General features: G+C 68.7%; 45 protein-coding genes, 4 tRNA genes and 1 pseudogene (1 of these 50 running past the window's edge). 35 read left to right on the forward strand and 15 right to left on the reverse strand.

Annotated features, from left to right (window positions below; genetic code table 11):
* The first annotated feature begins 400 nt into the window (after positions 1–400).
* The 3 genes from D7V80_RS00565 to D7V80_RS00575 all read left to right on the forward strand — a co-directional run bounded on the left by D7V80_RS00565 (position 401) and on the right by D7V80_RS00575 (position 2,739).
* On the forward strand, positions 401–2,410 hold the full coding sequence (locus tag D7V80_RS00565) for a S1 RNA-binding domain-containing protein (RefSeq protein WP_120586313.1): 2,010 nt from the start codon (positions 401–403) through the stop codon (positions 2,408–2,410).
* Between the two features lie 102 nt (positions 2,411–2,512).
* Positions 2,513–2,586, forward strand: a tRNA-Met gene (locus D7V80_RS00570).
* Positions 2,587–2,665: 79 nt separating this feature from the next.
* Positions 2,666–2,739, forward strand: a tRNA-Met gene (locus tag D7V80_RS00575).
* A 43-nt stretch (positions 2,740–2,782) separates the two neighbouring features.
* Here D7V80_RS00575 and D7V80_RS00580 read toward each other — a convergent pair.
* On the reverse strand, positions 2,783–3,724 hold the full coding sequence (locus D7V80_RS00580; protein WP_120586314.1) for a LysR family transcriptional regulator: 942 nt from the start codon (positions 3,722–3,724) through the stop codon (positions 2,783–2,785).
* 94 nt (positions 3,725–3,818) lie between these two features.
* Here D7V80_RS00580 and D7V80_RS00585 point away from each other — a divergent pair, with 94 nt between their 5' ends.
* The gene (locus D7V80_RS00585) at positions 3,819–4,454 is read left to right on the forward strand and encodes a pyridoxamine 5'-phosphate oxidase family protein (protein WP_120586315.1); all 636 of its coding nucleotides are present in this window, start codon (positions 3,819–3,821) and stop codon (positions 4,452–4,454) included.
* 60 nt (positions 4,455–4,514) lie between these two features.
* Positions 4,515–5,726, forward strand: coding sequence for an alpha/beta hydrolase (locus tag D7V80_RS00590; RefSeq protein WP_120586316.1), 1,212 nt, complete (start codon positions 4,515–4,517; stop codon positions 5,724–5,726).
* 13 nt (positions 5,727–5,739) lie between these two features.
* On the opposite strand, the gene D7V80_RS00595 is transcribed toward D7V80_RS00590, so the two are convergent.
* The 4 genes from D7V80_RS00595 to D7V80_RS00610 form a co-directional block, all read right to left on the reverse strand.
* Entirely contained in the window at positions 5,740–6,804 is a 1,065-nt protein-coding gene (locus D7V80_RS00595; RefSeq protein ID WP_120586317.1) for a patatin-like phospholipase family protein, read from the reverse strand.
* 39 nt (positions 6,805–6,843) lie between these two features.
* The gene (locus D7V80_RS00600; RefSeq protein ID WP_120586318.1) at positions 6,844–7,038 is read right to left on the reverse strand and encodes a hypothetical protein; all 195 of its coding nucleotides are present in this window, start codon (positions 7,036–7,038) and stop codon (positions 6,844–6,846) included.
* A 114-nt stretch (positions 7,039–7,152) separates the two neighbouring features.
* Entirely contained in the window at positions 7,153–7,884 is a 732-nt protein-coding gene (locus tag D7V80_RS00605; RefSeq protein ID WP_120586319.1) for a 2OG-Fe(II) oxygenase, read from the reverse strand.
* Positions 7,885–7,963: 79 nt separating this feature from the next.
* Positions 7,964–9,076, reverse strand: coding sequence for a DNA topoisomerase IB (locus tag D7V80_RS00610; protein ID WP_233585051.1), 1,113 nt, complete (start codon positions 9,074–9,076; stop codon positions 7,964–7,966).
* 161 nt (positions 9,077–9,237) lie between these two features.
* On the opposite strand from D7V80_RS00610, the gene D7V80_RS00615 reads away from it, so the two are divergent.
* The 4 genes from D7V80_RS00615 (at position 9,238) to D7V80_RS00630 (ending at position 18,470) form a co-directional block, all read left to right on the forward strand.
* Positions 9,238–10,083, forward strand: a complete 846-nt coding sequence (locus D7V80_RS00615) for a hypothetical protein (RefSeq protein WP_120586321.1) — start codon at positions 9,238–9,240, stop codon at positions 10,081–10,083.
* A 117-nt stretch (positions 10,084–10,200) separates the two neighbouring features.
* Positions 10,201–12,363: a flotillin family protein gene (locus D7V80_RS00620; RefSeq protein WP_120586322.1), complete on the forward strand. Its 2,163-nt coding sequence runs from the start codon at positions 10,201–10,203 to the stop codon at positions 12,361–12,363.
* A 36-nt stretch (positions 12,364–12,399) separates the two neighbouring features.
* Positions 12,400–17,946 (forward strand): DNA repair ATPase, encoded by a 5,547-nt coding sequence (locus D7V80_RS00625; RefSeq protein ID WP_120586323.1) that lies wholly within the window; start codon positions 12,400–12,402, stop codon positions 17,944–17,946.
* A 74-nt stretch (positions 17,947–18,020) separates the two neighbouring features.
* Entirely contained in the window at positions 18,021–18,470 is a 450-nt protein-coding gene (locus D7V80_RS00630) for a hypothetical protein (RefSeq protein ID WP_120586324.1), read from the forward strand.
* A gap of 41 nt (positions 18,471–18,511) precedes the next feature.
* On the opposite strand, the gene D7V80_RS00635 is transcribed toward D7V80_RS00630, so the two are convergent.
* Positions 18,512–19,114, reverse strand: a complete 603-nt coding sequence (locus D7V80_RS00635) for an expansin EXLX1 family cellulose-binding protein (protein ID WP_120586325.1) — start codon at positions 19,112–19,114, stop codon at positions 18,512–18,514.
* A 215-nt stretch (positions 19,115–19,329) separates the two neighbouring features.
* Between D7V80_RS00635 and D7V80_RS00640 the strand changes: the two genes are divergently transcribed.
* Positions 19,330–19,926 carry a hypothetical protein gene (locus D7V80_RS00640; RefSeq protein ID WP_120586326.1) on the forward strand — a complete coding sequence of 199 codons (597 nt, stop codon included), beginning with the start codon at positions 19,330–19,332 and terminating at the stop codon, positions 19,924–19,926.
* 101 nt (positions 19,927–20,027) lie between these two features.
* On the opposite strand, the gene D7V80_RS00645 is transcribed toward D7V80_RS00640, so the two are convergent.
* Positions 20,028–21,845, reverse strand: coding sequence for a von Willebrand factor type A domain-containing protein (locus D7V80_RS00645; RefSeq protein WP_120586327.1), 1,818 nt, complete (start codon positions 21,843–21,845; stop codon positions 20,028–20,030).
* A 144-nt stretch (positions 21,846–21,989) separates the two neighbouring features.
* Here D7V80_RS00645 and D7V80_RS00650 point away from each other — a divergent pair, with 144 nt between their 5' ends.
* On the forward strand, positions 21,990–22,481 hold the full coding sequence (locus tag D7V80_RS00650) for a VOC family protein (protein ID WP_120586328.1): 492 nt from the start codon (positions 21,990–21,992) through the stop codon (positions 22,479–22,481).
* On the opposite strand, the gene D7V80_RS00655 is transcribed toward D7V80_RS00650, so the two are convergent.
* The 4 genes from D7V80_RS00655 to D7V80_RS00670 all read right to left on the reverse strand — a co-directional run bounded on the left by D7V80_RS00655 (position 22,438) and on the right by D7V80_RS00670 (position 27,324).
* Positions 22,438–23,565, reverse strand: a complete 1,128-nt coding sequence (locus D7V80_RS00655) for a heparan-alpha-glucosaminide N-acetyltransferase domain-containing protein (protein ID WP_120586329.1) — start codon at positions 23,563–23,565, stop codon at positions 22,438–22,440. The two genes, D7V80_RS00650 and D7V80_RS00655, sit on opposite strands and share 44 nt — an antisense overlap.
* A gap of 68 nt (positions 23,566–23,633) precedes the next feature.
* Positions 23,634–25,493, reverse strand: a complete 1,860-nt coding sequence (locus D7V80_RS00660; RefSeq protein WP_120586330.1) for a hypothetical protein — start codon at positions 25,491–25,493, stop codon at positions 23,634–23,636.
* 154 nt (positions 25,494–25,647) lie between these two features.
* On the reverse strand, positions 25,648–26,190 hold the full coding sequence (locus D7V80_RS00665; RefSeq protein ID WP_233585052.1) for a DUF3105 domain-containing protein: 543 nt from the start codon (positions 26,188–26,190) through the stop codon (positions 25,648–25,650).
* Positions 26,191–26,223: 33 nt separating this feature from the next.
* Positions 26,224–27,324, reverse strand: coding sequence for a DHH family phosphoesterase (locus tag D7V80_RS00670; RefSeq protein ID WP_120586332.1), 1,101 nt, complete (start codon positions 27,322–27,324; stop codon positions 26,224–26,226).
* Between the two features lie 100 nt (positions 27,325–27,424).
* Between D7V80_RS00670 and uvsE the strand changes: the two genes are divergently transcribed.
* The 6 genes from uvsE (at position 27,425) to D7V80_RS00700 (ending at position 33,687) form a co-directional block, all read left to right on the forward strand.
* Entirely contained in the window at positions 27,425–28,378 is a 954-nt protein-coding gene (gene uvsE / locus D7V80_RS00675; RefSeq protein WP_120586333.1) for a UV DNA damage repair endonuclease UvsE, read from the forward strand.
* Positions 28,379–28,423: 45 nt separating this feature from the next.
* Positions 28,424–30,259, forward strand: coding sequence for a M2 family metallopeptidase (locus D7V80_RS00680; RefSeq protein ID WP_120586334.1), 1,836 nt, complete (start codon positions 28,424–28,426; stop codon positions 30,257–30,259).
* Between the two features lie 134 nt (positions 30,260–30,393).
* Entirely contained in the window at positions 30,394–30,597 is a 204-nt protein-coding gene (locus D7V80_RS00685) for a cold-shock protein (RefSeq protein WP_014397260.1), read from the forward strand.
* Positions 30,598–30,673: 76 nt separating this feature from the next.
* Positions 30,674–32,755: a hypothetical protein gene (locus tag D7V80_RS00690; protein WP_120586335.1), complete on the forward strand. Its 2,082-nt coding sequence runs from the start codon at positions 30,674–30,676 to the stop codon at positions 32,753–32,755.
* 42 nt (positions 32,756–32,797) lie between these two features.
* Positions 32,798–33,448 (forward strand): hypothetical protein, encoded by a 651-nt coding sequence (locus tag D7V80_RS00695; protein WP_120586336.1) that lies wholly within the window; start codon positions 32,798–32,800, stop codon positions 33,446–33,448.
* Positions 33,445–33,687, forward strand: coding sequence for a hypothetical protein (locus D7V80_RS00700; protein WP_120586337.1), 243 nt, complete (start codon positions 33,445–33,447; stop codon positions 33,685–33,687). Before D7V80_RS00695 ends, D7V80_RS00700 begins: the two co-directional genes overlap by 4 nt.
* Before the next feature lie 52 nt (positions 33,688–33,739).
* On the opposite strand, the gene D7V80_RS00705 is transcribed toward D7V80_RS00700, so the two are convergent.
* On the reverse strand, positions 33,740–34,483 hold the full coding sequence (locus D7V80_RS00705) for an FKBP-type peptidyl-prolyl cis-trans isomerase (protein ID WP_120586388.1): 744 nt from the start codon (positions 34,481–34,483) through the stop codon (positions 33,740–33,742).
* A gap of 240 nt (positions 34,484–34,723) precedes the next feature.
* On the opposite strand from D7V80_RS00705, the gene D7V80_RS00710 reads away from it, so the two are divergent.
* The 14 genes and pseudogenes from D7V80_RS00710 to D7V80_RS00775 all read left to right on the forward strand — a co-directional run bounded on the left by D7V80_RS00710 (position 34,724) and on the right by D7V80_RS00775 (position 46,390).
* A complete protein-coding gene (locus D7V80_RS00710) occupies positions 34,724–35,056 on the forward strand; it encodes a PilZ domain-containing protein (RefSeq protein WP_120586338.1) in 333 nt (110 codons plus the stop codon).
* Between the two features lie 204 nt (positions 35,057–35,260).
* Positions 35,261–36,067: an LPP20 family lipoprotein gene (locus D7V80_RS00715; protein WP_120586339.1), complete on the forward strand. Its 807-nt coding sequence runs from the start codon at positions 35,261–35,263 to the stop codon at positions 36,065–36,067.
* A complete protein-coding gene (locus tag D7V80_RS00720) occupies positions 36,067–36,456 on the forward strand; it encodes a lipoprotein (RefSeq protein WP_014397253.1) in 390 nt (129 codons plus the stop codon). Before D7V80_RS00715 ends, D7V80_RS00720 begins: the two co-directional genes overlap by 1 nt.
* 141 nt (positions 36,457–36,597) lie before the next feature.
* On the forward strand, positions 36,598–37,782 hold the full coding sequence (locus D7V80_RS00725; protein WP_120586340.1) for an AI-2E family transporter: 1,185 nt from the start codon (positions 36,598–36,600) through the stop codon (positions 37,780–37,782).
* Positions 37,779–38,459, forward strand: a complete 681-nt coding sequence (locus D7V80_RS00730; RefSeq protein ID WP_120586341.1) for a uracil-DNA glycosylase — start codon at positions 37,779–37,781, stop codon at positions 38,457–38,459. The genes D7V80_RS00725 and D7V80_RS00730 overlap by 4 nt, the downstream gene beginning before the upstream one ends.
* 83 nt (positions 38,460–38,542) lie before the next feature.
* Positions 38,543–38,614: transfer RNA gene (locus D7V80_RS00735), tRNA-Val, on the forward strand.
* 88 nt (positions 38,615–38,702) lie between these two features.
* Entirely contained in the window at positions 38,703–40,631 is a 1,929-nt protein-coding gene (gene thrS / locus D7V80_RS00740) for a threonine--tRNA ligase (protein ID WP_014397250.1), read from the forward strand.
* Positions 40,632–40,732: 101 nt separating this feature from the next.
* Positions 40,733–41,383 carry a translation initiation factor IF-3 gene (gene infC / locus D7V80_RS00745; protein WP_370452428.1) on the forward strand — a complete coding sequence of 217 codons (651 nt, stop codon included), beginning with the start codon at positions 40,733–40,735 and terminating at the stop codon, positions 41,381–41,383.
* Positions 41,384–41,480: 97 nt separating this feature from the next.
* Positions 41,481–41,687 (forward strand): 50S ribosomal protein L35, encoded by a 207-nt coding sequence (gene rpmI, locus D7V80_RS00750; RefSeq protein WP_014397248.1) that lies wholly within the window; start codon positions 41,481–41,483, stop codon positions 41,685–41,687.
* Positions 41,688–41,778: 91 nt separating this feature from the next.
* Entirely contained in the window at positions 41,779–42,126 is a 348-nt protein-coding gene (gene rplT, locus D7V80_RS00755; protein ID WP_014397247.1) for a 50S ribosomal protein L20, read from the forward strand.
* 124 nt (positions 42,127–42,250) lie between these two features.
* Positions 42,251–43,300: a phenylalanine--tRNA ligase subunit alpha gene (gene pheS, locus D7V80_RS00760; protein WP_014397246.1), complete on the forward strand. Its 1,050-nt coding sequence runs from the start codon at positions 42,251–42,253 to the stop codon at positions 43,298–43,300.
* A 30-nt stretch (positions 43,301–43,330) separates the two neighbouring features.
* The gene (pheT, locus tag D7V80_RS00765) at positions 43,331–45,745 is read left to right on the forward strand and encodes a phenylalanine--tRNA ligase subunit beta (RefSeq protein ID WP_120586342.1); all 2,415 of its coding nucleotides are present in this window, start codon (positions 43,331–43,333) and stop codon (positions 45,743–45,745) included.
* A gap of 94 nt (positions 45,746–45,839) precedes the next feature.
* Positions 45,840–46,118 (forward strand): annotated as a pseudogene (locus D7V80_RS00770) (integration host factor subunit alpha); the annotation flags it as partial.
* Between the two features lie 195 nt (positions 46,119–46,313).
* Positions 46,314–46,390 (forward strand) — tRNA-Pro (locus D7V80_RS00775).
* 262 nt (positions 46,391–46,652) lie between these two features.
* On the opposite strand, the gene D7V80_RS00780 is transcribed toward D7V80_RS00775, so the two are convergent.
* Positions 46,653–47,249 (reverse strand): hypothetical protein, encoded by a 597-nt coding sequence (locus tag D7V80_RS00780; RefSeq protein WP_120586343.1) that lies wholly within the window; start codon positions 47,247–47,249, stop codon positions 46,653–46,655.
* A gap of 210 nt (positions 47,250–47,459) precedes the next feature.
* Between D7V80_RS00780 and D7V80_RS41620 the strand changes: the two genes are divergently transcribed.
* Positions 47,460–47,615: a hypothetical protein gene (locus D7V80_RS41620; protein ID WP_158616522.1), complete on the forward strand. Its 156-nt coding sequence runs from the start codon at positions 47,460–47,462 to the stop codon at positions 47,613–47,615.
* A gap of 364 nt (positions 47,616–47,979) precedes the next feature.
* Positions 47,980–48,441 (forward strand): hypothetical protein, encoded by a 462-nt coding sequence (locus D7V80_RS00785; RefSeq protein WP_120586344.1) that lies wholly within the window; start codon positions 47,980–47,982, stop codon positions 48,439–48,441.
* Between the two features lie 28 nt (positions 48,442–48,469).
* Here the strand turns inward: D7V80_RS00785 and D7V80_RS00790 are convergent, their stop codons facing one another.
* The gene (locus D7V80_RS00790) at positions 48,470–53,422 is read right to left on the reverse strand and encodes a serine/threonine-protein kinase (RefSeq protein ID WP_158616523.1); all 4,953 of its coding nucleotides are present in this window, start codon (positions 53,420–53,422) and stop codon (positions 48,470–48,472) included.
* 991 nt (positions 53,423–54,413) lie between these two features.
* Here D7V80_RS00790 and D7V80_RS00795 point away from each other — a divergent pair.
* Entirely contained in the window at positions 54,414–56,066 is a 1,653-nt protein-coding gene (locus D7V80_RS00795; RefSeq protein WP_120586346.1) for a cyclic peptide export ABC transporter, read from the forward strand.
* A gap of 1 nt (position 56,067) precedes the next feature.
* Here the strand turns inward: D7V80_RS00795 and D7V80_RS00800 are convergent, their stop codons facing one another.
* Complete coding sequence (locus D7V80_RS00800; protein ID WP_158616524.1) at positions 56,068–57,393, reverse strand: glycosyltransferase; 1,326 nt, start codon at positions 57,391–57,393, stop codon at positions 56,068–56,070.
* Between the two features lie 61 nt (positions 57,394–57,454).
* Between D7V80_RS00800 and D7V80_RS00805 the strand changes: the two genes are divergently transcribed.
* A protein-coding gene (locus D7V80_RS00805; protein ID WP_158616525.1) for a glycosyltransferase family 2 protein crosses the window boundary here: on the forward strand, positions 57,455–57,671 show its start. 722 nt of this gene lie beyond the right edge of the window; only the first 217 of its 939 coding nucleotides appear in the window; it begins with the start codon at positions 57,455–57,457; its stop codon lies off the right edge, out of view.

Raw genomic sequence — 57,671 nt, forward strand, 5'->3', positions numbered from 1 at the left:
GAGTGGGGCGGGACGCTGCTGGTGCCGCCCCGGCTGCACCCGGTGCTGGGCCTGCTGGCGACGGCGGTCCCCTTCGGCCTGGTCTACTTCGCGGTGTCCGCCGCGCTGGGCGTTCCGGAGGCGGGCGCCGTCTTCCGCAAGGTGGGCCGGAAGCTGGGGCTCGCCCGGTAGACGCGGCGCGGCGCCCGGCGGGACGGCTGCCCTCCAGGCGATGTCTGGGGGCTCAAACGGAATGCAGGACAGGCCCCTTTCCGTTGGGATAGGAGGCCCTTTTGTGAAGGGGATGGCCGCATGCGGCTTCCTCCGGGCATGGCGCGCGTGTAAAGTCCGCCGCCTTTTTCAAGAGGCCCTGACTTCAAGGAAGTCCCGGGTCGGAAATCGTCAACGGAAGGTCTCGGCAGTGAGCGACGAGAAGAGCGGCGGAAATTCGGGCGGTCCTGGCGGTTTCGGTCCCAAGAAGCCGAAGGCCACGTTTGGCGACGTGATGCTGGGCATCCCTTCGGGGGGCCAGGGCAACGAGCGCGGCGGTGGCCGTGGCGGCCGCGATGAGAAGAGCGGGCCGGGCCGCGGTGATCGCGGTCCTCGCGACGCCCAGTCGCAGCCCCGTCCCCAGGGCGACGCGCCCCGCGGTGGCGGTGAGCGCGGCGGTGGCCGTGGCGGCGAGCGCCGGGGTGGCGGTGGAGGCGGCGAGCGCCGTCCGTCCGGTCCCATGGTGGTCGTGAAGCGGGCCTCGGGCTCCATCGAGACGCGCGCCCTGGAGGGTGAGAAGCCCGCCGAGGCGACCGCGACCGCGGAGCAGACGGGCGCCGACGCGCAGGCCTCCGCGGCCTCGACGCCGGCTCCCGCGCCGCGTCCGGTGACGCCGGCCCCCGCGCCGTCCAGCCCGCTGTACGAGGAGGTCCCGGAGACCGAGTCCTTCGCGGACATGTTCGAGGCGCAGGTCAAGGACGGTGGCGCTCCTGGCCGCCGCGGCGTGCGCATTGGCGAGAAGGTCGCCGGCACCATCTTCCAGCTGGGCGCGGACACCGCGTTCGTGTCGCTGGACGGCTCCGCGAAGTCGGAGGCGATGATCGAGCTGCGCGAGCTCAAGGACGACGAGGGCATCCTGCGCTTCGGCGTGGGTGACCGCCTGGAGGCGCACGTCGTGGAGATGGGTGCCCGGGGCATCCAGCTCAGCCGCGCGCTGGCCAAGGGCAACGCGTCCTTCGCGATGCTCGCGGAGGCCCGCGCCTCCGGCATGCCGGTGGAGGGCCTGGTCCTCAGCGTGAACAAGGGTGGCGTGGAAGTCGCCATCGGTGAGACGCGCGCCTTCTGCCCCATCAGCCAGCTGGACATCCGCTTCGTGGAGAAGCCGGATCAGTTCATCGGCGAGAAGCTCCAGTTCCGCGTGACGGAAGTGCGCGACCGCAACGTGGTGCTGTCGCGCCGCTCGCTGCTGGAGGACGAGCAGCGCCGGCTGGCCACGGAGACGCGCAAGACCCTGGCCGTGGGCAAGACGGTCAAGGGCAAGGTCTCCGGCGTGCGCGACTTCGGCGTGTTCGTGGACCTGGGCGGCGTGGAGGGCATGGTCCCCGTCTCCGAGCTCTCCTACACGCGCGTCGCACACCCCAGCGACGTGGTGAAGCAGGGCGACGAGGTCGAGGTGGAGATCCTCCGCATGGAGGAGGGCCAGCCCAACTCTCCCGACAAGGCCAAGCAGAAGGAGCGCATCACCCTGTCGCTGCGTTCGCGTCAGGAGGATCCGTTCAAGAAGGCGCTGGAGGAGATCAAGGAGGGCGACCGCATGCAGGGCAAGGTCGTCCGGCTCCAGCCCTTCGGCGCGTTCGTGGAGCTGCGCCCGGGCGTGGACGGCCTGGTGCACATCTCCGCGCTGAGCGACCGGCGCATCGCGCACCCGCGCGACGCGGTGAAGGAAGGCGAGGTCATCTGGGTCTCCGTCGAGAAGATCGACCCCAATGACAAGCGCATCGGCCTGCGCCGCATCTCCGAGGAGGAGGCCCAGCGTCCTCCCGAGGAGCGTCCCGCGAAGGAGGCCCAGGCCTCGTCGGCTCCCAAGGAGCCCGCGGCGCCCCGTCCCAAGGTGGGCGCGGTCGTCGTCGGCAAGGTGGACCGGCTGGAGCCCTACGGCGTGTTCCTCGCGTTCCCGGGCGGCAAGGGTCTCATCCCGGCCAGCGAGACGGGCACGGATCGCGGCACGGACATGCGCAAGCACTTCTCCATCGGCCAGGAGCTGAAGGTGGCGATCATCGACATCGACGCCTCCGGGAAGATCCGCCTGTCCATCCCCGCGGCCATCCGCGCGGAGGAGCGCGCCGAGGTGGAGGCGTGGCAGAAGACCCAGCAGCCTGTGGGCGGCGGCAAGAAGGGCTTCGGCACCTTCGCGGATCTGCTCAGCAAGCTGGGCAAGTAGTGACGTCACGCCTTCTCGGCGCTCATCGCAACAATGCGAGCGGGCGCCGAGATAGGTGTTGACGGTAGCGAGGGGCTTCGGTACTTACCCTCTCGTTCTCGCCGCGGGGTGGAGCAGCCTGGTAGCTCGTCGGGCTCATAACCCGAAGGTCGCAGGTTCAAATCCTGCCCCCGCAACTTGAAAAAGCCCGGGGTCGAAATGAAAGTTTCGACCCCGGGTGTTCAAAGCGAGAATCGCAGTACCGCGTCACGGTGACGCGGGGTGGAGCAGCCTGGTAGCTCGTCGGGCTCATAACCCGAAGGTCGCAGGTTCAAATCCTGCCCCCGCAACTCTGAGAGGGCCCCGGTGGAAACGCCGGGGCCCTTTCGCTTTTCAGCGTCTTGCTTTGCCGGCCGAGGGCCTGGGCGGGCGCCATGCCTCGACGGGCAGGAGCGGGTGCTCCTCGAAGTGCCTGCGCGCCGTGCGGACGAACGCGCCCACGTTGGCGGAGGCGCTGCGGCGTCCGGGGTAGATGACGCTCACCGGGACCGGCGGTGGCGCGAACGCCCCGAGGATCAGGACGAGCCGCCCCGCGAGCACGGCGTCCGCCACCTGGTACGAGAGCGTGCGCGCGATGCCGAGGCCTTGCTCCGCCGCCGCGATGGCCGCGTCCGCGCTGTTGAGGATGAGGCGGGGCTGGAGGCGCACCGGCTGCTCCCTTTCGCCGAACCGCCACTCGTTCGTCGCGTCGAGGTTCTCGAAGGCGATGAGCTCATGGCGGCCCAACTCCGCCGGCGAGCGGGGTGTCCCGCGCTGCTTCACGTAGTAGGGGCTGGCCACCAGCACGCGGCGGACGGTGCCGACCTTGAGGGCAATGAGGCTGCTGTCCTTCAGCTCCCCCAGGCGGACGGCCGCGTCGATGCCTTCGTCCACGAGGTGCTGGTTCCTGTCCGACAGGTGCATGCGGACGGAGAGGGCCGGATGCGCCGCGAGCAGCTTCTGGACCACGGGCAGGACGTGAAGCCGTCCGAAGACGATGGGGGCGGAGAGGTGGAGCTCACCTCGGGGTTCGGCGTTCTCACCGCGAACGCGGCGGTCCGCCTCATCCAGGTCTTCGAGCAGCCGCTGGCAGCTCTCCAGGTAGATCTGCCCGCGTTCGGTGAGGCGCACGGAGCGCGTCGTGCGCGTGAGGAGCGCGAGCCCGAGCCGCTCCTCCAGCTGGGCGACGGCCCGTGTCGCCACGGATGGAGAGATGCGGAGGTGGCGGGATGCGCCCGTGAAGCTTCCCTGCCTGGCGACGGCGACGAACGTCCGGAGCGTGAAGAGCTGGTCCATGATTCTTGCGGAGTTGGCAATGAAGTCTTGCCGGCCTGGCTGATTATTTCACATGTCCCCGGTGGCTATACGTGGTGCATCGAGGGAGAAATCCATGGGCCGATTCGCCAGACTCGCCTTCACCCCCGCGGTGAAGGCACTCCAGGAGCAGCACGGGAGCCGTGGGGCCTACGCGCGGATGGAGAGGGCAGGGGACGCACCGGACGTGCTCACGCCCGACGAGGCGGAGTTCCTGTCCCAGCGCGACAGCTTCTACATGGCCAGCATGGTCGCGAACGGCTGGCCCTACATCCAGCACCGGGGCGGCCCGCCGGGCTTCGTCCGGGTGTTGGATCCGCACACTATCGGCTTCGCGGACTACCGGGGCAACAAGCAGTACATCTCCGCGGGCAACGTCAGCGAGAACGATCGGGTCGCGCTCATCTTCGTGGACTACCCGAACCGGGCACGCCTGAAGGTCCTGGCGCACGCGTCCGTCATCACCCGCGAAACGGACCCCGCGACGCTGGAGCGTCTGGAGGTCCCCGGGTACGGCGCGAAGGTGGAGCGCGGCTTCGTGCTCCGGGTGGAGGGCTTCGACTGGAACTGCCCCCAGCACATCACGCCCCGGTTCACCGAAGCGGAGCTGGACGAAATGCTGCGTCCGGTGTCGAGCGAGCTCCAGACGCTCCGCGCGGAGAACCGTTCCCTGCGCGAGGAACTGGAGCGCCTGAAGCGGTCCCCGGTTTGATCCTGGACCTACGGTCGGGTAGGTTACGGTTCAGTAGGTTTTGCCATGGAGGTGCGAGCCATGAACCGCCAGTCGCCAGGTGTACGGAACAACGCGGATGCCCTGCGGGGAGCCAGCCGCCTCGCGGTGCAGGCCACCCGGGGCGTGATGGGGGTCGTCGAGGAGGTGCACTGCACCATCGCCAGCGGGCCGTCCGTCCTGGGCAGGCCTCTGGAGCGCCCGGTGCGGGCCGTGACGGGGTGGATCTACTCGACACTCCAGGAGGCCACGCGGCATGTCGGGGCGGGGCTTGATGCCGTGCTCACGCGGCTCTCGCCGTGGCTGGGTGACGGTGCTCCGGGGCCTCAGCGGGAGGCGGTGGTCTCCGCGCTGAACGGTGTGCTGGGGGATGCGCTGGAGGCGCAGGGCAACCCGCTCGCGATTCCGATGGCGTTCCGGGTCCACGGGCAGCCGTTGTGCCTGGAGCCCGAGGCCCTGCGCGACGCGCACCCGGAGGCAGGGAGCCGGCTGCTCGTGCTGGTTCATGGCTCGTCGATGAACGACCTGCAGTGGAACCGGCGGGGGCATGACCATGGCGCGGCACTGGCGCGCGATCTCGGCTACACGCCGGTGTACCTCCACTACAACAGCGGCCTGCACATCTCCCGGAACGGGCGGGCGCTCTCCGCGCTGCTGGAGCAGCTCATGGCCTGCTGGCCCGTGCCGCTCGAATCGCTGACGCTCATGGGGCACAGCATGGGTGGACTGGTGGCGCGGAGCGCATGCCTCGCGGCGGAGACCGAGGGCCATGGCTGGCGTCCCTTGTTGCGGAGGCTCGTCTGCCTTGGCTCGCCCCATCACGGTTCGCCGCTGGAGCGGGGTGGGAGCTGGGTCGACGTGCTGTTGGAGCTTAGTCCCTACAGCGCGCCGTTCGCACGCCTGGGACGGATCCGCGGTGCAGGGGTCACGGACCTTCGCTTCGGCAACGTGCTCGACTCGCACTGGGAGGGGCGGGAGCGCTTCGGTTGGGGTGGGGATGCTCGTCGTGGCCTCATGCTGCCGGAGGGCGTGGCCTGCTACGCGGTCGCGGCGACCACCGCGAAGGCGTTGGCGGACCGGCTGCCCGGTGACGGGCTGGTCCCGGTGGACAGCGCGCTCGGGCGGCATGCCCTGCCGGAGCTGACGCTGCGGTTCCCGGAAGCAAACCAGCGCATCATCCCGGGCGCGAACCACCTGGACCTGCTCGACCACCCGGAGGTCTACGCCACACTTCGAACGTGGCTCGTTTGCTGAGCGGATCCGCGCGCTACATCGGCTGGACGTGCTCCGCGATGCGGCCCGAGGCGATCAGCTCCCGCAGCTCATCGGCCATGCGGTCGCCCTCGATCAGCACCTGCCTCCACGCGCGGATCCGGTCCTCGTCCTTCATGTTCGTGAAGTCCGAGCGGTCCGGGATGCGTCCACCGGGCAGCCGCGCCAGGTGCGCGGGCGACGGCGTGATGATCAACGCGCGCCGGAAGTTGAGCGGCCCCGCGCGGCGCCACTTGAGTGACTTGTCGAACCAGCCGGGCACGACGTACGGGTAGAAGTGCGGATAGAGCACCAGCCCATCGCCCGTGCCGTAGTCGACGTCCAGGTGGTAGTCGACGACGCCGCCGTCCCGGTACATGCCGGGCGGAGCCCCCGGAATGTCGTGAACGCCCGCGAGCACCATCGGAATGGAGCCCGATGCGATGAGCGCCGGGCGCAGGTTGTCGCGGGTGAGGGGACGGTGCGCTGACGGCAGGTCCTTGAGCCCGGCGAACGGGCTTGAGTCCCCGGCGGTATGGAAGATGACGCGCTCCATGTGGAGCCCGAGCGTCCGGCGGCTCACCGCGTTCGCCACCGCGCCCAGCACGAAGCCCGCGAGCTGCACACGGGACTGCTCCACCGCCAGCAGCCCCTTGCACCGGGTCGTCACGACATGCAGCCGCGCCCACGGGTGCGTGAGGATCTCCTCCATGCCGTCCGGCCCCAGGAGTGAATCCAGGATCGTCGCGCTCCTCTCGCTGACCAGCGAGGGTGGAGGCTTGGGCGGATAGCGCTGCTCCAGGTACGCGTTTGCGAAGCGCTTGAGCGCCGCGACTGGCTCCTTCTGCGCCAGACACGCCAGCCGCCAGCTCCCGATGGAACTGCCGATGAGATGCAGCGGCCGGGTGCGCGGCTGCTGGAGGAGCTCGCCGAACAGCACGCGGTCGATTCCCTCCAGCCCCAGCCACTTCGGGCCACCGGAAGCGCCCGGAAGGATGTCCACGTCCTCCGCACGCAGTCCGCGCTCCCGGAGGATGCGCAGGGCGTCGGGGCCCGCAAGCAGGGTCAGGCTCTGGCTCATCGCGGGCGCGGACCCTAGCAGTCCGGTGCGAGAAAAGGCTCAGCGCTCGTCGTCCGGACGCTCCGACTCCAGCGGATGGATCGTCACCACCTGATGGCCGTCCTCCGGCTCGGTGCGCGCCTTCTCCAGCTCCTCGGGTTTCTGGGGCGCCCGTTCGGAGAACCCGTCGTTCTCCAGGTGCCGCTGGCGCTGCTCACTGGTCTCGCCGTAGCCCTCCAGCTTCTTGCCCGCCATGGCCGTCCTCCCATGCGAAAGGTGAATCTCAAGCCTTGGGATGACGCCGCATGGGCGCAAGCGGTGGTCTGCCCGTGCGGCCGCACGCTCCGGGAGCGGGGCTCCAGTGGGCGCTCACTCCTCCAGCGTTCCCACGGAAGGGGCCGCGCCGTCGCGCTCGCGCTGGGCCTCCAGGTAGGCGGAGAAGCCCGCCTTGGACTGGATGCGGAACACCGGGAGCCGGGGCAGCACGTCATCCGCGAAGGCGTATTGCTCGCAGACGAGGCTCGCGCGCAGGGCGCCTTCCGGACCTCCGGTGAAGGGCTGGACCTCGTGCTGGAGGTTGCCCCGGAAGTGGACCAGCAGGCCCGGCTTGGGGCGCACCTCGCCCTGGAGCTGGTTGTCTCGCAAGAGCCGCAGCGCGCCTCCTCGCGCACCTTTCGGAACCCGCAGGTACAGGACGCTCACGTGTTCGGGCGTCGCGTCCGGGACGCCGCTCGGCTCCTGCAACGTCGCGTCGATGTGCCGGCCCACCGGCGTGCCCGCGTCCAGCAGCAGCAGGTTCAGATAGAACGCATTGGGCCGGGGACGCGTGTCACGGCCTCCAAACCAGCGCTGCGTCCACGGCAGGAGCCCGCGCGCGCTGTCGTCGTCGAGGATGCGGCGCAGGTAGACGGACAGGAACGGGAAGCGGGCCTCCAGCGTCGCGCGGCCCTCGCGCGTGAAGATGAACGCGAAGCCGCGACTCGCGCGGAACGTGCCCATCAACGGACTGCGCGCGACGAAGCGGGAGCCGAGCAGGGCATCCCCCAGGGCCTCCAGCTCCGCTCGGGGCAGGGCGTCGCGGTGGGTGACGTACTCGGGCACGGACCGGACGCTAGCGCCTTCCCGGCACGCGCGAGAGGGGAACCGTCACCGCTCGTCTCCTTCCCGGCCGGGCCCGTGGCTACAGGGACGCCTGCTTCTCGCTGAGCTTCGTCTTGCCCAGCATGTGCAGCAGCGCCTTCTCCGAGCAGTGCATGCCTTCGCCCGAGCTCGCCGCCAGCTCGTCCACGGACTTGAAGTAGCGGTCCACCACCTGGCCCCTCTCGAAGAGGACGAGCACGGACGGGTAGATGTACGACGCCTTCGCCACCGCGGGCGTGTTGCCCAACTGCTCGGAGGCCTCGCGCACCGCGGCCACCATGCTCTTCTTGAGCACGGTCTTCTTCACCGGGCCGCCGTCGCCGTCCTCCCTCACGCGCTCGCGGGCCCTCGCCAGGGCGCAGGCGCAGATGAGCGTCCCCGCCCAGGTGCGGAAGTCCTTCGCGCTGTAGCCCGGGCCCATCACCTGCTGGATGTACTCGTTGATGTGCCGGCGCCGCACGTCCACCACCGCGCCGTCGTCGAGCACGAACTTGAAGACGTCTCGCCCGGACACCTTCAGCAACTGCCGCACGAGCGTCGCCACGCGCCGGTCCTTCAGCTCGCGGTGCTGCCGCACGCCGGACTTGCCCGGGTAGTCGAACACCACCGTGTCGCCATGCACCTTCACGTGCCGCGCACGCAGCGTGGCCAGCCCGAAGCTGCCGTGCTCCTCCGCGTAGCGCTCGCTGCCCGGGCGGATGAAGCAGGTACCCAGGATGCGCAGCATCCCCGCGAGGACCCGCTCCCGGCCCAGGCCCCGCTTGCGCAAATCCTTGCTCACCTGGCGCCGCATCTTCGGCAGCGCCTGCGCGAAGCCCACGATGCGCTGGTACTTCGCATCCCGCTGCTTCTGCGTGTGCGCCTCGCTGTAGCGGTACTGCCAGCGGCCCGCCCCGTCCCTCCCCACCGCTTGAAGGCGCGCGGAGGCCCTGGGCGAAATGGCCACGTCCGTCCAGGCGGGCGGCAGGCGCAGCGCGTCGATGCGCTCCCGCTCGGCTTGCGACACCGCCCGGCCCCGCGCGTCCACGTAGCGGAAGCCTCGCTTCATCGTTCCCAGCCGCCGGTGGCCGTCCTGCCGCAGCCGTTCCAGCTGGGTCATTCCCCGGCGGGGCGGGACGCGCTCGGATTCTGAGACGGTGGCTTGGGAGGGCATCGCCTCCCTGTAGTGCGCAGTCCACGCCGGGGCGGCAATCCGGTTGCCCCCTGGCGGCAGGGGGGGCTGGCGGCCAGAAAAGCCCCTGGCGGCATTTTCGGATACGGGTGCATTCGTTTAGAGTTCGTTGCGACTCCCACCTCCAAAATTATTCCCGAGGCATGACGACCTTCCTCGACGCCCTGCTGGCGTTCCCGACCGCGATCTTCACCATCCTCCTGGGAGTGGTGCTGGCGTACTGGCTGTGCGTGATCATCGGTGCGGCCGGCATCGACATGCTGGATGGCGACTCGGCCCTGGAGGGCGGCGCCAAGGCAGTGAGCGGCGCGTTCGAGGGCGGCGCCAAGGCGGCGAGCGGCGCGTTCGAGGGCGGCGCCAAGGCGGCGTCGGGGCTGCTGGAAGGCGGCGCGAAGGCCGTCGGAGGCCATGACGTCGGCCACGCGGGGCACTCGCACCTGCACGACGCGGAGGCCGCCACCGGCCTGCTCGCGGCGCTGGGCTTCGGGGGCATCCCCGTCACCGTGTCGGTGAGCCTGGTGGTGTTCCTCTCCTGGTCGCTGTCGCTGCTCGGCGGACAGGCCACGCACTCGGCGCTCTCCATGCTGCCCTCGTGGCTCGTGAGCACGGGCCTCGGCCTCGCCTGCGCGACGGTGGGCACGGTGGTGGGAGGGCTCGCGGTGCGGCCGCTGCGCCCCATCTTCATCGCCAAGCGCGCTCCGGGCCGCGATGCGCTGATGGGCCGCGTGTGCACCATCTCCAGCGGCAGCGTGACGGCCAAGGATGGCCACGCCACCTTCGACGACGGGGCCGCCGGCCTCATCCTGAATGTCTTCTGTGACAAGCCCAATGAGCTCAAGCGCGGTCAGCCGGCGTTGATCCTCGGCTACGACGCGGAGCGGGGCGTGTACGAGGTGGAGCCGGTGGACTGGCTCCTGCCCCAGGAAATGGAGCAGCTGCGTGATCCGCTGAAGGCAGCGGCCGTCGCGCGGGCCCGCTCACAGCGATGAACATTGGCGTCCTCCGGGCTCCTCCGGACGGGCGCGACAATCGGCACCGGGTGGCTTTCGCGGGGGACCCCGAGTGCTTGGAAAAAGGCCCGCCCAACGGACTTCACAGGATAGGCCATGGATCCCATCACCACTGCGGCAATCGCCGGCGTCGCCATCATCATCTTCTTCGGCATCTTCGTCAGCGTGGCCAAGTTCTACCGCCAGGTGGATCAGGGCAAGGTGCTCATCGTCAACACGCTGAAGACGGAGCCCACGGTCACCTTCACCGGCTCCGTGGTGCTGCCCATCGTCCACCGCGCGGAGGTGATGGACATTTCGCTGAAGACGGTTGAAATCGACCGCCGCGGCAAGGAAGGCCTCATCTGCCAGGACAACATCCGCGCGGACATCAAGGTCACCTTCTTCGTGCGCGTGAACAAGACGCGTGAAGACGTGCTCAAGGTGGCCCAGTCCATCGGCTGCGCGCGCGCGTCGGATCAGGAGACGCTGGAGAACCTCTTCGAGGCCAAGTTCTCCGAGGCCCTCAAGACCGTCGGCAAGTCCTTCAACTTCGAGCAGCTCTACACCAAGCGCGACGAGATCAAGGACAAGGTCGTTGAGACCATTGGCCGGGACCTCAACGGCTACATGCTGGAGGACTGCGCCATCGACTTCCTCGAGCAGACCCCGGTGGAGATGCTCGACAAGGACAACATCCTGGACGCCCAGGGCATCCGGAAGATCACCCAGCTCACCACCGAGCAGAACGTCTTCACCAACGAGCTGAAGCAGTCCGAGCGCATGGCGGTGACCAAGCGCAACGTGGAAGCCGACGAGGCCATCTTCGCCCTCGAGCGTCAGCGCGAGGAGGCGGCCGCCAAGCAGCGCCGTGAGATCGACATCATCCAGGCGCGTGAGACGGCCGAGGCCGACCGCGTGAAGAGCGAGGAGTTCGCCAAGGCGCAGCTGGCGCGCATCAAGGCGGAGGAAGAGATCGCCATCAACGAGGAGAACAAGCAGCGCCAGGTGCAGGTGGCCCAGAAGAACCGCGAGCGCGTGGTGGGCGTGGAGACCGAGCGCGTGGAGAAGGACCGCGCCCTGGAGGCCATCAACCGCGAGCGTGAGACGGAGCTGCAGCGCATCGCGAAGGAGAAGGCGCTGGAGTCGGAGAAGAAGGCCATCGCCGACGTCGTCCGCGCCCGCATCGCGGTGGAGAAGACCGTCGCCCAGGAAGAGGAGAACATCAAGGACCTGCGCGTGACGTCGGACGCCAAGCGCACCAAGGACGCGATCATCATCACCGCCCAGGCGCACGCGGAAGAGGCGTCCGTGAAGGACGTCACGGCCGCGGAAGCGAGCGCGAAGATCTCCGTGTTCCTCGCCAAGGAGAAGCTGACCCTGGCCGAGGCCGACCTGGAGGCCGCGGACAAGCAGGCCAAGGCGAAGATGCGGCTGGCCGAAGGCATCCAGGCCGAGTCCGCCGCGGAGGGCCTGGCCAGCGTGCGCGTGCGTGAGGCGGACGCGGTCGCCACGGAGAAGCTGGGCATGGCGCAGGTGCGCGTGAAGGAGGCCGAGGCCTCCGTCATCGAGAAGCAGGGCCAGGCGCAGGCTTCCGCGGTGCGCGAGAAGCTGCTCGCCGAGGCCGCTGGCGCCGAGCAGAAGGGCCTGGCCCACGCCCGCGTGCAGGAGGCCGAGGCCACCGCCATCCACAAGCGCGGCGAGGCGGAGGCGTTCGCCACGCGCGAGAAGCAGCTGGCCGAGGCCGCCGCCATCCAGGAGAAGCTGATGGCCGAGGCCCGGGGCCTGTCGGAGAAGGCCGCCGCGATGAAGGCCCTGGACGGCGTGGGCCGCGAGCATGAGGAGTACCGCCTGCGCCTCCAGAAGGAGCGCGACGTGGAGATGGCCGCCATCAACGTCCGCAAGGAGATTGCCCAGGCCCAGGCCACGGTCCTGGCCCAGGCCTTCACCAACGCGAAGTTCCAGATCGTCGGCGGCGACGGGAAGTTCTTCGAGAACTTCGTCAAGGCCGTGTCCTTCGGCAGCTCGGTGGACGGCGCGCTGGACCACGGCGAGGCCCTGAAGAAGACGCTCGGTGGCTACCTCAACGGTGAGAAGGACCTGCCGGCGGACCTGAAGGAGATCCTCTCCAAGCCGGGCCTCAGCAACGACGCGCAGAACCTGGCCGTCGCGGCGCTGCTCAACCGCATGTCGGTGAGCCCCACGGAGTCCACCGCCGCCGGCATCAAGGCGCTGGTGCAGACGGAAGCGGCGGCCCTCGCGCAGAAGCAGCAGGGCTGAAGCGTCCCGCCAATCGCAACCTCCCGGTGAACATCCATGGCAACTGACAGCACCAAGACCCCGGGCGCCCAGGCGCCCGGGGGCGAGGCGACGCTGGAGGGCGGCAGCTACGAGGTCATCCGTGCGCGCCTCCTCTCCCAGGCGGACGCGCTGGCGACCCAGGCGAACGACCTCAACGCCCGGCGCAAGGCGCTGTTCGGCGGCACGGAGCTCACCGTCATCGGCAATGAGCGGGTGCGCACGGAGAACAACTGCGTCCCCCGCGACATCGTCAGCGTCGGGAAGTACCTCCTCTTCGGCTACAACGTCTTCATCGGCCTGAAGAAGGAGACGCACGTCTCGGACGTCTTCTCGCTGCACCGCTTCGAGAAGACGGCCGAGGGCTTCGACTTGTCCGCCGTGCCTCCCACGGAGGCCGGCGGCTTCCTCGCGGACCCCCGGTTCGTGAAGGACTTCGGAGAGCTGTACAAGTACTACAAGGATGCGAAGCTGCTGCAGCTGCGGCGGCGGGACTCGCGCCTGCTCGCGGTGTTCCAGACGGGCCTGTCCTCGCGCGACCTCAAGGTCTTCCGCTTCAACGTGGACGTGGAGGGCCGCGCCACCTACGTGGACAACCAGGGCGAGCGCGACCACGTCTACCCGCCGTCGCACGACTTCGAGTGGACGGTGGCCACGCGCGAGCAGTACGTGCTGGGCCAGCACCCGCACGTCAACGTGCTGGATCAGGTCTTCGTGGAGACGGTGAAGGGCGACCTCACCGTGAAGGTGGAGGACAACACCGCCACGGGCCTGGGCATCTACAGCGAGCCGGTGGACGACCCGGACCAGTCGCTGGACGACGCGGAGTTCGCCTGGACGCAGGTGGGAGGGATCATCCTCCTGCGCATCCTGCCGTTCCGGGAGAAGGCGCACCGCTACCTCGTCTTCAACTCGCGCACGCAGCACGTGGTGCGCATCGACGCCATCGGCCAGTCCTGCGTGCGGCTGCCGGAGGACCAGGGCATCGTCTTCCCGGGCGGCTACTACCTCCAGACGGGCGACTACAAGGTCTTCGACGGCGCGTCGGAGGGGATGGAGTTCCACCAGGCGGTGCGCTCGCCCAACGGCGAGGACGTGCTCTACGTCTTCCACCGCCGGGATGAAGGCGCGTACGTGCTCTTCCCGTACAACATGGTGCGCAAGGAGGTGCAGACGCCGCTGCAGGCCAACGGCATGAGCATCTTCGCGGATGGCGGGCTGGTGGTGTTCCGCGCCACGTCGCAGGAGCCCACGCGCGTGCACCCCATGCAGGTGTGGCAGACGCCGTTCGTCTCCGACGAGCACGCGGCGAAGCTGCCCCCCGCGCCGGGCTACCTGGGCAAGGTGGGCAACGCGGAGCTGGTGCGCGGCATCAGCGACGCGCTGACGCTGCCGCGCGTGGCGAAGACGGACAAGCCCACGCGCCGCACCTACGAGGACCTGGTCTCCGCGGCCACTCGCGCGCTGGACGCCTACTACTGGCTGTCCCACGCGGAGGTGGGGCTCCAGGAGCCCATCGAGCTGCTGCGCCGCACCTCCGAGCTCATCATCGATGAGTTCGAGAAGGTCCTCGCGATGCGCAAGCGCGCGGAGGAGTCGCTCGCGCAGGCGCTGCAGACGCAGGAGTCGCTGCTGCTCAACGCGCAGCCGGAGGGGCTCACGGACGCCGAGGGCTTCATGCGCGCGCTGGCGGACCTGCGCCGGCACCGCGGGCACCTGATTACGTTGAAGGACATCCGCTACATGGACCTGGGGCGCGTGGACGCCCTGGAGCAGGCGGTGGTGGCCGCGTCCGACGCGGTGAGCACCGCGTGCGTGGACTTCCTCCAGAAGGGCGAGGCGCTCCAGCCCCTGGCCTCGCGGCTGGACGGGCTCCTGGAGCGGCTGGAGCCGCTGACGACGACGGTCGAGCTGGCCCCGCTGGCCGAGGACGTGGATCGCACCGCCCAGGGCCTGGAGGTGCTGGGTGAGGTGGTGGGCGGGCTCCAGGTGGGCGACCCGCTGGCCCGGGCCCGGATCCTGGAAGGCATCTCCGAGCTGTTCAGCCGGTTGAATCGCGTTCGCGCGGGGCTCCAGGCGAAGCGCAAGGAGCTGTCCGGCAAGGAGAAGCGCGCGGAGTTCGGCGCGCAGTTCAAGCTGCTGGGCCAGAGCATCGAGAACGCGCTGTCGCAGGCGGACTCGCCGGAGAAGTGCGACGAGGCGCTCTCCAAGCTCACCGTGCTGCTGGAGGAGCTGGAGGGCCGCTTCGGCGAGTTCGACGAGTTCCTGGGGCAGATCACCCAGAAGCGCGAGGAGCTGCTGGAGGCCTTCGGCGCGCGCAAGCAGGCGCTGGTGGACGAGCGTCAGCGCCGGGCCTCGGGCCTCTTCGGCGCGGCGGAGCGCATCCTCCAGGGCGTGCAGCGCCGGGCGAAGTCCTTCAAGGCGGACGACGAGCTCAACGCCTACTTCGCGTCCGACGCGATGATCCTCAAGCTGCGGCAGCTGGCGGAACAGCTGCTGGCGCTCCAGGACAGCGTGCGCGCGGATGAGGTGCTGTCGCGCGTGAAGTCCGCGAAGCAGGACGCCCTGCGCGCCCTGCGCGACAAGCAGGACCTGTTCGAGGGCGGCGAAGGCCTCATCAAGCTGGGGCCCTACCGCTTCCACGTGAACACGCAGCCGCTGGAGCTGACGCTGGTGCCGCGCGACGGCGCGCTGTACCTCCAGCTCACCGGCTCCGACTACACCCAGAAGGTGGAGGATCCGGAGCTGCTCAAGTACCGCGAGCTCTGGGATCAGCACCTGGTCTCCGAGACGCGCGAGGTGTACCGCGCGGAGTACCTGGCCGCGGGCCTGCTGATGGACGCGGAGGAGGGGAAGGGCGGCCTCACGCTCGCGGCGCTGTACGAGGCCGGCGCGCAGGGGCAGCTCTTGGAGCGCGTGCGCGCGTACGCGGCGGACCGCTTCGACGAGGGCTACGAGCGCGGCGTGCACGACGCGGACGCGACGGCGCTCCTGGAGAAGCTGCTCGCGCTGCACCAGGGCGCGGGCCTGCTGCGCTTCGCCCCGGTGCCTCGCGCCTGGGCCGCGCTGTACTGGGCGTTCGACCCGGACGACGCGCTCCGCGGCGTGTTCCACCGGCGGGCGCGCAGCCTCGCGCGGCTGCGGCAGGCGTTCGACATCGGCTCGGACCTGGTGGCGCTGGGGGATGAGCTGGGCGAGCGCGTGCTCGCGTTCCTCCAGGGCCACGGCCTCACCGCTTCGCCCGCGGAGGGCCGGCAGGCGGGCCGCTACCTCGTGGAGGAGCTGGCGGTGGAGCGTCCCCGCTTCACCACCAGCCGCGAGGCCCTGGCGCTGAAGGACGCCTTCCTCGGGCACCTGGATCGCCACGGTTCGCGCACCGCGTTCGACGACGACCTGCGCGGCCTGGAGAAGAACCTGCCGGAGCGCCTGCGCATCGCCCGCGCCTGGGTGGACGCGTTCCTCGCGAAGCGCGAGGGCGGCCCGGGCGAGGCGGCCCACGTCGCGCTGGAGACGGCGGTGGTGCTCCTCACCGAGCGCAAGCTGGACCGCGAGACGGCGGGCGCCCTCACCGCCGCGGAGGCCACGGGCCTGCTGGGCAGCCACCCGCGCATCCAGGACCGCAAGCTGGCCCTGCGCCTGGACGAGTTCCTGGCGCGGCTGGGCGAGTTCCGCCAGGTGCGCGTGACTGCGTACGTGGCCTACCGCGCGTACCTGCGCGACCTGCTGGACCGCGAGCGGCGCAAGCTGCGGCTGGAGGAGCTGACGCCCAAGGTGCTCACGAGCTTCGTGCGCAACCGGCTCATCGACGAGGTGTACCTGCCGCTCATCGGCGCGAACCTGGCCAAGCAGCTGGGCGCGGCGGGCGAGGGCAAGCGCACGGACCGCATGGGCATGCTGCTGCTCATGTCGCCGCCGGGCTACGGCAAGACGACGCTGATGGAGTACGTGGCCAGCCGCCTGGGCCTCACCTTCGTGAAGGTGAACGGGCCGGCGCTGGGCCACTCCGTGAAGTCGTTGGATCCGTCAGAGGCGCCCAACGCCACCGCGCGGCAGGAGGTGGAGCGCATCAACCTGTCCTTCGAGATGGGCAACAACGTGATGCTCTACCTCGACGACATCCAGCACACGGACCCGGAGCTGCTCCAGAAGTTCATCTCCCTGTGCGACGGCCAGCGCCGCGTGGAGGGTGTCTGGAATGGCCAGACGCGCACGTATGACCTGCGCGGCAAGAAGTTCTGCGTGGTGATGGCGGGCAACCCGTACACGGAGACGGGCGAGCGCTTCCGCATCCCGGACATGCTCGCCAACCGCGCGGACACCTACAACCTGGGTGACATCCTGGACGGCAAGGAGGAGCTGTTCGCGCTCAGCTACCTGGAGAACGCGCTCACCTCCAACCCGGTGCTGGCGCCGCTGGCCACGCGCGACCCGCAGGACGTGCACCGCCTCATCCGGATGGCCAAGGGCGAGGACGTCCCCTCCGGCGAGCTGAAGCACGGCTACGCGGCGGCGGAGCTCCAGGAGATCATCGCCGTCTTCCAGCGGCTGTTCCGCGTGCAGCAGGTGCTGCTCAAGGTGAACCTCCAGTACATCGCGTCCGCCGCGCAAGACGAGCGCTTCCGCACGGAGCCGCCGTTCAAGCTGCAGGGCAGCTACCGCAACATGGGCAAGCTGGCGGAGAAGGTCGTCTCCGCGATGACGGACGACGAGCTGGAGCGTCGCATCGACGATCACTACCAGGGCGAATCCCAGACGCTCACCACGGCGGCGGAGCAGAACCTGCTCAAGCTCCAGGAGATGCGCGGGCGCCTGACGCCGGAGAAGGCGAAGCGCTGGGAGGAGATCAAGCAGGGCTTCGCCCGCGTGAAGCGCATGGGGGGCAAGGAGGACGACCCCGTGGCGCGCGTCACCGGACAGCTGGGCGCCATCGAGGAACAGCTGGGCTCCGTGCGCGACGCGGTGGTGCAGGCCGCGGCGCAGGCGAACGCCCCCAGCGAGGACACGCCCGTGGCCCCGCACCTGGAGGCCCTGCGCGAGGCCGTGCTGGAGGTGGCCCGCGTCAGCCGCGAGGCCGCCCAGAAGCCGCCGGCCCCGGTGCAGGTGACCATCCCCGCGGCGCCCCCGCCGGTCCAGGCCCCGCAGGCTCCGGCCACGGACCTGGCCCCGTACCTCAAGCACCTGGCGCAGCTGCTCAAGGCCCTCACGGAGCGCGTGGCCGCCCAGGCGGCGGATGCGCCCACGCTGCGCAACGCGCCCATGCCCCAGGCGTCCGCGCCGGACTTCGGCCCGTACATGGCGCAGCTCTCCAAGGCGATTACTGCCCTGGCGGACCGGCCGGTGTCGGTGTCCCTGCCTTCCCAGGCGGAGTCGCTCCAGCGCGCCGCGAACGGTCCGTCCCCGGCGGAGCTGAGCCGTCAGATTGAACTGGTGGAGGGGGCGCTGCTGCCCCTGGAGCGCGCCGCCCGCCGCAACGTGCAGGGTGAAGGCGAAGGCATCAAGGCGCTCCAGGTCTGGCAGGGGGTCACGGAAGCCCTGGAGCTGCTGCGCGGCATGCTGCGGCGCTAGGGATTGCTTCAAAGTCTGGCATTGCCCTTCAGGAAGCGGGAGGCTGTCCATCCCCAACCCTGGAGTGCAATGCCATGCTGAACATCAAGCCGGTTGTCTCTCTTTGCGCGAGCGCGGGCCTCACGGCGTGTGGTGCTGGCGTGGAGGGGGAGGACGGCCTCGCCACCCAGGAGTCCGCGCTGGTGACGGGGACCTCCCAGGGCTGCACGTTCACGGTGTCGTCCGCGGCGCGGCCGGGAACCGTTCCTCCCATCTACGACGTCACCGTCACGCTCGCGGCGGATGCCACCCGTGCCTTCGGCGCGGGCAGCGTGGCGGTGGGCACCTCCACCGGCACCGCGCCCACGCTGTCGCTGGCGGCCAACGACCTGGGCGTGGCCGTGAGCTACACGTACAAGACCAGCGTCAGCGGCAGCTCGCCCCAGTCCCTGGGCCTCAAGCACGTGGCGCCGGACACGCTGGCCATCGCCAGCTACGCGAACTTCTTCACCAGCACCACGGCCCCGTCCATCTTCACGTTCTGATGCGCTGACGCAGTGACGGACGGGGCGGCGGGAGTGCGTGCCTACTTCTGGGGCGCGAACTGCTCCGCCCCGTCCACGCTGCCGTCGTCCAGCACCTTCTCCACGGAGTCCACGAGCTGCTGGCCGTCCTGTGCGGTGACGCGCAGCTGGAAGCGGCCCTCGCCCACGCCCGAGTCGGCGACGAAGTAGTTGTAGCTCTCTCGCTTCAGCGCCTTCCAATCGCTGTCGCGCTTCCACTCCAGCTTCTGGATGGGCAGCCGGTGGTTGCGCACCTGGATGGCCGTCCACCAGGGATTGCTGCCGTCCTTGAAGTGGTACTTCACCGGGCCGGCCACGTCGCAGGACACCGGCGTCCAGGTGATGCTCACCCGGCCGTCCTTCGCCTCCGCCACCTTGTCGAAGGCCTCGCGCGACAGGTCCAGGTGGCCCTTATCGCAATCCGGGCACTGGTCCACGATGCGCACGCGCACGTTGCCCTTGGGCCCTACGATGTCCACGCACTGGCCGCAGGCGGCGCTGTTGTCGTACTGCTCGCGGTTCATCGCGGCCACCATCAGGTCGCCGCCCTTGTCGTAGCTGCAGTTGCCGGCACCGGTGGCGTCGTAGAAGGTCGCAATCCCTTTCTGCTCGGCGCCCAGGGCCACGCCTCCGCCAGAGGCAGCGTCCCCGCATGCCCCACAGGCAAGCGAGGTCAGGGCCAACACCAACGCATTTTGCAACGAAGCGGGTCGGTTCATACCGCGCATTATACACGCGTCGCTCCGCGTCAACGGCAGACAGGACTCCGCGTATTGGTTCTGTCAGACAGGCTTGTTAGCGTTCGGGCCTTCCCCCTCCCCAAAAAAGGAAAGGAATTCCCATGATGAACAAGCTGACGTCCGTGGTGTGCCTGGGTTCCGCCCTCGTGCTCTCCGCCTGTGGCGGTCCGGAGCAGGAGGACGGCGCGGAGCTCGCGCAGCAGAGCGCGCGGCTGACCACGGCGTCCTCGCAGGGCTGTGACTACTCCGTGTCCACGGTGCAGATCACCACCTCGCCGCCGCAGTACGAAGTCGTGTTGACCCGCACGGGCGGCGCCAGCTGCACCCTGACGACGGGCGCGTCGCAGGTCATCCAGAGCGTGCCGCTGAGCGCGCCGGGCACCGTGTCCCTCGTCGGCTCGAACCTGGGGCTCGCGGTGGGCTTCGTGATGAAGAACGGATGGAGCGGCTCGGCCGCCAACATCATGGCCGTGCGCGCCGTGGACCCCACGACGCTCTCCACCACGCGCAACGCGGACATCTACTGCGACTACATGACGGGCAGCATCAGCACGGGCAGCATCAGCACCACCGGGACCAACCTGAGCGTCTCCGGCACCAAGGCGTGCAAGATCAACAACAAGTCGGGGACGTACTGGTTCGGGAGCTTCACCGACTTCTTCACCACCACCACGCCCCCCGTCATCACCGTCATCTGACGCACCCCTGAAAAAGCCCTGCCCGCCACCGGTGCATCCCCGGTGGCGGGCAGAGCCCCCCTTGCTGCGCGTTCCCCGGTGCGTCGTGCTGGGTGCTGCTCTCAGCGGCCGCTGGCCGACGCGGTCGTCAGCGCGCGGGCCTGGCCGATGAGACGGACAAACTCGGTGCGGTCGGAGTCGCCGCCCACGGCGCCCTCCGCCAGCTTCTGCGCGGTGGCCAGGCTCCAGCCCTCGGCGGCGGGCGCGGCGCGGAGGATGTCCGCGGTGGCGGCCACGGCGACGGCGAAGCGGAAGTCACTGGAGGCGGCCTCCATGGACGGCTTCAGGTTGGCGCGGGTGAGCGGGAAGGCCTGCTCCCTGGCCTCCGTGCCGTTGGGCGCCTTGGCGCGGATGCGCACGGTGGCCAGGTCCTGCGCCTCGCCGGTGAGCTCCACCTCGTAGAGCGCCGTCACGGTGTGGCCCGCGCCAATCTCGCCCGCGTCCACCTTGTCGTCGCGGAAGTCCTTGTCCGCGATGTCGCGGTTCTCGTAGCCCATCAGGCGGTAGCGGCTGACGGCCTTGGGGTTGAACTCCACCTGGAACTTCACGTCCTTCGCGATGACCTCCAGCGTGCCGGTCAGCTGCGTCTCGAAGACCTTGCGCGCCTCCTTCATGCTGTCCACGTAGAAGCTGTTGCCGTTGCCCTTGTCGGCCAGCTGCTCCATCAGCGAGTCGTGGTAGTTGCCCATGCCGAAGCCCACCGTGGTGAGGGTGACGCCCTCGGCCACGTACTTCTCGATGCTGGCCAGCATGGCCTTGGGGGTGAGGTTGGGGCCGATATTGGCGTCGCCGTCCGTGAGCACCACCACGCGGGACACCACGCCACCCGCGGCCTTCTTCACCGCGTGCTTGTAGGCCGTCTCCATGCCGGAGCCCATGGCCGTGCCGCCGCCCGCGACCAGCGTGTCCAGCGCCGCGTGGATCTTCTTCACGTCCGTGGCGGGCGTGGGGGCCAGCACGTCCCGCGTGGAGCCCGCGTAGGTGACGAGCGCCACGGTGTCGTTCTCATTGAGGTTCTTCACCGCGACCTTGATGGATTCAATGGCCAGCGGCAGCTTGTCCGAAGACGCCATGGAGCCGCTGGTGTCCACCAGGAACACCAGGTGCGCGGGCTTGCGCTGCGACTTGGAGACGACCTTGCCCTGCACGCCCACGCGCACGAACTGGCGGCGCTGGTTGAAGGGCGAGGGCGCACCCTCCAGGTGCACCGTGAAGGCGCCTTCCTCCGGCGGGGTGTAGCGGTACTTGAAGTAGTTGACGAACTCCTCCACGCGCACCGCATGGGTGGGCGGCAGCTGGCCCTGCTGCAGGTAGCGCCGCGCCATGGAGTAGGAGGCCGTGTCCACGTCCGCCGCGAAGGTGGACAGGTTGTCCTTCGCCGTCTCGGTGAAGGCGTTGGCCTTGTAGGTCTCGAAGACGTTGCCGCCCTCGGCGACGCCCTTGTCGGCGTCCATCTCCAGCTTGCGCTTCTCCAGGGGCTGCTGGACCGGCATCGGGGCGCCACCCATGGCCAGGGCGCCCATCGCCGCGCCCATGGCCGTGGCGGCCTTCGCCGGCGGGGGGCGCCGCATGGCCGGCTCCGCCGCAGCCAGGGTATCGGAAGCCTCACGCTCCTCGACCATCATGGGCGCGGGCGCGGCGGCGACGTCACCGCGCTTCTTGGCGGCCGGGGTGGAGGGGGGCGGAGGCATGGCGCGGAGAAAGCGCTCCTCGGAGTCCTTGGGGGCGCTCTGGGTGCTCGCCATGGCCTGCGGCTTGAGCTCGTTGACCGCCGACGCGCCCTGCGTCGGCTCCCTGGAGGAGCACGCGCTCACGAGGCTGGCGCAGAGGAGGGCACCACTGACGAAGGACACGCGGCGCTTCGAGAAGAAGGGGGACATGGGCGGCTCCGGGACGACGGGAGGAAGTCAGCGTGCCCCTGGAAACGACCGACCCGCGGAATGGGTTTATCTGGTGAATTTTTCCCGGGTCCGGACGTGGGCCGCGCTTGCGTGGGGGGACCCCTTTTGCGACGGTCCCCGGCCATGGAGACGACACGACCGTTCCGGATTCTGGGCATCCAGCAGATCGCCATCGGAGGGCTCGACAAGGGCGCCCTGCGCAAGCTGTGGGTGGACACGCTGGGCCTGACGGCCCACGGCACCTACCGCAGCGAGAAGGAGAACGTGGACGAGGACATCGTCGTGGCGGGCGCGGGCCCCTTCAAGGTGGAGGTGGACTTGATGCAGCCCGTCAATCCCGACGGCCGTCCCAAGGTGCACGACCCGGCGCTCAACCACGTGGGGCTGTGGGTGGATGACCTGTCGGTGGCCGTCAAGTGGCTGGAAGGGCAGGGCATGCGCTTCACGCCCGGCGGCATCCGCAAGGGCGCGGCGGGCTTCGACGTGTGCTTCATCCACCCGAAGGCCAGCGATCAGTTCCCGCTGAGCGGCGAGGGCGTGCTGATTGAACTGGTGCAGGCCCCGCCGGAGATCATCCGCGCCTTCGAACAGGCCGCAGCCAGCGCGGCGCACTGAGCAGCCACTGTCCGGCGCGCGCGAAGGCCTTCTTCACCGCGCGCTCCACCGGATCCCACGCGACGCACAGCACGTACGTGCACGCGATGAGCAGCGCGAGCAGGCCGGCGTACTTCAGCCACCCGCTGGAGTCGCCCCACAGCTTCTGGAACGAGAAGACGCCGAAGACGCGGTAGTACAGCAGCATCTCGTGGAAGAAGTACGCGGACAGCGACGCGGTGCCAAAGACTTCCAGGAAGCGTCGCGCGCGCGAAGGCTTCGCGTCCGGCGCCATCCGTCCCTCCACCCACAGCATCACGAGCAGCACCGCGCAGACCCACATGAAGCGGGTGGCGGAGTTGGACGGATTGGTGACGAAGAAGCGGTGCGGCGGGTAGAGGTTGTTGAGCACGCCCGGCATCAGCGTGCCCACAAGCCCCAGCGCGATGAGGAAGCCCAGGGCCCGCGCCAGGCCCTTGCGGCCCCACGCCCCCGCGATGCAGCCCGCGAAGGCGCCCAGCCACGCGAAGCCCACCCACGGCACCAGCGGGAAGGGGGCCCAGTTGGACTTGCGCAGGAACGACGCCCAGGGCTCGCCCGCGGAGTCGCTGAAGGGCGCCAGCGCGAACGCGACCATCGCCAGGACGAAGGCGGTGCCCGCGAGCGCTCGCGGACGTGAGGCCAGCAGCGCGGCCATGGGCAGGGTGAGCAGCAGGCACAGCCCCACGCAGTGGAGGATGTCCAGGCGCAGGAGCCACACGGGTTCGGTGCGGATGGGGAACCACACCCAGTTGACGAGCGCGGCGACTGCGAACACCTCCGTGATGCGGCGCAGGTTGCGGCGCACGCGCTCGTTCAGCCTGCCCGCGGCGGCGCTGCGCACCATCAGCAGCGCCAGCGCGAACCCGGCGGAGAAGATGAACGCGGGGGCCACCAGCCCGTCCACCTTGAGCAGCCGTCCGGTCCACACGCTCTTGCGCAGCTCGGGGGTGAGCAGCACGAGCGCATGGGTCTGGATCATGAAGAGGACGGAGAGGCCGCGCAGCCAGTCGATGGCGCGCACGCGCTCGCGGGAGGCGGGGACGGCGGAGGGCAGGGTGCTCACGGGGGGCGCTACCCTACGTCGGTCCCGCGGGCGGTTGCACGCGCCCGCGGGACCGGAAACTGCTTGGACTACCAGCTGACGGCGTCGAGGTAGACCGTGCCCTTCCACGTGCCCGTCGTCTGGAACTCCACGCCCAGCTGGTACAGCGGAGTGGTGGAGCCGGAGGGCAGCTTCACGGTGATGGCGTTCCACGCGCCGGCCTTGAGGCTGCTGACGGCGATCCAGTTGCCCGTCCAGCGCCAGTTCGCGGAGGCGCCTTCCAGGGCGTAGGGCTGGACGCCGGTGATCTTGCTGCCGGTGGGCAGCCACAGCTGGAACGTCACCGTCTTGCCGGACGGCACGGCCGCGTTGGACACGGCCACGGTGCCGTTGCCGGACGTGCCGTTGAAGGGCACGGCCAGCGAACGAATGCCCGCGTAGGCCTTGGCCGTGGTGCTGCTCACGGCCGACAGCGCGGCGCCGCCGGCGCTCCAGCCCTGCGCGCTGGATTCATAGCCGTACTTCGACGGGTCGGCCGGAGTGCCCGCGTCGGAGGAGCCGGTGCCGGCGTCCGGACGCGTGCCGCCGTCCACACCGCCGTCGGTGCCACCATCGGGGCGCGTGCCGCCGTCGGGGGTGCCCGCGTCGACCGGCGGGGTGCCGGCGTCCACGGTGCCGCCGTCGGTGGATCCGCCGCCGCCCGGGGGCGGAAGCGTGGTGCCGGCCGCTGGCAGGCTCAGCCCGCCCGCGTTGAGGAACGCGCCCGCGCGCTGCTTCAGGTACGGCTGGCCGTCGGTGCCCTGGTCGTTCTGGTAGGAACTCTGGCCGCCCGCGCCCGCGCCGTACATCAGGGCGACGACGCCCACGTTGGCGAACTTGCGCCGGTGCGCGTCACCGCTCGCGCCGAAGAAGTACTCGGTGCGGTTGTCCTTGTAGCCCTGGCGCGGCCCGCCGCTGTTGTTGATGTTGAGGTGGTTGGAGTTGCCCAGCGGGATCTGCCACAGCATCCAGCGCTTGCCGGAGGTCTGGTTCCAGAGCCGCAGCCACTCCGCATAGCGGTTGTACGAGCGCGACGTGAGGGACGCGGAGTCGCTCATGTCCCACGTGTGATCCGCGCCCTGCGTGAGCCGGTAGAAGTCCGCGTCGCGGTCCAGCGGATCGCCCACGATCACGTCATAGGTGGCGCCGGTGACGTTGGTGCCCAGGCCCAGCGGCTTGAGGAAGTTGACGACCTTGTCCACCTCCGGCTGGAGCGGATCCGTCAGCGAGTTGAACGCGATGTCCTTGCCGCTGGCCCACGCGGAGATGTGCAGGCCCAGCACGACGTTGTTCGCGCCCACGGCCTTGCGCAGCTGGAGGAATGCCAGGCTCCACCCGGCGACGGTGTTGGGCAGGCCCGCGAGCTCCGGCATCCCCGAGGAGGCGATGGCCGCGGGAGCGTTGGGGTTGGAGGCCGTCTGGAACTGGAGGAAGCCCACCGCGTCCGGCTCCACGTGGAGGATGACCGGGCTGCCAAAGCTCTTGGCGCGCTGGAGGAGCAGCTTCACGTCCTCGAAGTAGGAGCGCATGGTGGAGGCGTTCTTCAGCTTCGCGAGCGTCTGCTGCTCGCCGCCGCCCGGCTCACCAAAGAGCTGGTAGTAGGTGACGACGGGGACGTAGCCCTGCGCCTTCGTCTCCGTGAAGAAGCTGGCGGCCCAGCTGCCGTCACGGGCGCCGTAGCCCCAGTTGTCCGCCCAGCCCTTGGTGAAGTAGCGGTAGCGCGCGTCCCACGGCACGTTGCTGTCCCGCATCCAGTTCTGGCCGGCCTCTTCGAAGAGGCCCACCATCAAGCGATTCTGGAAGGCCGGCGGCACGGGGCCCTGTACACCCGTGGCGGCCTGGGCGGAGAGCGCCCCAAGGCACGTCAGCGTCAGCAGCGCCGCGAAGGCGCGTCGAATGGTGTTGGTCATGGAGGCGCTAGTACGCCCAAGCGCCCCCAGTCCTTCCGGTCCTGCACTGCCTCGCCCCTGAGCGGCCGCTCACCCGCCATGCCACCAGTCGCCCCCCGGCCCGCCGTGTGACCGGGCGTCAGGCCGCGGCGTCATTGATGCGCCGCGGGCACGCTCACGGAGGGCAGACCAGCCCCGGTTCATTGGCGTCCACGTCCTGGAGCGCGAGCAGACACGTGAGCGCGTCTGGATCCACGGAGTCCATCAGGTACGTGCGGCGCCACAGCAGCGCGGCGAAGCGCTTGGGCAGCTGCGCGTCCGGAGCGACGAGCGCGCGGCGCACGCCATTGCTGCCCACCGCGGCCTTCACCATCGCGGCCTCCAGCTTCGCGACCTCGTCGGGGCAGCCCTCCGGGCAGTTGTAGAGGAACACCGCATGGCCGTGCTCCAGGTTGTGGATCCACGAACAGCGCGGCTGCTCCGCGGTGTAGCTGCGGCACGACAGCCACGTGGGGCAGTGCAGGCCGGAGTTGGGCGGGTTCTCACCGTTGCCGCACGCGGTGCTGCCGCACGAGCTCACGTGGTTGGCCGGTGACATGTCCGACAGCGGGAACGAGTACCGCTGGCAGGCTTCGCCACCAGGGTTGGGCGGATCCTCGTTCGTCGAACCGCAGGCGAGGCACAGCGAGAAGAGGAGGGCGGAGAGGGCGCGAGGCATCCACCCCGTCATATCGCAACGGCCCTGGGCGCCTCACCCCGGCGCGACGCCGCGCCGCTCCACGTCCCGGTCGCTCAGCCCCCGGAAGCCCAGGGCATCCATCAGGCGCAGGAAGTCCGCGGGAGGCAGGCTGCCGCCCGTGGCACGCGAATGGCCGTGCGCGAACGAGCCTCCCATCGGCGGCAGGTCCAGGCCCCGCAGCAGCGCGAGCAGGTCCACCGGCTCGCGGCTTCGCAGCACGAAGTTCACGCGGCCGGGCAGGTAGCCCGTGTTGGCGGCGACGACGATGTGGTCCGGCAACCGCTGCACCCAGCGCATGGCCACCAGCGGGTGCACCTGCGCCTCGGAGCTGAAGAGCAGGAGCGCCAGGTTGCCCGCGAAGCGCGGCGGCGCCTTCGCGCACCGGGCCACCTCGCGCTGCACCTCCAGGCGGCAGTCGCGCAGCGCGTCCACGCCGGGCACGCGCCCCTCCGCGATGTCCGTCGCGCTGCCCGCGCGCATGAGCACCTGCATCGCCAGCGGCGCCGCGAACCGGCTGGAACGGCGGGCCGCGTTGAGCAGCGCCACCGCCTCCGTGATGGACGAGCGCTTCGCCCGCCGCAGCGCGTCCCTGAGGAACGGCATCGGCGCGTCCGCGCCCAGGTCCGCCACCGTCCCCAGCACCGCCAGCCACTCCAGCGGACCGGGCACGATGAACGATGACGTGAGCGCGTACGTGAGCAGGCTCGTGTTCGCCACGGGCTCATGGCCGTAGGCGGTGAGCACCTGCGCGCCGGGCGGGAATACCTCCGACGCGTGATGATCCACCACGAGGGTGGGCACCCCGGGCAGCAGCGGATCCGCGCGGCTGCCCATGTCCAGCACCACCAGCGCCTCCGTGGAGGAGGCCTCCAGCCGCTCCAGGAAGCCCGGGTGATGGACGTCCTCTCCCTTGCCCGGCAGGCGTGCCGTCGGCCGGGCCCCCAGGGACTGAAGTGCCCGGAGCATCAGCACTCCGGAGCTGAGCCCGTCCACGTCCGTGTGGGGGACGACGAGCACGTGCTTGTCCCTGCACGCTTCCAGGAACTCGCGCGCCTGGTCCATCGCCGCCTCTGGCGCCGGCCAGTGCGCATCTTTCGTGTGTCCCAGAAGCATGAAGCAAAGCTGTCACTGCCTGTAGCGGCACGGCAGGGCGCGCCCGTCGTGGCTGGTCGCCCTCCGGACGGCCCCACGCGTCCAGTCATGAGGCGCGGGCATGGCGACCTTCGCAGGCATGGAAGGCCTTTCGACCTATCGGCTGGGCTACGTGGCCCAATCCCTGACGCTGGGCGTGAGCGCCAGCCACACCTGCCGTCTCGCCACGGCGACGCCGCAGCGGCTGGAGGCGCTCGCCGCGCAGAACCTGGAGGAGCTGGAGCAGCTGCTGCGCTTCAACGCGGAGCACGGCATCCACCTGTTCCGCATCGGCTCGTCGCTCATCCCATTCGGTTCGCACCCGGTGAACACGCTGCCGTGGTGGAAGACCTTCGCGGGGACCTTCGCCACGCTGGCCCGCATCGCACGCCAGACCCAGCAGCGGCTCTCCCTGCATCCGTCTCCGGCCGGTGCGTCGCTGTCCTCGCGCCATGAACGCGTGCGTGACGCCGCCATCGCGGAGCTGCGCTACAGCGCGCGCGTGTTGGACCTGCTGGAGGCGGGCCCCGAGTGCCGCGTCGTCATCCACGTGGGCGGCGCCGCTCCCAGCCGTCCGGAAGCGCTGGACGCCGCGCACCGCATGCTGGACACGCTGCCGGAGGAGCTGCGTCAGCGGCTCACCATCGAGCACGATGACAAGGTCTGGACCGCTCGCGAGGTGCTGCCGCTGGCCCGCGAGCACGGCGTACCCATGGTGGGGGACAACCTGCACAACGCGGTGCTGCCGTCGGATCCACCCATGTCCGTGGAGGAGCTGGTGCGCGAAGCATCCGCCACCTGGCGCGCACTGGACCTGCGGCCCAAATTCCACCTGGCGTCACAGAAGGCGGGCGGGCGGCCCGGTGCTCACTCGGACCTCATCGTCCCGGCGGACTTCCGCGCCATGGTGGCCGCGCTCGACGGGCCCGCGGACTTCATGCTGGAAGCGAAGGAGAAGGACCGCGCGGTTTTCGCACTGCGTCGGGAGGCGATGTCGCAGCGTCCACCCAGGGGACAGGGCGCGCGGGCCCCGTGACTTCGCGGGTGCGAGGGCAGGGCACTTCCCATAGTGTCCGCGCCCATGACCCGCACTCCCCAGTCCTTGATGCGCGCGGCCCTGGCCGCCCTGTCGCTCGCGGCGCCCGCCGCCAGCGCGCAGACGACGCCTGCTCCGGCCGCGAAGGCCACGCCCGCGGAGGCGAAGCAGTTCGCCGAGAAGCTCAACGTGGACCTGAAGCAGCTCTGGACCCGTCAGGCCACCGCCGAGTGGATCAAGAGCACGTACATCACCGACGACACGGAGCGGAACGCCGCCTCCGTCAACGAAGAGGTGATGGCCTACGTCAACAACGCCATCAAGGACGCGCGCCGCTTCGACGGGCTGAAGCTGGACGCGGACACCGCGCGCATGCTGCACCTTCTGCGCGTGTCCCAGACGCTGCCCGCACCGGCGAATCCCGCCCAGCGCTCGGAGCTGGCCTCCACCGCCGCGAAGCTGGAGGGCATCTACGGCAAGGGCAAGTACTGCGGCAAGGACGGCAAGGGGAAGTGCCGCGACCTGGAGGAGCTGTCCGACGTCATGGCGGAGAGCCGCAACGCGGATGAGCTCCTGGACGCGTGGAACGGCTGGCACGCCATCAGCCGCCCCATGCGCCCGCTCTACACGCAGCTGGTGAACCTCTCCAACTCGGGCGCGAAGGACATCGGCTTCAACGACCTGGGCACGCTGTGGCGGTCGTCCTACGACATGACCCCGGCGGAGTTCGAGAAGGAGGCACAGCGGCTCTGGGGCCAGGTCAAGCCCATGTACGACGAGCTGCACTGCTACGTGCGCGGCCGGCTCGCGAAGCAGTACGGCGAGGCCGCCGTGCCCGCCGGCAAGCCCATCCCCGCGCACCTGTTGGGCAACATGTGGGCGCAGGAGTGGAACAACATCTACCCGCTGGTGGAGCCGTTCCCCGGCCAGGCCAGCCTGGATGTGGACAGCGCCCTGGTGAAGCAGGGCTACGACTCGCAGAAGATGGTGAAGCTGGGTGAGAAGTTCTTCACCTCGCTGGGCCTCAAGCCGCTGCCGCAGACCTTCTGGGAGCGCTCGCAGTTCACCAAGCCGAAGGACCGCGACGTCGTCTGCCACGCGTCCGCCTGGGACGTGACGTACGACAACGACCTGCGCATCAAGATGTGCATCAAGCCCACCGAGGAGGACCTGGTCACCATCCACCACGAGTTGGGCCACAACTACTACTACACGTACTACTACAAGCTCCCCGTCCTCTTTCAGGCCGGCGCCAACGACGGCTTCCACGAGGCCATTGGCGACGCGCTCACGCTCTCCATCACCCCGGCCTACCTCCAGCAGGCGGGCCTGCTCAACGCGGTGGAGAAGAACGACAAGAACGTCATCAACCTCCAGCTGAAGGACGCGCTGGAGAAGGTGGCCTTCCTGCCCTTCGGCCTGCTGGTGGACCAGTGGCGCTGGGACGTGTTCAGCGGGAAGGTGAAGCCGGCGGACTACAACAAGAGCTGGTGGGCGATGCGCACGAAGTACCAGGGCATCGCCGCGCCGGGGACCCGCACGGAGCAGGACTTCGACGCGGGCGCCAAGTACCACGTGCCCGCCAACGTGCCGTACACGCGCTACTTCCTCGCGCGGATCCTCCAGTTCCAGTTCCACAAGGCGCTGTGCGAGGCGGCCGGCATCAAGGGCCCCCTCAACGAGTGCTCCATCTACGGCAACAAGGCCGCGGGCGCGCGCCTGCAGGCCATGCTGGAGCTGGGCGCGAGCAAGCCGTGGCCGGACGCGATGGCGGCCATGACGGGCACCCGCCAGATGGATGCCACGCCCATGCTGGAATACTTCGCCCCGCTGCGCCGGTGGCTCCAGGAGCAGAACAAGGGCCAGAAGTGCGGCTGGTGACGTTTCATCGGTGATGTTTCCTGGGAGTGGACTTCGCCCGGGACGGGCGCTTAGGCTGGCGCCCGTCTTGTAGGGTTGAACTCTGTAGGACCGGACGGCGACTCTTCCTGTCCGCGATGAAAGAAGAACAGCAAATGGCGACTGGTACCGTGAAGTGGTTCAACGACGCGAAGGGCTTCGGCTTCATCACGCAGGACGGCGGCGGCGAGGACGTGTTCTGCCACCACACCGCCATCAACATGGACGGCTTCCGCACCCTGGCCGAGGGCCAGAAGGTGGAGTTCGAAGTCACCAAGGGCCCCAAGGGCCTGCAGGCGCAGAACGTTCGCGCCGCCTGAGCCTGACCGTTTCCTGATTCACCCAAGAAGGTCCGACTCTCACCGGGTCGGGCCTTCTGTATTTTCCGGAGCCCGCATGTCCGCCTTCCGTCTGCGCTTCCTCCCCCTGGTGGCCGCCCTCGGGTGCGCCACGACGTCGCCCTCCACCCCCCCCACGCCGCAGGCCAACGCCACCGCGTCCGCGCCCGTGTCGAAGGCTTCGCTGACCGCGCTCAAGCAGGAACTGGTGACGCAGCACGGCGAGGCGCAGCGCGCCCGCATCGAGCGGGGCGTGGAGCAGGTGGCCGCGCTGTGGCGCCCGGAGGACGGGGACCTGGCGGCCTTCGCGCGCGAGCAGTTCCTGCCCACGGGCCCCCAGCTGGACGCGACCTTCACGCGCTTCGAGGGGCTGTTCGAACAGTTCGACGGCCACATGAACGAGCTGGGCCGCGAGCTCCAGTGGTTCACGGACCTGGACCTGGGGCCGCTGTTGCCGGTGGAGCCGCTGCTCGCGGCGTATGACCCTTCCGCCAACGTCACGTCGGACCTGTTCAACGCGAAGCCGGGCTTCGTCGTGCTGCTCAACTTCCCGCTCACCACGCTGGCCGAGCGCGTGAAGGAGGGCCCGTCGTGGACGCGGCGCCAGTGGGCGGAGGCGAAGCTCGCGTCGCGCTTCAACCGGCGCGTGCCCGCAGCGGTGGAGCAGAAGGTGTCGCAGGCCATCGCGGACGCGAACCTCTACATCGCCGAGTACAACGTCTGGATGCACCACCTGGTGGACGCGAAGGGCCAGCGCCTCTTCCCCCAGGGGCTGCGCCTCATCAGCCACTGGAACCTGCGCGACGAGCTGAAGGCGGACTACACGGACCCGCAGGGCCTGGCGAAGCAGCGGACCATCGTCCAGGTGATGGAGCGCATCGTCACGCAGACCATCCCCGCCGCCGTCATCGACAACCCGCGCGTGGATTGGGACCCGTTCACCAACAAGGTCACGGTGGCGCCGCCGGAGTCGGTGGAGGCCAACGCGCCCCAGCGCGCCGTGAAGGCGGACGCCGCGCCGGAGCCGGACACGCGCTACGCGCGGCTGCTCGCCACGTTCAATGCATCGCGGAAGGTGGATCCGTACTCGCCGGTGGCTCCCACGCGCATCGCCCGCGCCTTCGAGCTGGACCGGGGCCTGCCGGAGGAGCGCGTGCGCGCGCTGCTCACCCAGATCCTGGAGTCACCGCTGGTGCCTCGCGTGGCGAAGCTCATCGAGTCCCGCCTGGGCCGCCCGCTGGAGCCGCAGGACCTGTGGTACCCCGGCTTCCGTCCGGGCTCGAAGGTGCCGGAGGCGCAGCTGGACGCGCTGACGCGCAAGCGCTACCCCACGGCGGACGCGTTCGCGCGCGACATCCCGCGCATCCTCCAGGGTCTGGGCTTCACCCGGGAGAAGGCGGACGTGCTCGCGTCGTACATCCGCGTGGACGCCTCCCGAGGCGCGGGCCATGCCCAGCAGGCGCTGCGCCGGGGCGACTTCCCCCGCCTGCGCACGCGCGTGGAGAAGGGGGGCATGGACTACAAGGGCTACAACATCGCGGTGCACGAGCTGGGGCACAACGTGGAGCAGGTCTTCAGCCTGTACCAGGTGGACCACACGCTGTTGTCCGGCGTCCCCAACAACGCCTTCACGGAGGCGCTCGCCTTCGTCTTCCAGGCGCGTGACCTGGAGCTCCTGGGCCTGGGCCAGCCGGACGCGGCCAGCGAGCGCGAGCGGGTGCTCAACGACTTCTGGCAGACGTGGGAGATCGCCGGCGTGGCGCTGGTGGACATGGCCACGTGGCACTGGATGTACGAACACCCGGACGCCACGCCCGCCCAGCTGCGCGACGCGGTGGCCGGCCTGTCGCGCGACGTGTGGAACCGCTACTACGCGCCGGTGCTGGGGCGGAAGGACAGCCCGCTTTTGGGCATCTACAGCCACATGATCAGCTACCCGCTGTACCTGCCGGACTACCCGCTCGGGCACCTCATCGCCTTCCAGATTGAAGAGCACCTGAAGCAGCACGGCCCGCTGGGCGCGGAGTTCGAGCGCATGGCCACCTTCGGCTCCGTCACCCCGGACGAATGGATGCGCCACGCCACCGGCGCGCCCGTCAGCGCGGACGCATTGTTGCGCGCCACCGAAGCCGCCCTGTGATAGTTCGGGCATTCCCCATTTCACTCTTCTGGAGGATTGACCTTGAATTTCATCTCTCGTGCGCTGGTGCTGGGCTCCCTGTCGGCGATGGTCGGCTGTGCCACGACGAAGGGCGGCACGAAGACCCCGGACACGACGGAGCCGACGCCCGGTACCGCGTCGCTGGTGGACTATTGCGACGACACGCAGAAGGCCATCTCCAAGGAGGCGGACGCGCTGGCCAGCCCCTACGGGATTGATCAGCACCTGGACAAGAACTTCCCGGACCGCAGGGTGTCCTGGCTGATGACGGACAGCGCGTACCAGAAGTTCGTGGTGCAGACGGGCGCGAAGAACTTCGGCCGCTGCAACGACACGGCCTGCTACCTGTTCGCGGCGCCGTCGGCGTCCATCCACGGCGCTGTGGAGAAGTCGAAGACGGCGGACGGCACGCACGACCCGGCGGTGCTGGGCCAGGCGCTGGGCCTGCCGGCGAAGAACTTCGAAGGCCCCCTGCGGATGATGACGCTGGACCTGGGCGCGCAGAAGGTCTGCACGCGCCTGCCGGTGGACGCGGATCCGGGCGTGTGGAAGTGCCAGACGCCGGAGGACACCGACTGCTTCAAGTTCGGCGGCTACACGTCCGGCGGCGCGCCGGAGGTGATGGTCATCAACGCGCCGGTGGCGGACACGCAGGTGGCGGAGATTCCGTGAGCGACGAGGAGGTGCTCCTCCAGAGCCCGCTCCTGTACCGCGTGCTGCGCGGGCGGGACGGGGCGCTGTCCATCGAGGTCGTGGTGGGCGGCATCATGCAGTTCGAGGTGCGCGTGCGCCTGAACGCGGAGGAGACTGCGTCCTTCCAGAAGGAGGGACGCGCCTTCGCGGACCGGATGGCCCAGGCCATCATGGCCAACCCGCCCTTTGGCGGCCGGCCCGTGAAGCTGCCCACGTAGCCGCTGCGCCTTCGCGGGGACCCGCCGCGTGCGGGTCCCCGTCGCAAGGACGCTACGGCGTGGCGGCGGTGTTGCCGGGGATCTCCACCAGCTCCACCTCGAAGGTGAGCACGGCGTTGGGCGGGATGCGCGAGCCCGTGGGCGGGCGCTCTCCGTACGCGGTGCTCGCGGGGCAGGTGAGCTTCGCCTTGCCGCCGACCTTCATCTTCTGCACGCCCTGGGTCCAGCAGGGGATGACGCCGTTGAGCGGGAACTCCACCGCCATGCCGCGCTTGTAGGAGCTGTCGAACTCCGAGCCGTCCACCAGCGTGCCCTGGTAGTGCACCTTCACGGTGTCGATGGCGCGGGGCGACTTGCCGGTGCCGGCCTTGAGCTCGCGGTAGATGACGCCGGAGGGCAGCCGATTGGCGCCGGGCTCCTTGGACGCGCGATCCAACGTGGCGACGTTGACCTGGGCCATGCGTGCCTTGGCGAGCGTCTGGATCTTCGACGCGTATTCCTTCGGATCCACCGCGGGCGGAGTGCCGGCGACCGCGTCCTGGATGCCGCGCTGGAGCAGCGCCAGTTCCTCGGGGGTGAGGGCGAGCGCCGTCACGCTCTGGCCCAGCGAGAGGCCGAGCGAATAGATGGTCTTCTGATCCTCCGTCTGGAGCTCCACGGGCGGCTGCGCGGGGGCGGCCTTCGCGGCGGCCTCGGGCGCGGCGGCCGGCTTGGAGCTCTTCGTCGGGGCCTGGGCCAGGGCGAGGCCCGGAGCACCGAGCATCAGGACCAGGGCCGCCTTCCACTGCATACGCATGCTTCCGCCTTTCACGAGAATGGGCAGGACCATAGCGCCGCTCACGCGCCGCCGGTCAGTCATCCGTGCGCACAGGCCAACGCGAAGAATCCAGCGAGCGGAAAACCCCTGCGCACGCAGGCCTGCCTGGTGCTCGGGAAGGCCGCCGTTTTCTTGCGCGCATGACGTCTGAACGTACTGTGCCTTCAGGTCGCTGCACCCCCGCAGCAGCCTGTTGCACCAGCTGGAGGTCATGAGCCAATGAGCGAGAAGCGGAAGGCCAATCGGGCGCCCCTGGACATCTACCTCAACAAGTACATGGGCGGCGTGCCGTACATGACCCGGGCCGCGGACATCAGCCAGGAGGGCGTCAGCCTCTCCCGCCTCATCGAGCCCCAGCACGACGCGCGCCGCGTGGGCCTCCAGTTCCAGCTCCCCGGCTCCGAGGAGATCATCTACGCCGAGGGTGAAGTCGTACGCGAGTGGAAGGACCTGGGCCGCAAGGAGCAGTCCGGCGTGCGCTTCACGCTGCTCACCGAGCGGCACCGCAAGATGATCGACGCCTACGTCGACCGTCACGCCGAAGGCAACTGACACGAGGCATTACCCTCCGCGTGCGTCACCGCGATTGCGCGGTGCCACCGGCGGTTCGCGGTACCCCGCGCCGAGGCGCATCAGGCGGATCCGACGGTCTCCGGGTCGCCTTGACTTCGCGCGAAGTGCCCCCCTTGAATGACCGGAGAGGTTCCCTGTGCGCTCGCCGATTTTTCGCGGCGGCGACAACGGGAGGAGTGCTCCGTGAGGCGTTCGCTGTGGGGATTGTTGCTGGTCGTGCCGCTGACGGCGCTGGGCCAGGGCAAGGACGCGAAGGTCGCCGCACCCGACGCGGGACCCGCGCGCGGCGCGGGCAATCCAGGCATCAACTGGGAGGGGCAGGTCCTGCGCGCCACGGGCGCCGGAGCCCCGGACCTCAAGGCCGCCAACCCCGGGCAGGCACGCCTGGGCGCCGAGCGCGCCGCGAAGCAGGACGCCTTCCGCAACCTGCTGGAGCAGGCCCGGAGCATCCAGGTGAGCGCGGGCCGCACGGTGGGTGACGAGCTGGCGCGCGACGACGTGAGGGGCCGCGTCGAGGGCGCCATCCGCGGCTACAAGGTCGTGGCCAAGCGCTACTTCTCCGACAGCGGCGTGGAGATGGACGTGGAGGTGCCGCTCGCGGCGCTCAGCGCGGCGCTGACGCCCGCGCAGGAGCCGGCCATCGTGCTCAATGCCGACGGCGCGGCGAAGTACACGGGGCTCGTGGTGGACGCGCGAGGGCTGGGCGCGAAGCCGGTGCTCGCGCCCCGGCTGGTGGACGCGACGGGCAAGGCGCTCTACGGCGCGACGGTGCTCACGGAAGAGGCTCGCGGCACCGCGGGCGTCGCGGCCTGGTTCAACAGCCTGGACGCGGCCCGGAAGGCCACGCGTGTGGGCGACAAGCCCCTGGTGGTGAAGGCCGCGCAGCTCCAGGGCTCCGACCTGGTCCTGAGCGCCGAAGGCATCCGCGCGCTCACCGAGGCCAACACCCGCTTCCTGGCCGAGGGCCGGGTCGTCATCGTTACGCAGTGATGTCCGTGAGCTCCTTCCGGACGACGGCCGTGCTCGCGATGGCGGCGATGCTGGTGGCCAGCTGCGCGGCGAAGCAGGAGCAGCCCGCGACGGTGGCCCGCGCGGAGCAGCTGATGGCGTCCAACGCGGCCAAGCGCGGCGACCTGGTGCTCCGGTGCGAGCCCTCGGACGCGCAGATCCTGCTGGACGGCGTGGAGCAGGGGACATGCAGCGACTTCGCCGGGGTGTCGCGGAGCCTGCGGTTGGGGGACTCGGGCTTCCACCACGTGGAGGTGAAGAAGCGCGGGTTCTACCCCTACACGACCTACTACCAGCCCAGCGGGGCGCGGGTGACGCTGAAGGTGAAGCTCCGGCCCCTGGCACCTGAAGGCGGCGGCGTCCCTCCCTGAGAGGGGCCCTTCCAGGCTGGCCCCCTGCACCGCGAGGTGGCGGGCGGACGCAAGGACCGCAATCAGGGGCCGAAGACGCCGTAGGATGGGCGGGGACAGGAGGCGGTCATCGGACGTCGCAAGAGAGGCAGTGAGCGCGCGGTGAAGGTTCCCAAGCCCATCGCGACCCCGGAGGTGTCCCCGGTCCTGCATGTCGTGCACCCGGAGCCCGTGCCCCCGCCCGGCGACCCCTCGGCGCTGGACGAGGCGGAGGCCCGCAAGGTCGACTTCGTCTGGTCCGGCGTGATGGTGGGCTCGCTGGCGCTGGTGTTCGCGCTCCTGTCCGTGTTCGGCGGGGTGGCGGTGCCGGTGCTGCTGGCGCTGACGGGCGCGTACGCGTTCAACCCGCTGGTGACGCTCCTGGAGAAGCGCGGCCTGGACCGCACCTGGGGCACGTCCATCCTCTTCTTCGCGGGCACGCTCCTGATGGTGGGCGCGGGCCTGTACCTGGTGCCGGTGTTCCGCGACGAGGCGGCGAAGCTGCCCGGCTTCTTCCAGCGCGCCAGCACCCAGGTGGTGCCGCAGGTGGAGTCGCTCCTGGGCGTGTCGCTGCCGGACCTGGTGAGCCAGCGCACCGCGGAGCTGGGTGAGAAGGCCTCCGAGCTGCTCCAGAGCGCGGGCCCCACGGCGGCGCGACTGGTGGCGAGCTTCGCCGGCAACACCGCGCGCTTCGCGGCCACGCTGCTGGGCCTGTCGGTGGTGCCGGTGCTGGCGTTCTTCTTCCTCCAGGACTACCCGAGCCTCATGGGGCGCATCCAGGACCTGCTGCCGCGCCGCTCCGTGGCGCTGGTGACCCAGCGCTTCCGCGAGGTGGACGAGGTGCTGTCCGCCTTCGTGCAGGGCCAGCTCACCGTGGGCGCCATCCTGTCGGTGCTCTACGCGGTGGGCCTGTCCATGGCGCGCATCGACCTGGCCATCGCCATTGGCCTCATCGCCGGCTTCGGCAACATGGTGCCCTACCTGGGCACGGGCATCGGCGTGGTGCTGGCCTTGCTGGGCGTCCTGCTGTCCTGGCAGGGGCCGTGGCAGCTGGCGGTGGTGGCGGCGACCTTCATCATCGGGCAGCTGGCCGAGGGCTTCGTCATCACCCCGCGCGTCGTGGGGGAGAAGGTGGGCCTGGCCCCCGTGGCCGTCATCATCGCCGTGCTCGCCTTCGGTGAGCTGTTCGGCTTCGTGGGCATCCTCCTGGCCGTCCCGGCGAGCGCCATCCTCAAGGTCGTCCTGAGCGTCGTCCTCCAGCGCTACCGCCGCACGCAGCTCTACAAGGGGAGCGTACAGGGGCCGTGACGAAGCTGGAGAAGCTGCACCAGGAGATCATCGCGTGCCGGGCCTGCCCCCGGCTGGTGGCGTGGCGCGAGGAGGTGGCCCGCGTGAAGCGGCGCGCCTACCGCGACTGGGACTACTGGGGGAAGCCCGTCCCCGGGTTCGGCGACCCGAAGGCCCGGCTGATCATCGTGGGGCTGGCGCCCGCCGCGCACGGCGCCAACCGCACGGGGCGGATGTTCACCGGGGACCGCTCCGGGGACTTCCTCTACGCGGGCCTTCAGCGCGCGGGCTTCGCGAACCAGGGCCACAGCGAGCACCGGGACGACGGCCTGAAGCTGACGGACGCCTTCATCGTCGCCGCCGGCCGGTGCGCCCCGCCGGACAACAAGCCGCTGCCGGAGGAGCTGGCCCGCTGTGCGCCGTTCCTGGACCGGGAGATGGCGCTGTTGCCCGGCCGGGTGCTGCTCGCCCTGGGGGCCATCGGGTGGAACGCCGCGCTGGCCTCGGCCGCCCGCACGGGCGGTCCGCTCCCCACGCCCCGTCCCGCCTTCGGCCACGGCGCCGAGTTCCGGCTGCCGGACGGCCGGTGGCTCGTGGGCAGCTACCACGTCAGCCAGCAGAACACGCAGACGGGGAGGCTCACCCCCGCCATGTTCGACGCGGTGATGAAACGCGTCCGAGCGTTGTTGGAGACGTGAGCGCGGGAAGATCAGGGCCCCGTGCTCATGTTCCTTGACAGGTGCGGGAGCCCGCTGTTATTCCCCGCGCCCATCCGCACGACGGGTCGTTAGCTCAGCGGTAGAGCACTACCTTGACACGGTAGGGGTCAGTGGTTCGATCCCACTACGACCCATCATCAGTAAGTGATCCATCTCGCGGGCGGCAGGCTTTCTCAAAAGCCTGCCGCCCGCGGTTTTTTCCAGCGCAGGGGTTTATCCGCCATGTCCGAATCCATCACGGTGACGCTCCCCGACGGCAGCCAGAAGCAGACCGCCCGGGGCACGACCATCGCGGACTTCGTGAAGGGCAGCATCGGCGTGGGGCTCGCGAAGGCGGCCCTGTTCGCCCGGGTCAACGGCCAGGACATGGACCTGGCCCGGACGCTCGACGAGGACGCGAAGCTGCAGATCTTCACGTCCAAGAGCCCGGAAGGCCTGGACCTCATCCGTCACGACGCCGCGCACGTGGTGGCCAGCGCCGTGCAGAAGCTGTTCCCCGGCACGCAGGTGACCATCGGTCCCGCGACGGAGGAGGGCTTCTACTACGACTTCTTCCGCGAGAAGCCCTTCACGCCGGAGGAGCTGGAGAAGATTGAAGCGGCCGCCAACGCGGAGCTCAAGCAGGACATGCCGTTCGTCCGCACCGAGATCTCCATGGAGGACGCCATCAAGCTCTTCGAGGAGAAGGGCGAGAAGTTCAAGGTGGAGATCGTCAAGGACATCGCCGCCAAGGGCGCCAAGACGCTCACGCTCTACACCCACGGCGACTGGGTGGACTTCTGCCTGGGGCCCCACGCGCCCAGCACGGGGAAGATCGGCGTCATCAAGATCCTCTCCTCCAGCGGCGCGTACTGGCGCGGTGACCACCGCAACCCCATGCTCCAGCGCGTCTACGGCACGGCCTTCTTCGACAAGAAGGCCCTGGACGCCTACCTCACGCGCATCGAAGAGGCGCGCAAGCGCGACCACCGCAAGCTGGGCAAGGAGCTGGACCTCTTCCACTTCCACCCGTACTCGCCGGGCGCGGCCTTCTGGACGCCCAAGGGCACGGCGCTCTACCAGACGCTGTCGGACTGGATGCGCTCGCTCACGGCCGGTGACGGCTACGTGGAGATCAAGACGCCCCTGATGTTCAACAAGGGCCTCTGGGAGACGAGCGGCCACTGGGGCAAGTACAAGGAGAACATGTTCCTGGTGCTCGACAGCGAGTCCGGCGAGCACGACTTCTCCCTCAAGCCGATGAACTGCCCGTCGCACCACCTGTTCTACGGCTTCAAGAAGCACAGCTACCGCGACCTGCCCCTGCGCCTGCACACCCAGGACGTGCTCCACCGCAACGAGGCGGCGGGCTCCCTGGGCGGCCTCACCCGCGTGCGCCAGTTCGCGCAGGACGACGCGCACATCTACTGCATGGAGAGCCAGATCACCGACGAGGTGCGGCGCTTCGTGCAGCTGCTGGACCGCGTCTACAAGGCGGTGGGCCTCACCTACGCGGTGAAGCTGTCCACGCGCCCCGAGCAGCGCCTGGGCGACGACTCGCTCTGGGACCGCGCGGAAGGCGGCCTCAAGGCGGCGCTGGAGTCGCTGGGCCTGGCGTACGAGCTGGCCCCCGGTGACGGCGCCTTCTACGGCCCGAAAATCGACTTCGCCGTCTCCGACAGCATCGGCCGCAAGTGGCAGCTGGGCACCATGCAGCTGGACTACCTGGCCCCGGAGCGCTTCGACCTCACCTACGTGGGCGAGGACAACGCCGAGCACCGCCCGGTGGTCCTCCACCGCGCCATCTTCGGCTCCTTCGAGCGCTTCACCGCCATCCTCATCGAGCACTTCGCCGGCGCCTTTCCGGCGTGGCTGGCCCCGGTGCAGGCCACCATCGTCACCGTGGCGGACCGTCAGCTGGACTACGCCCGCAAGGTGCGCGACGACCTGCGCGCCAAGGGCTTCCGCGTGGAGCTGGACGAGCGCGGCATGACGCTCAACGCGAAGATCCGCGAAGCCCAGATGCAGAAGGTCCCCTTCACCCTGGTGGTGGGCGACAACGAGGTCGAGGCCGGCGCCGTGGCCCCCCGCCGGTACGGCGGCGAGGACCTGAAGACGATGAAGTACGCGGACTTCGAGGCCCTGCTGGCCAAGGAAGCCACGCTGCCCTGAGTTGTGTAGGGGACTTGACTCCCCGTCCGGGCTGGACTACTTGCGCGACTTCCGGGGATTGAGGCACGCCCTCATCCCCCGAGCCGTCGGAGGGTCCTCCCATCGTTCGCGATCAGAGAACCAATCGCCGTATCCGAGCCCGGGAGGTCCGCGTCGTCGGGCCCAACGCCGAGCAGCTCGGAGTCATGTCCCTGGAAGCAGCCCTGGCGCGCGCCCAGGCGGACGGTCTCGACCTCGTCGAGATCTCCCCCATGGCCAAGCCGCCGGTCTGCAAGATCATGGACTACGGCAAGTTCAAGTACGAGGAGAAGAAGAAGGCCTCGGACGCGAAGAAGAAGCAGGTCGTGGTCCACCTCAAGGAGGTGAAGCTCCGCCCCAAGACGGAGGAGCACGACTACGAGTTCAAGGTCCGCAACGTCCGCCGGTTCCTGGAGGAGGGGAACAAGGCGAAGATCACCATCCAGTTCCGGGGTCGTGAAATCACCCACAAGGAGCTGGGGAGCGCGATCCTGGACGACGTGACCAAGGACCTGAAGGAAATCGCGGTGGTGGAGCAGAACCCCCGGATGGAAGGGCGCCAGATGTTCATGATCCTGGCCCCCAACCCGAAGGTGGCCCAGCGCGCCCGGGAGCTCGCCCGGCAGGCGGTGGAGGCGGCCGGGAAGAAGCAGGAAGGCAGACCGGCGGTTGCCGTGGCGGTTGTTTCTGCGATGGCTGTAGGAAACGCTACCCCCATCGCCTCAAAAGAGTGATAGAGGCTTCCCCCCAAAGCGTCCGGGAACCGTGTGTCCCGGTCCGCCGTCAGTCACGAAGACTGCCGGCCGACAGGCAGAAGGAAGGTTTGGGATCATGCCCAAGTTGAAGACCCGCAGCGCCGCGAAGAAGCGCTTCCACGTGAAGAAGAGCGGCCAGGTGAAGTTCGGCAAGGCGTTCAGCAAGCACCTGTTCACCTTCTCCAAGACGCCCAAGCAGAAGCGCGGCAACCGTGGCACGGGCCACCTGCGCGACATGGACGCGAAGAAGGTCATCAAGGAGCTGTTCCCCTACGGCGCCTGAGTCGTTCCTCGGGTTTGAACCAATCGTGAGTCCTGGCGGAGCGGCGTGAAGCCAGCGCCCCGGGCTCCCTTCCAGAAGTCAGGAGTGTGTCATGCGCGTCAAAAAGGGATTCAAGGCTCGTCGTCGTCGTAATCGCATTCTCAAGCTTGCGAAGGGCTTCCGCGGCCGTCGCAAGAACTGCTACCGCCGTGCGAACCAGGCCGTCGAGCGCGCCCTGGACTACGCCACCCGCGACCGCGCGGTGCGCAAGCGCAACTTCCGCTCGCTGTGGATCGTCCGCATCAACGCGGCCGCCCGCACCGTGGGCCTGTCCTACTCGAAGCTGATCGCCGGCCTGGCGAAGGCGAAGATCTCCCTGGACCGCAAGGTCCTGTCGGATCTGGCCATCGCGGACCCCGCGGGCTTTGCCGCCATCGCCAACATCGCGAAGGCAGCCTGAGACACGGCCGGCGGTGACGCCGGCTCCCGAAGCTGAAACGGGCTGCCTCCACCAGGGGGCGGCCCCTTTTTTTTGCCCGGCGCCAGAGGCGACCGGGGCGTGAACGGAAGGCGGGAAGAGGACCATGCGAGACCGGTTGCAGGCGTTGGCGGACGCGGCGCGCCAGGAGATCTCCGGCGTGTCGGAGCCCTCGCAGGTGGAGGCGTTGCGCATCCGCTACCTGGGCAAGAAGGGCGAGCTGTCCGCGGTGCTGGGCGGCATGGGCAAGCTGCCCCCGGACGAGCGGCGCGCGTTGGGAGAGATCGCCAACACCGTCAAGGCGGAGCTGGAGCAGCTGCTGGCGGACGCCACGAAGCGGGCGGAAGAGGCCGCGCTGGAGGCCCAGCTGAAGGGCCCCAAGCTGGACGTGACGCTGCCCGGGCGCGCGGTGCTGCCCGGTGGGCGGCATCCGGTGTCGCGCACGCTGGAGGACATCGTCCGGACGTTCGCGCGGCTCGGGTTCGAGGTGGCGGTTGGCCCGGAGATCGAGCTCGACTACTTCAACTTCGAGGCGCTGAACCTGCCCAAGGATCACCCCGCGCGGGACATGCAGGACACGTTCTACGTGGACGAGCCCAGCCTGGGCCACGCGAAGAAGGCGGACAGCCCGTCGCTGCTGCGCACGCACACGTCGCCGGTGCAGGTGCGGCACATGCTGTCGCGCAAGCCGCCCATCCGCGCGGTGATGCCGGGCCGGGTGTACCGGCGGGACTCGGACATCACGCACACGCCCATGTTCCACCAGGTGGAAGGCCTGCTCGTGGACAAGGACGTGAGCTTCGCGGAGCTGAAGGGCACGCTGGACGCGTTCGTGAAGGCGTTCTTCGGCTCGGAGACGCGCACGCGCTTCCGCCCGTCGTTCTTCCCCTTCACGGAGCCCTCCGCGGAGGTGGACGTCACCTGCGCGTCGTGCGGCGGCAAGGGCTGCCGCGTGTGCAAGCAGACCGGCTGGCTGGAGGTGCTGGGCAGCGGCATGGTGCACCCGAACGTCTTCACCGCCGCGGGCTACGACCCGAAGGAGGTGACGGGCTACGCGTTCGGCATGGGCGTGGAGCGCCTGGCCATGCTGCGCTACGGCATCGACGACCTGCGGATGATGTTCGAAAACGACGCGCGCTTCCTCGCGCAGTTCTGATTCCGGCCCACCACTCAAGAGGACAACCCTGTGAAGATTTCAGTGAAGTGGCTGGGGGATTACGTCGCGCTGCCGCCGTCCGTGGACGAGCTGGCGCGCAAGCTGACCGCGGCGGGCCTGGAGATTGAGGGCGTGGAGCGCCCCGGCGAGGGCCTGCGCGGCGTGGTGGTGGCGCAGATCCGCGAGTCGGTGCAGCACCCCAACGCGGACAAGCTGTCCGTCACGCAGGTGGACATCGGCGGCTCCGCGCTGTTCCAGGTGGTGTGCGGCGCGAAGAACTTCAAGGTCGGCGACAAGGTGCCGCTGGCCACGGTGGGCGCGAAGCTGCCCAACGGCATGGAGATCAAGCAGGCCGCGCTCCGGGGCGTGGACAGCTTCGGCATGCTCTGCTCCGCGAAGGAGCTGGGCATCACGGAGGACTCGTCCGGCCTGCTGATTTTGCCCGCGGACACGAAGCTGGGCCTCCCCATCGCGGAGGCCCTGGGGCTGGATGACTCCGTGCTGGAGGTGAACGTCACCCCGAACCGGCCGGATGCGTTGAGCCACCTGGGCATCGCGCGCGAGGTGGGCGTGGTGACGGGCGCGCAGCTGAAGCCGCCGCAGCCGAAGCCGGTTGAGTCCGGCAAGGCCGTGGCGGAGCTGGTGAAGGTGCGCATCGACGCGAAGGAGCGCTGCTCGCGCTACGCGGCGCGGGTGGTGGAGGGCATCACCGTCCAGCCGTCGCCGCAGTGGATGCAGGACCGGCTGAAGGCGTGCGGCGTGCGCGCCATCAACAACGTGGTGGACGTCACCAACTACGTGCTCCTGGAGTACGGCCAGCCGCTGCACGCGTTCGACCTGGAGAAGGTGGCGGGCCAGGAGATCGTCGTCCGCACCGCGAAGGCGGGCGAGAAGCTGCGCACGCTGGATGACAAGGAGCGCACGCTGGACGCGGACGACCTGGTCATCGCGGACCGCGACCGCGCTCAGGCGCTGGCGGGCGTGATGGGCGGCGGAGACAGCGAGGTGACGCAGGGCACGAAGCGCATCGTCATCGAGTCCGCGCACTTCCACGGCTCCGGCGTGCGCCGGTCCGCGAAGCGCTACGCGCTGCACACGGAGGCGTCGCACCGCTTCGAGCGCGGGGCGGACCTGGACGCGGTGCTGCCGGCGCTGGACCGGGCCGCGCAGCTCATCGCGGAGCTGTCGGGCGGCACGGTGGCGCCGGGCCGGGTGGACGTGCAGCCCGAGCCCCTGGCGCCGCGCCGGGCGACGCTGCGCTACGCGCGGGTGGAGAAGGTGCTGGGCGTGGCGGTGCCGGAGGCGGAGGTCCGGCGCATCCTGACGGCGCTGGGCTTCAAGTCCGTGGAGGAGTCGCAGGGCCAGACGACGTACGAGGTGCCGCGGGCGCGCGTGGACGTGGAGCGCGAGGAGGACCTGATGGAGGAGGTCGCCCGCGTGTACGGCTACGACAACATCCCGGCGCGGCTGCCGCGAGGGCTGGAGACGCTGGCCCCTGAGCCGCTGTCCATGGAGGCCGAGCGCCGGCTGCGCCACGGGCTGGGCGGCGTGGGGCTGTCCGAGGTGGTGAACTACTCGTTCGTGGCGCCGAAGTCGCTGGAGGTGCTGGGTGGGAAGGAAGCGCCCATCGCGCTGATGAACCCGCTGAGCGTCGAGCAGTCGGTGATGCGCACGAGCCTGCTGCCGGGCCTGCTGGAGAACCTGTCGCGCAGCGTGCGCCACCAGGTGGAGTCGGTGGGCCTGTACGAGACGGGCCGGGCGTACTTCCGGGACACGCAGGGCGGGCAGGGCATGCGCCCGGCGGCTCGCGAGGTGCCGCGCGTGGCGGGCCTGGTGTGGGGCCTGCGGGGCGGCGGCCGGAGCTGGACGCAGAAGGACTCGCGCGTGGACTTCTACGACGCGAAGGGCGCGGTGGAGGCGCTGCTGCACGCACTGCACGTGGAGGGCGCGGCCTTCACCCCGGCGGAGGCGCCCGCGTACCACCCTCGGAGCTGCGCGCAGGTGGCGCTGAACGACGGGACGGTGCTGGGCCTGGTGGGCGAGGTGCACCCGCGCGTGGCGAAGGCGCTGGGCCTGCCGGAGGGCGTATTCGTGTTCGAGCTGGACACGGATCCGCTGTACGCGGCGGCGCGGCTGGTGCCGCAGGCGGCGGCGCTGCCGAAGTACCCGGCGGTGCTGCGCGACCTGGCGGTGGTGGTGCCGCTGGAGCTGCGCAACGAGGAGGTGCGCCGGGTCATCCTGGAGGTCGGGGCGCCGCTGGTGGAGGACGCGCTGGTGTTCGACGTCTACACAGGCAAGCCCATCCCCGAGGGGAAGAAGAACCTGGCGTATGCCCTGAGGTACCGCTCGCCCGAGCGGACGCTGACCGACGCGGAGGTCACGGCGGCCCACCAGCGCATCATCACGGAGGTGAACCAGCGGCTGGGGGCGGCGCTGCGCGCCTGAATTCCTGAATGAAGTCAGGACGTTGACACGGTTCGGGGAAGGCTGACACCATGCCCCGCGTTCACCGGCCATTCACGGGTGCCAGAGGACTCGCATGACGAAAGCGGACATCATCGAGGGGGTCTACGAGAAGGTCGGCTTCTCCAAGAAGGAGTCGGCGGAGATCGTCGAGCTCGTCTTCGACACCGTGAAGGAGACGTTGGAGCGCGGGGACAAGATCAAGATCTCCGGGTTCGGAAACTTCCAGGTGCGCCAGAAGAAGGCGCGCGTGGGGCGCAACCCGCAGACGGGCAAGGAGATCGAGATCAGCGCCCGCCGGGTCCTGACCTTCCGGCCGAGCCAGGTGTTGAAGAGTGCCCTGAACGGCGAGGCACCTCCGGAGAACCACGCGGAGATCGACGCGCAGGAAGAGGCGGCGGCGGACGCGGCGGAAGCCCGGGGCGAGGACTTCGACGAGGGAATGGAAGAGGGCGACGAGTAGGTTTTTTTCACCGGTACCCGTCACCTCGCGCTTGACCCAAGAAAGCGGCGAGGGCATAAGGCAGCACCGTTTCACGACGGCGGTTCTCGGGGCGTAGCGCAGCCTGGTAGCGCACTTGCTTGGGGTGCAAGTGGTCGCAGGTTCAAATCCTGTCGCCCCGACCAAAATGAAGGCCCTGGAGTTTCCGGTGCAAGCCGGTGACTCCAGGGCCTTTGTTTTTCCGCGTTTGGACTCCTGCGGCAAGCGGAAGCCTTGCTGCGGAACTCCACCCTCTTCACCGTCGAACCCGGGCCGTCATCCGCGTGCTCGGTGGCGTAGCGGATGAGGCTGCGGTCGTGCATGCCGTCTGGCAGTCCACGCCCCCCAGTTCACTGCTGCCCTGGAGTCAGTGCAGACAGGCTGCCCGGGCGTGGTGGCCCCGTCGTATTACGGCCAGGTCGGGTTCGGCTCCAGGCAACGCGGGCCGGTGCAGCAGTCGGCGTAGCACGTCAGCATGTCCTCGTTCGGACCGCAGATGCCGTCACCGCAGTACGAGAGGATGAGGCCGCAGTCCGCCCGGCAGTTGCGCGGCGTCTCCGGGCCGTTGCAGACGCCGTCGCCACAGGAGGAGCCGCAATCATCGGCGCAGGTGGCGGTCGTCTCCGAGCCATTGCAGATGCCGTCGCCGCACCACGTGAGGATGGCGCAGTCCTGGGGGCAGGTGCTGGCGTTCTCGTTGCCATTGCACACGCCGTCACCACAGTAATTGATGATGAGGCCGCAGTCCTGGGGGCAGTTGAGACTCGTCTCGCGCCCGCTGCACACCCCATCACCGCAGAACGAGAGCATGTTGCAGTCCCAGGGACAGTTGGTGCTGTTCTCTCCGTTGCGGGTATCACAGACGCCATCACCGCACAGGTAGCGGCCCATTTCGGCCTCGACCTGCGCCACATCCACCAACTCCGACTCCGCGTCCACGGGCCCGCACGCAGCGAACAGACCGAGCGACAACCCAGCAATCATCACGACGAAACGCGACTTCATGTGTACCTCCAGGGGAAGGGGCTATGCATGTCAGCGCATTCCCAATAGGCAGACAATGCCAAACGCACCAATGCGCCGCCTGGCCTGATGGAGCCGTGCAAGTCTTGCCCCGGAGCCTGGGTTTTGTGGCGCATTCAGTTACATGAGACGGATTGCGTCCATGTTTTGTGGCGCATTCCGTTACATGTGGCTGGAGAGCGCCTGCCTCTCATGAGGAGCCACCAGATTCGCGGCCAGCACAAGCGCCTGGCCGTCCTGCTCAACGTGAAGGCCGCGAACCGGAGGTTCCTCGCCGGAGACCTGGAGGATGCGTGGGACGAGCGTGAGATCGGCGAGGTGGACGACCTCCACTTGGATCCGGTCTGAGCTCCGGTATGTCGCAGAGGGTCGAGCTACGGCACATCGCTGTGTGCTCCCGCAGGAACTGCTCCAATGCTGCTGCATTGGCCTAAACCGCATTGGAGATGCGGATGTGGGGCAGCGTGCCCCTCTCGGAAAGCCGGTACACGGTGGCCCGGCAGCCCCCAGCCGCTCCGCGACTTCCCGGACGGTCAGCAGCCGGCCAGAGTCCGAGGCCACCGGACGAGCCGGTGACTCCAGGACCTTTTGGGGCCTTCAGCCGCAGACCAGCGAATCCAGCAAACTGCGGCAGGTCAGAAGAACTCATGTAGAGTCCTTCACGGATTCCGGTGCAGGCCCTCGCGTCCGAGGAGTGCCGGGCCTGCGACCCATGAAATTCCTCGCCCTCCTGTTCCGGACGTCCCCCACGTCGCTCATCCTGGTGACGCTCTTCGGGCTCCTCTCGGGCGCCAGCAACGCGGGGCTCATCGCGCTGATCAACCACGCGCTCGCGTCCCAGCTCCAGGTGAGCTCGGCGGTGGCCCTGGGCTTCGTGGTGCTGGGTGTGCTGACGCTGCTGTTGCGCTACGGGACGCAGGCCCTGGTCAACAAGCTCAACGGGGATGCGCTCTTCGACATGCGCATGCGGCTGGCCCGTCAGGTCGTCGCCACGCCGCTGCGTCGCCTGGAGGAGCAGGGCATCCCCAACGTGATGACGGTCCTCACGGAGGACCTCTTCGTCATCAGCACCGCGCTGGGCGTACTGACGCGATTCATAGTGGGCCGCGTAGACCCACTTCGGCTTCCGCGTCCTCGACTGCTGCGTCATGCTCCTACGTCGCCTCTTCCCTGACATTTGTTAGGGGCTGTTAGTTTCGGGCTCAGTCGACCGCCCCCACCTTGACGACCAGCCGAGCCAAGTCCCCAAAGGCCTTCAGGCCGAGGCATTTGCCCACTTGGGCTGCGCCCTCCAACACTTCGGGCACAAGCTCCTCTTCCGACTTGCCCAGCCGCTTCACCAGTCGGCCGCGACTGGTGCCGCCGTGGTTTCGGAAAGTGCGCAGTTGGTGCAACACATCAACTGCTGGAGTAGCCAAGTCCTTCATGGACTCGTCCTTTGTATGTTTCACGTTGCCCAGCGTTAGCTTGTCCCCATCGCGGCTGCTGGCTTCGAGAAGCTGATTGCTGAGGTCCGCCACCACCGTGCACCTGTCCAGTACGTCGGGATGGAGGCCGATGGCCACCGCCTCAAGTGAGGGGCGCATCTTCTCTAGAATTTCCCGGTGGAGGGGGGACGCCTTGGCGAGTCCCACGGTCTCTCCATAGCGCTGCCAAGCCCGATTTCGGATGTCCCCCAAGCTGGCCTTGACCGCCACGTCCTCCAATGCCAGCCCAAGCTCGCGGGCATTCATTCGGCTCTCGGGCCGCGGGTTGGCGGTGCGCTCTAGGACGCCAGGAAGTCCGAAGCGATTGGCCTCTGGGCGCAACAGCTTGCGCAGCGTGCAGCCCAGAGCGAATACATCTGCAGCTGGCGACCACTGAGGAACTTCGGCGCAAACCTCCGGGGCGACGAACTCACCTGACAGGCGAGTGTGCCGTGCACTTTGGGCGAGTGTCGCCAGTCCGAAGTCGATGAGGATCGGCCGCATGTCCTCGGCATGGAGGATGATGTTCTTTGGCCGGATGTCCCGGTGTAGAACCGCTGCGGAGTGCAGCCAGGTCAGTGCCCGGCAGAGCTTCGCGCCAATGTCGGCAACAGCCCTCTCCATGAGGGCGCCCTCCCGGTTGGACAGGTCGAAGCCGTCAATCCATCGGTAGATCTGGACAGCTCGCGAGTCGTTGCCCTCAAGGAGGCCCACCTCCAGCAGGTCGAAGACGAACTCCGAGCCAGCCGTCCGCCGTGTGACTCCCCCCACGACGGTGGCCAGTGCATGGGAGCCCTGGATGAAGCGGCCCCGTTCCTCATCGCCGGCCAGGGTGGCTTCGCGCCAGACTAGGGTGTCGTTGCCATCTTTGAAGCGATACAGCCGCGCCTGCCCTCCCTCGGCGAGGGGCTCAAGTGGGCTGCGCGTGGGACGCACGCGCTTGACGGCTGCCAGCAGAAGCGCGTTACGGGCCGCCGTATCCACCACGAACCCACTCCGGGCCGCACCCACCAAGTATGCCTCGGTAAGCTCGGAGCGGAAGCGCGTGCCTTCCACGATGTGCTCCGAGCGCAACGTCCCCACGATTTCGCGCACCCGCTCCACATCGAACACGAAGCGGCTCAGGCCACCAGCTGCCTGCGCGCTTGTCGCCCATTCAGTCAGTTTGTCCGCAGCGCGCCGCACCGCATCTTCGAAAGGAAGCCCCTCGTGCAGCCAGTGAGCGAGGGCCGCCGCCACAGGATATGTGGGGCCGGGCTCCCAATCGTTAATGGACTCTGCCTGATTGAATGCGTCGCGCAGGGATGAGGCTACGGCGCTGGCCTGCCCTTCGCGCAACTCGGTGATGAGTTCGTTTTCGACTTCCACCACATCGTCGAAGGACACCCAGCAGCGCCCGTCCCGGCGTACGTTGCGTACGAGGCGTTCCAGGATGTCGCGCAGTACGAGAAGGTTACTGGCCACCCGGGAAATCTCTCGACGAGCCCCCCGTGTTGTTTCGAGGGTGCGTCGTGTCACTTGCAGAACCAGCCGGTTGAGACCCTCCTCGTCGATGTTGCGCACCTCCAGCGGGCGCAACTTGCCCATTAGGTTGACGCCTGCACGCTCGACCATTCCTGGGAGCCCTATGAGTCCGAAGGAAAGACGGGCCCGGCTCTCGTCGGCGACCGCCCAGTTCTCTTCCAGCAAGTCCTTCAGCCAAGTGCCGATGGCCTGACCGCGCCGCTCGCGGGGAAAGAAGAGTTGCGCCTCATCCAAGAGGATGAGGACGGTGGATTTGCCTTCCCGGGCCGCCGCGCGCCGGACGTGGTCGAAGGCGTTGGCTTGCGGCAGTCCATCGGCGAGGTGGGTGAGGTCGACTGCGGAACCCACCGCTGCCTGGAGGCTGTCGGAGACAGCCTTCCAGAGCTTGGCGTAATCCAGTTCGACACCGTCATGAAACTGCGTGCAGAGGATGGACTCCGGAACAAGGAGGTCATCACGGGAGGCGTGGGTGCGCAGGTAACGGACCAGCGTCGTCTTACCGAAACGGCGTGGCGCCTCGACAGCGAAGGATGCGCCCTGCGCGATGCGCTTCTCAAGCGTCTCCCGGTGCGTCTGTGGCCCAACAGGATGCTGCGTGACGAAGTCCGGATTGCACTCCTCCGTCCAGTGGACGTCAGGCAACTTCGGTTCTGGTTCGAGGACATCCCAGGAGAGCGTTGTGGACTTGGCGAGGGGCGTGCGTGTTTCAGCATCGTAAATGGACACGACGACTTCGAAGCGCTCACGGGCGCGGGGTTTGCGGATGGGGATCCGTAGCCTGAAGGTGGTGACGTAGCGCCCCTTGCGTTCGAAGTCGGGTCGCCAATCTCGTGGACGCAGCGAGAGTCGCTCCGGGGAGGGCTGTGGCCACTCGCGTGGCCATGCATCACGTTGCCCCGTTGCCACTCGGTACTCCAGCAGCACGTTGTAAGCCTTATTGTCCTCGGTCTCCAGACTGAGGGGTACAACGGTTTCAACGTAAGGAGCACCCTCCACCAGCCGCAGCCCGGGAAGCGCCTTGCGCCCGAACTCGCCCGTCCAATTGTGCTCGATGGAGAGGGCCTCGGTTGGCACGGGGAGCGGTGCGGCTTGGCGACTCACGGTGCGCTGCAGCTGCGGCAGGATAACGTCCTCGGCGGTGCCGAGGGCCGCTACCAGATGTTCAGTTGCACGGTGGTAACTGCGCGCCGCAGCCTCGCGTTCCTCGATTCCACGGACGGTACCAACGACTTCCACGACACCGGCGAATACGCCGGGGGCCAGCTTGTCGCGCAGACGCTCCAGAAGCTCGACGGCTCTTTGGAGACGGGAGGGTTCCTCCTGGTTCTCAAGGGCCGCACGTACCCACCTGTGGTGCTCGGTTGGAATGGCGTCCAGAGCCCGCTTTGCCTCCAATAGGCGGCGCAACTCGCGCTCTAGATGCAGGTCCTCCTCTCCAGGATTCGCTGGAGCTTCGAGGCTGGCAATGGAGGCGGGCAGTTCCGCGTTGGCCTCGTGCAGCGTGCGCAGGACGAGTCGCACGCGTCTCCGGATATGGGGTGATACGAGGGCACGCAATTTCGTGGGGACGGCCCCCGCCTCAACTTCGGAATTTGATTTGGGCAATTCCTCGGATTGCCAGCACCAAGCTGGCAATAGCTCAAGCGCCTGTAGCCGCTGCGCCATGTCGGCAATCTCGTTGAGCTCGTCGGGAGGCGTGCTTCCGGCCATTCGCAGCAGGGAGTCCACGTGCTCCCCGATCGCCGCCTTCGCATCGTTGTAGGCGGTACGGGCATAGGGAATGTCCTGCGCAAGCTGCTCTGGGTAGGGGAGTGCTTTGCGCCACCTCTCAAGGCGCTCTTGCAGTCTCCCGAGGTCCTTCACGAGCGCCAAACATCCATCGGCCGTGGAGATGTAGTCGGATGCGGACTCCAGTTCCCGCGCAGTACGGCGGATGTCCTCGGCCACCCCCTGCAACTCCTCGGTGCTAGCGCAGCCCAACCCAAGCACCCAGGCATCGAAGGCGGAGGGCTGAATGGACGCTGGGGCGGTCGGAGGGTGCTGCGAGGTGGGCAGAGGAGCATGTGCGGAATCAGGAGGCGAGGACGCGGGGACGGGGACGTCCTTGGCGGGTCCTGGAACTGCCTCGGTCTTCTGCTCCGCGCTTGCATGCTCAAAATGTAGGTTCCAGGCCCAGCGGGCCACCGCTGCTAAGGGCTCATCGTCACGGTCGACATGTGCGACGAGCTCATCAAGTCCGGAATCCGTCGTGCCAAGGCTGCGGATGGCATTGACAACGGGCGCCTCCCACTCGCGCGCCACGGCATTGTCCTCGGCCTTCTTCTTGAGGAACGGAGCTGCTTCGCAGAGCTCAAGTCGCACGTTCTCGGGGGCGAGGCGCTTGAGGGCGGACGCCCACAGTCTCGCTCGGACTGACTCCGGTAGCGGAAGCGCGGAGTACATCTCAAGGAGTTCCTGGATGCGCTGCGGCTTGTCGACGTGCGTGGTTACAAAGCGGTTGAGGGCGGGGATGCCCATGCCCAGCGCCATTGCATCAAGGTTGGCGCGGGATGCCTGAAATCGAATCCTCCCGTCGAGAATGGCGCGGAATCGCGCAGGAAAGGATGGCTCAACGCATTCGTGTAGCCGGAAGCGCACCCACAGGCTGCGCAGGCGCAGTTGATAGGCCTCATCTGTTACGACCTCGGTGTCGGGGCCAGGTCGCACCCGAGCACAGAAGGCGGACATACGTGCGATGGCATCCAGAAGGGCTGGAGAGGGCGGTATCGTGCCGTCATCTCCTGCAATGGAGGTACGCGCCTCACGCAGGAATGGCAGCGGATCCAGCAGTCCCTTCGGAGATTCCCGACCCTGGAAGCGGGAGAACAGCGCTTCGTGAACCTGGGGCTCCCCAAAGCCGCGAATGGCGCCTTCGCTGGCCATGCCGTAAATGAGCAGCGTGTCTCCTGCCTCTCGTGCATGCATCAGTCCGGCGTGGAAAGTCCGGGTGCGGCCGAGGACGCCCACCCGAAAGCCCTGCTCGTTGCGCGGCAGGATCACAAATTGAATGCGCGTACCGTCAAACGTTACGTCATTGAAGAGTTGTTCCGCACCGGCTGGGCGTTTCGAGACCTCGGGAAAGTGGTCAGCCAGGAGGCGTTCGGTGAAACGGACGTAGTGCTCCATGTGCTCAAACTCTCCGAGCCCAGACGGACCCTTGATACCGGTGCTGCAGCAGCCGATTGATTGGCCACCCTCGGCCAGCCGTTGGAACTGGCTCGACCCAACCCACCACGGATGCCACGGCTGAGAACCGGAACAGGGTAGCAGGACATGCATCTGACCCGGGAGAGCTGTAGAGGAGGGGCTGGAGAGGTTGGATGGGTCTGTTGCTACCCATTAGAGCCATCTTCCCTGGCGAGGCGCTGGGACGCTCTTCACAAGATGCTCTCCCGGCATCTATGCGCTTCCGCGCTGAACACCACGAGGGCTGCTTCTGCTACCGCCTTCTGCCTGCCTTGGACGCAACCTTCTTCTGTTCCCAGGCCAGATCTTCACTGAAGAGGTTCGGCTCGGCTGCGGTGGTCCCATTCCTGGAGACTGCTCACAGCTTCAGGCCGCCCCTTATGAACTACCTAGCTCGTTCTGTGGAATCGCGCAGGAGTTGACCTATCGCATCTCCTTGATCCGAACCGCGTTGGAGGCTCGGATGTGGGGCAACGTGCCCTGCTCTCACGGCCGGTACACGGCGGCCCGGCAAACTCCCATCCTCTACGCGACTTCTCGGACCGTCAGCCGTCGGCCGGAACCCGAGGCCACCAGCTCGACCGGGGCAGGGGCTCAGCAGCAAAGAGCTCGGGGGCCTGAGGTATTGGATGGGACGGCTGGACAACTCCGGCCATAGAAACTCGAGTACTTACGATGGTTTGTGAAGGGCTGGTAACCACTGGACAGTTCCGGGGGGCTTGGGGGGCAAGTGGTCGCAGGTTCAGAACCTGTCGCCCGACCATCGAAGGCCCTGGAGTTCCTGGTGCGATCCGGTGACGTCAGGGCCTTTTTGGCCACGTCGCAAACCAGCGAATCCAGCAAACTGCGGCAGGTCAGAAGAACTCATGTAGAGTCCTTCACGGATTCCGGTGCAGGCCCTCGCGTCCGAGGAGTGCCGGGCCTGCGACCCATGAAATTCCTCGCCCTCCTGTTCCGGACGTCCCCCACGTCGCTCATCCTGGTGACGCTCTTCGGGCTCCTCTCGGGCGCCAGCAACGCGGGGCTCATCGCGCTGATCAACCACGCGCTCGCGTCCCAGCTGCAGGTGAGCTCGGCGGTGGCCCTGGGTTTCGTGGTGCTGGGCGTGCTGACGCTGCTGTTGCGCTACGGGACGCAGGCCCTGGTCAACAATCTCAACGGGGACGCGCTCTTCGACATGCGCATGCGGCTGGCCCGTCAAGTCGTTGCCACGCCGCTGCGGCGCCTGGAGGAGCAGGGCATCCCCAACGTGATGACGGTCCTCACGGAGGACCTCTTCGTCATCAGCACCGCGCTGGGCGTGTTGCCGCGCTTCCTCACCAACATCGCCATCGCGCTGGGCTGCTGTGTCTACCTGGCATGGCTGTCCTGGCAACTGCTCGTCGGTCTGGTGCTCGTCATCGCGCTGAGCGTGGTGGGCTACCGGCTACTGGCCCGCAGCGCCATCCTGGATCTCCAGCGCACGCGGGAGCACCAGGGGGCGCTCTACAAGCAGCTTCGCGGCCTCACGGAGGGCATCAAGGAGCTGAAGCTGCACCAGGAGCGGCGCGCGGCGTTCCTCACGGAGGAGGTGGAAGCCACGTCCTCGCTCGTTCGCGCGCTGCAGATCCGGATCGGCAATGTCTTCGCGGCCACTGGGAGCCTGGGGATGCTCCTGTCCTTCGCCTTCGTGGGGGCGCTCATCTTCGTGATGCCGGGCCTGGGCTGGGTGCAGCCGTCGGTGCTGGTGGGGTACTGCATCGCGGCGCTCTACCTCCAGCAGCCCCTCCAGTCCGTCATGGAGACGCTGCCCATCCTGAGCCGCGGGGATGTGTCGTGGACGAAGGTCCACCAATTGGGGCTGACGCTCGACTCCCTGGGCTCCGATGCGCCCGCGCTTCCCGAACGAGGACACCGCGCGACGTTCCAGACCGTCGAACTCGTGGGCGTCACCCATACCTACTACCGCGAGGAGTCGGACGGGCACTTCGTGGTGGGCCCCATCCATCTGCGCATGCACGCCGGGGAGCTGATCTTCCTCGTGGGCGGCAATGGCAGCGGGAAGACCACGCTGGCCAAGCTGCTCACGGGGCTGTACCAGCCCGAGGGCGGGCAGATCCTCGTGGACGGTCAGCCCATCACGGAGCAGACGCAGGAGTCCTACCGGCAGTTGTTCTCCGCCGTGTTCTCGGACTTCTACCTGTTCGAACGGCTGCTGGGGCTCGTCGGCGAAGGCACCGCTTCGCAGGTGCAGCACTACCTGTCGCTGCTCCAGCTGTCGCGGAAGGTCCGGATCGACGGCGGCGTCCTCTCCACCACCGAGCTGTCGCTGGGGCAGCGCAAGCGGCTGGCGCTCCTCACCGCCTACCTGGAAGACCGCCCCATCTATCTCTTCGACGAGTGGGCGGCGGATCAGGACCCCGCGTTCAAGGCCGTGTTCTACACGGAGCTGCTTCCGGAGCTGAAGCGCAAGGGCAAGACCGTGGTGGTCATCTCCCACGACGACCGCTACTTCGGCGTCGCCGACCGTGTCCTCCGGCTCGACGCCGGGAAGCTGGTCGCTCCCGCCGAGTCCGCCCCGGCCTTGCAGGAGCGCGCCTCCTGACTCAGGCCGCGAGCCGCTGCTCCTGGAGCAACTGCTCGAGCGTCACCGCGCCACGGCTGGCGGCATCAGCTTCCAGGAAGGTGCGCTGCATGGCCCGGATCCGGGCCTGGAACGCAGGCGTGCCGAGGAGTTGATCCAGCTGCGCGCCCACCTGTTCCGCCGAGGTCTCTCGGATGTTTCCCCGCAGTCCGAGCCCATGGTGGACGACGCGCGCGGCGTTGCCCGGCTGGTCGAACATCAGCGGATACACGAGCATCGGAACGCCCAGGCAGATGCATTCCTTCACGCTGTTGAGCCCGCCATGGGTGATCATCAGCGACGCCTGCTTCAACACGGTGAGCTGGGGAACCCAATCCACCATCGTGACATTGGGAGGCAGCGGGCCGAACGCGTCCGTCCGCAGCAGCTTGCCCACGGCCATGAGCAGCCGGAGCCGGGGCCTGCGCGCGACGGCGGAGATGACGGACTGGAAGAAGGCCTGGTGTCCGCGCAGCCGGTCGCCATGGCTCCCCAGTGAGCACAGGATGAGCGGCGAATCGTCCTGGGGCGGATCCAGACGCAGCGGAGGCTCCGTCCGGTCGAGATCCACGCACGGCCCCAGGTAGTGGACGTCCGCGGCCGAGCGGCGGAAGTCGAACTCCGGCGCGCTCATCACCAGCGTGGGGACCTGGAAGTGCGGGCCAATCTGCAGATGGGTGTTGAAGCTGGCGCGAGGCGCGCCGGGGTGCAGGCGATAGAAGGCGCGAAGCCGCTCGCGCATCTTCTCCTCGAACGGCAGGAAGGTGCGCAGGTACTGCCATTGCCAGGCGAGGCGGATGCCGAGCCGCGAGCCGACACTTCCCGTTGGGACGTGGTGTGAGTTCAGCGGAGGGACGGCGACGTCCCTGTTCAACGCGAGGTTGGTGCAGAGCTGGAACGCGGGCACGCCGGCCTTGTGGGCCGCCAGCACAGGCAGCGGGAACGTCGCATCCACGAGCAGCAGGTCGGCCTTCGCCTCGCGCAGGCGGGCCTCCAGCGTGGTCCCGAAGAGGGCCTCCGTGATGCGGAGCCCGTGCCGGTGGAGCACCTCCCGGATGATGTCCTTGCGCGCCTGGGGGGAGAGCCCCGGGGCGGCCAGCTGTGCATCCAGCTCCGCCTGGCGCCCCCTGGGCATCGCCTCTTCGTGGATGGGGATGAACGGCCAGGGCCGCTCACGCAGGAAGGCCTCTCCATCCGGCGGAGCCATGTAGACGAGCTCGTGTCCCCGGGACGCCAGCTGCCTCGCGAGCCCGAAGGTCGCGTGGATGTGGCCGGCCTCCGGCAGGGGAAGAAAGACGATTCTCGCCATGACTCCCGAAGGTAGCAGGGTGGTAATCTGCGTGAAACCGGAAGAACGAGAGCGCCCCGCGATGAAACCCTCGGTGTCCGTCATCATCCCTGCCTTCAACGTCGAGGCGTATCTGGGCGCCGCCATCGACTCGGTGATTGCGCAGACCCAGCGGGATGTCGAGTTCATCATCGTCGATGACTGCTCCACGGACGGGACCGCGGCGGTCGCCGGGCGGTATCAGGACGCGCGCATCCGCGTCCTCCGGAACGCGAAGAACGAGGGGCCTTCCCAGAGCC

Origin of the sequence: Corallococcus sp. CA054B (assembly GCF_003611625.1) — a bacterium.
Lineage (GTDB): Bacteria > Myxococcota > Myxococcia > Myxococcales > Myxococcaceae > Corallococcus > Corallococcus coralloides.

Bases quoted from the DNA above. Each gene is read 5' to 3' on its own strand.
- D7V80_RS00580 (WP_120586314.1), bottom strand. From the start codon at position 3,724: ATGGACCAGCTCTTCACGCTCCGGACGTTCGTCGCCGTCGCCAGGCAG.
- D7V80_RS00585 (WP_120586315.1), top strand. From the start codon at position 3,819: ATGGGCCGATTCGCCAGACTCGCCTTCACCCCCGCGGTGAAGGCACTC.
- D7V80_RS00590 (WP_120586316.1), top strand. From the start codon at position 4,515: ATGAACCGCCAGTCGCCAGGTGTACGGAACAACGCGGATGCCCTGCGG.
- D7V80_RS00595 (WP_120586317.1), bottom strand. From the start codon at position 6,804: ATGAGCCAGAGCCTGACCCTGCTTGCGGGCCCCGACGCCCTGCGCATC.
- D7V80_RS00600 (WP_120586318.1), bottom strand. From the start codon at position 7,038: ATGGCGGGCAAGAAGCTGGAGGGCTACGGCGAGACCAGTGAGCAGCGC.
- D7V80_RS00610 (WP_233585051.1), bottom strand. From the start codon at position 9,076: ATGCCCTCCCAAGCCACCGTCTCAGAATCCGAGCGCGTCCCGCCCCGC.
- D7V80_RS00615 (WP_120586321.1), top strand. From the start codon at position 9,238: ATGACGACCTTCCTCGACGCCCTGCTGGCGTTCCCGACCGCGATCTTC.
- D7V80_RS00620 (WP_120586322.1), top strand. From the start codon at position 10,201: ATGGATCCCATCACCACTGCGGCAATCGCCGGCGTCGCCATCATCATC.
- D7V80_RS00625 (WP_120586323.1), top strand. From the start codon at position 12,400: ATGGCAACTGACAGCACCAAGACCCCGGGCGCCCAGGCGCCCGGGGGC.
- D7V80_RS00630 (WP_120586324.1), top strand. From the start codon at position 18,021: ATGCTGAACATCAAGCCGGTTGTCTCTCTTTGCGCGAGCGCGGGCCTC.
- D7V80_RS00640 (WP_120586326.1), top strand. From the start codon at position 19,330: ATGATGAACAAGCTGACGTCCGTGGTGTGCCTGGGTTCCGCCCTCGTG.
- D7V80_RS00645 (WP_120586327.1), bottom strand. From the start codon at position 21,845: ATGTCCCCCTTCTTCTCGAAGCGCCGCGTGTCCTTCGTCAGTGGTGCC.
- D7V80_RS00650 (WP_120586328.1), top strand. From the start codon at position 21,990: ATGGAGACGACACGACCGTTCCGGATTCTGGGCATCCAGCAGATCGCC.
- D7V80_RS00660 (WP_120586330.1), bottom strand. From the start codon at position 25,493: ATGACCAACACCATTCGACGCGCCTTCGCGGCGCTGCTGACGCTGACG.
- D7V80_RS00665 (WP_233585052.1), bottom strand. From the start codon at position 26,190: ATGCCTCGCGCCCTCTCCGCCCTCCTCTTCTCGCTGTGCCTCGCCTGC.
- D7V80_RS00670 (WP_120586332.1), bottom strand. From the start codon at position 27,324: ATGCTTCTGGGACACACGAAAGATGCGCACTGGCCGGCGCCAGAGGCG.
- uvsE (WP_120586333.1), top strand. From the start codon at position 27,425: ATGGCGACCTTCGCAGGCATGGAAGGCCTTTCGACCTATCGGCTGGGC.
- D7V80_RS00680 (WP_120586334.1), top strand. From the start codon at position 28,424: ATGACCCGCACTCCCCAGTCCTTGATGCGCGCGGCCCTGGCCGCCCTG.
- D7V80_RS00685 (WP_014397260.1), top strand. From the start codon at position 30,394: ATGGCGACTGGTACCGTGAAGTGGTTCAACGACGCGAAGGGCTTCGGC.
- D7V80_RS00690 (WP_120586335.1), top strand. From the start codon at position 30,674: ATGTCCGCCTTCCGTCTGCGCTTCCTCCCCCTGGTGGCCGCCCTCGGG.
- D7V80_RS00705 (WP_120586388.1), bottom strand. From the start codon at position 34,483: ATGCGTATGCAGTGGAAGGCGGCCCTGGTCCTGATGCTCGGTGCTCCG.
- D7V80_RS00710 (WP_120586338.1), top strand. From the start codon at position 34,724: ATGAGCGAGAAGCGGAAGGCCAATCGGGCGCCCCTGGACATCTACCTC.
- D7V80_RS00720 (WP_014397253.1), top strand. From the start codon at position 36,067: ATGTCCGTGAGCTCCTTCCGGACGACGGCCGTGCTCGCGATGGCGGCG.
- thrS (WP_014397250.1), top strand. From the start codon at position 38,703: ATGTCCGAATCCATCACGGTGACGCTCCCCGACGGCAGCCAGAAGCAG.
- rpmI (WP_014397248.1), top strand. From the start codon at position 41,481: ATGCCCAAGTTGAAGACCCGCAGCGCCGCGAAGAAGCGCTTCCACGTG.
- rplT (WP_014397247.1), top strand. From the start codon at position 41,779: ATGCGCGTCAAAAAGGGATTCAAGGCTCGTCGTCGTCGTAATCGCATT.
- pheS (WP_014397246.1), top strand. From the start codon at position 42,251: ATGCGAGACCGGTTGCAGGCGTTGGCGGACGCGGCGCGCCAGGAGATC.
- D7V80_RS00780 (WP_120586343.1), bottom strand. From the start codon at position 47,249: ATGAAGTCGCGTTTCGTCGTGATGATTGCTGGGTTGTCGCTCGGTCTG.
- D7V80_RS41620 (WP_158616522.1), top strand. From the start codon at position 47,460: ATGAGGAGCCACCAGATTCGCGGCCAGCACAAGCGCCTGGCCGTCCTG.
- D7V80_RS00785 (WP_120586344.1), top strand. From the start codon at position 47,980: ATGAAATTCCTCGCCCTCCTGTTCCGGACGTCCCCCACGTCGCTCATC.
- D7V80_RS00790 (WP_158616523.1), bottom strand. From the start codon at position 53,422: ATGGAGCACTACGTCCGTTTCACCGAACGCCTCCTGGCTGACCACTTT.
- D7V80_RS00795 (WP_120586346.1), top strand. From the start codon at position 54,414: ATGAAATTCCTCGCCCTCCTGTTCCGGACGTCCCCCACGTCGCTCATC.
- D7V80_RS00800 (WP_158616524.1), bottom strand. From the start codon at position 57,393: ATGGCGAGAATCGTCTTTCTTCCCCTGCCGGAGGCCGGCCACATCCAC.